At 37.4% G+C, this 57,671-nt stretch carries 48 protein-coding genes and 1 pseudogene (2 of these 49 running past the window's edge); 39 read left to right on the top strand and 10 right to left on the bottom strand.

The window, feature by feature from the left end; genetic code table 11:
- The 3 genes in view from AC3WSK_RS02420 to ssuE are tightly spaced (at most 39 nt apart) and all read left to right on the top strand, a layout consistent with a single transcriptional unit that may run on beyond the window.
- Positions 1-953: the 3' portion of an LLM class flavin-dependent oxidoreductase gene (locus AC3WSK_RS02420; protein ID WP_427481924.1), read on the top strand. 94 nt of this gene lie to the left of the window's left edge; 953 of the gene's 1,047 nt are visible here — the last part of the coding sequence; its start codon lies off the left edge, out of view; the stop codon is at positions 951-953.
- An 11-nt stretch (positions 954-964) separates the two neighbouring features.
- On the top strand, positions 965-1,924 hold the full coding sequence (locus AC3WSK_RS02415; protein ID WP_079559624.1) for an ATP-grasp domain-containing protein: 960 nt from the start codon (positions 965-967) through the stop codon (positions 1,922-1,924).
- A 39-nt stretch (positions 1,925-1,963) separates the two neighbouring features.
- Positions 1,964-2,497, top strand: coding sequence for an NADPH-dependent FMN reductase (ssuE, locus tag AC3WSK_RS02410; RefSeq protein ID WP_079559625.1), 534 nt, complete (start codon positions 1,964-1,966; stop codon positions 2,495-2,497).
- A 169-nt stretch (positions 2,498-2,666) separates the two neighbouring features.
- Here the strand turns inward: ssuE and AC3WSK_RS02405 are convergent, their stop codons facing one another.
- Positions 2,667-2,822 carry a hypothetical protein gene (locus tag AC3WSK_RS02405; protein WP_170938872.1) on the bottom strand — a complete coding sequence of 52 codons (156 nt, stop codon included), beginning with the start codon at positions 2,820-2,822 and terminating at the stop codon, positions 2,667-2,669.
- 208 nt (positions 2,823-3,030) lie between these two features.
- On the opposite strand from AC3WSK_RS02405, the gene AC3WSK_RS02400 reads away from it, so the two are divergent.
- The 7 genes from AC3WSK_RS02400 (at position 3,031) to AC3WSK_RS02370 (ending at position 15,967) form a co-directional block, all read left to right on the top strand.
- Entirely contained in the window at positions 3,031-4,419 is a 1,389-nt protein-coding gene (locus AC3WSK_RS02400; protein WP_079559626.1) for an aldehyde dehydrogenase, read from the top strand.
- A 512-nt stretch (positions 4,420-4,931) separates the two neighbouring features.
- Entirely contained in the window at positions 4,932-6,398 is a 1,467-nt protein-coding gene (locus AC3WSK_RS02395; protein ID WP_079559627.1) for a UDP-N-acetylmuramoyl-L-alanyl-D-glutamate--2,6-diaminopimelate ligase, read from the top strand.
- Positions 6,399-6,684: 286 nt separating this feature from the next.
- Positions 6,685-8,262 (top strand): peptide chain release factor 3, encoded by a 1,578-nt coding sequence (locus AC3WSK_RS02390; protein ID WP_079559628.1) that lies wholly within the window; start codon positions 6,685-6,687, stop codon positions 8,260-8,262.
- A 738-nt stretch (positions 8,263-9,000) separates the two neighbouring features.
- A complete protein-coding gene (locus AC3WSK_RS02385; RefSeq protein ID WP_492411680.1) occupies positions 9,001-12,054 on the top strand; it encodes an efflux RND transporter permease subunit in 3,054 nt (1,017 codons plus the stop codon).
- Positions 12,055-12,072: 18 nt separating this feature from the next.
- On the top strand, positions 12,073-13,158 hold the full coding sequence (locus AC3WSK_RS02380) for an SDR family oxidoreductase (protein ID WP_492411678.1): 1,086 nt from the start codon (positions 12,073-12,075) through the stop codon (positions 13,156-13,158).
- A gap of 585 nt (positions 13,159-13,743) precedes the next feature.
- A complete protein-coding gene (locus tag AC3WSK_RS02375; RefSeq protein WP_492411676.1) occupies positions 13,744-14,505 on the top strand; it encodes a TerC family protein in 762 nt (253 codons plus the stop codon).
- A gap of 106 nt (positions 14,506-14,611) precedes the next feature.
- On the top strand, positions 14,612-15,967 hold the full coding sequence (locus tag AC3WSK_RS02370) for a TrkH family potassium uptake protein (RefSeq protein ID WP_427481935.1): 1,356 nt from the start codon (positions 14,612-14,614) through the stop codon (positions 15,965-15,967).
- A 301-nt stretch (positions 15,968-16,268) separates the two neighbouring features.
- Here the strand turns inward: AC3WSK_RS02370 and AC3WSK_RS02365 are convergent, their stop codons facing one another.
- The 3 genes from AC3WSK_RS02365 to AC3WSK_RS02355 all read right to left on the bottom strand — a co-directional run bounded on the left by AC3WSK_RS02365 (position 16,269) and on the right by AC3WSK_RS02355 (position 19,645).
- Complete coding sequence (locus AC3WSK_RS02365) at positions 16,269-16,544, bottom strand: hypothetical protein (protein WP_427481937.1); 276 nt, start codon at positions 16,542-16,544, stop codon at positions 16,269-16,271.
- A gap of 305 nt (positions 16,545-16,849) precedes the next feature.
- Positions 16,850-17,116, bottom strand: coding sequence for a hypothetical protein (locus AC3WSK_RS02360; protein ID WP_492411673.1), 267 nt, complete (start codon positions 17,114-17,116; stop codon positions 16,850-16,852).
- A 789-nt stretch (positions 17,117-17,905) separates the two neighbouring features.
- Positions 17,906-19,645, bottom strand: a complete 1,740-nt coding sequence (locus tag AC3WSK_RS02355) for a B12-binding domain-containing radical SAM protein (RefSeq protein WP_079559635.1) — start codon at positions 19,643-19,645, stop codon at positions 17,906-17,908.
- A gap of 199 nt (positions 19,646-19,844) precedes the next feature.
- Between AC3WSK_RS02355 and AC3WSK_RS02350 the strand changes: the two genes are divergently transcribed.
- Positions 19,845-21,320 (top strand): PAS domain-containing sensor histidine kinase, encoded by a 1,476-nt coding sequence (locus AC3WSK_RS02350; protein ID WP_492411670.1) that lies wholly within the window; start codon positions 19,845-19,847, stop codon positions 21,318-21,320.
- Positions 21,321-21,439: 119 nt separating this feature from the next.
- Entirely contained in the window at positions 21,440-21,886 is a 447-nt protein-coding gene (locus AC3WSK_RS02345) for a MarR family winged helix-turn-helix transcriptional regulator (protein ID WP_079559637.1), read from the top strand.
- A gap of 305 nt (positions 21,887-22,191) precedes the next feature.
- On the opposite strand, the gene AC3WSK_RS02340 is transcribed toward AC3WSK_RS02345, so the two are convergent.
- From AC3WSK_RS02340 to AC3WSK_RS02330, 3 genes are all read right to left on the bottom strand, one after another.
- A complete protein-coding gene (locus AC3WSK_RS02340; RefSeq protein ID WP_079559638.1) occupies positions 22,192-22,896 on the bottom strand; it encodes a DUF8580 domain-containing lipoprotein in 705 nt (234 codons plus the stop codon).
- 63 nt (positions 22,897-22,959) lie between these two features.
- On the bottom strand, positions 22,960-23,574 hold the full coding sequence (locus AC3WSK_RS02335; RefSeq protein WP_427481943.1) for a CPBP family intramembrane glutamic endopeptidase: 615 nt from the start codon (positions 23,572-23,574) through the stop codon (positions 22,960-22,962).
- An 81-nt stretch (positions 23,575-23,655) separates the two neighbouring features.
- Positions 23,656-23,844 (bottom strand): YkvS family protein, encoded by a 189-nt coding sequence (locus AC3WSK_RS02330; protein ID WP_053483503.1) that lies wholly within the window; start codon positions 23,842-23,844, stop codon positions 23,656-23,658.
- Positions 23,845-23,969: 125 nt separating this feature from the next.
- Here AC3WSK_RS02330 and ykzS point away from each other — a divergent pair, with 125 nt between their 5' ends.
- From ykzS to AC3WSK_RS02315, 3 genes are all read left to right on the top strand, one after another.
- On the top strand, positions 23,970-24,158 hold the full coding sequence (ykzS, locus tag AC3WSK_RS02325) for a protein YkzS (protein ID WP_492411666.1): 189 nt from the start codon (positions 23,970-23,972) through the stop codon (positions 24,156-24,158).
- A gap of 92 nt (positions 24,159-24,250) precedes the next feature.
- Positions 24,251-24,427: an aspartyl-phosphate phosphatase Spo0E family protein gene (locus AC3WSK_RS02320; protein ID WP_079559641.1), complete on the top strand. Its 177-nt coding sequence runs from the start codon at positions 24,251-24,253 to the stop codon at positions 24,425-24,427.
- Positions 24,428-24,758: 331 nt separating this feature from the next.
- A complete protein-coding gene (locus AC3WSK_RS02315) occupies positions 24,759-25,625 on the top strand; it encodes an NAD(P)-dependent oxidoreductase (protein ID WP_492411664.1) in 867 nt (288 codons plus the stop codon).
- A 196-nt stretch (positions 25,626-25,821) separates the two neighbouring features.
- On the opposite strand, the gene AC3WSK_RS02310 is transcribed toward AC3WSK_RS02315, so the two are convergent.
- Positions 25,822-26,214 carry a DoxX family protein gene (locus AC3WSK_RS02310; protein ID WP_079559643.1) on the bottom strand — a complete coding sequence of 131 codons (393 nt, stop codon included), beginning with the start codon at positions 26,212-26,214 and terminating at the stop codon, positions 25,822-25,824.
- Positions 26,215-26,372: 158 nt separating this feature from the next.
- On the opposite strand from AC3WSK_RS02310, the gene AC3WSK_RS02305 reads away from it, so the two are divergent.
- The 6 genes from AC3WSK_RS02305 (at position 26,373) to AC3WSK_RS02280 (ending at position 35,757) form a co-directional block, all read left to right on the top strand.
- The gene (locus AC3WSK_RS02305) at positions 26,373-26,690 is read left to right on the top strand and encodes a winged helix-turn-helix transcriptional regulator (protein ID WP_079559644.1); all 318 of its coding nucleotides are present in this window, start codon (positions 26,373-26,375) and stop codon (positions 26,688-26,690) included.
- Between the two features lie 627 nt (positions 26,691-27,317).
- Positions 27,318-28,646, top strand: coding sequence for an MFS transporter (locus AC3WSK_RS02300; protein WP_492411661.1), 1,329 nt, complete (start codon positions 27,318-27,320; stop codon positions 28,644-28,646).
- 214 nt (positions 28,647-28,860) lie between these two features.
- Positions 28,861-29,763 (top strand): chemotaxis protein, encoded by a 903-nt coding sequence (locus AC3WSK_RS02295; protein ID WP_079559646.1) that lies wholly within the window; start codon positions 28,861-28,863, stop codon positions 29,761-29,763.
- Between the two features lie 262 nt (positions 29,764-30,025).
- The gene (locus AC3WSK_RS02290) at positions 30,026-31,579 is read left to right on the top strand and encodes a Ppx/GppA phosphatase family protein (RefSeq protein WP_079559647.1); all 1,554 of its coding nucleotides are present in this window, start codon (positions 30,026-30,028) and stop codon (positions 31,577-31,579) included.
- Complete coding sequence (locus AC3WSK_RS02285) at positions 31,569-33,725, top strand: RNA degradosome polyphosphate kinase (protein WP_492411658.1); 2,157 nt, start codon at positions 31,569-31,571, stop codon at positions 33,723-33,725. The genes AC3WSK_RS02290 and AC3WSK_RS02285 overlap by 11 nt, the downstream gene beginning before the upstream one ends.
- Before the next feature lie 28 nt (positions 33,726-33,753).
- On the top strand, positions 33,754-35,757 hold the full coding sequence (locus AC3WSK_RS02280) for an EAL domain-containing protein (protein ID WP_492411656.1): 2,004 nt from the start codon (positions 33,754-33,756) through the stop codon (positions 35,755-35,757).
- Between the two features lie 144 nt (positions 35,758-35,901).
- Here AC3WSK_RS02280 and AC3WSK_RS02275 read toward each other — a convergent pair whose 3' ends face one another.
- Positions 35,902-36,516 (bottom strand): TetR/AcrR family transcriptional regulator, encoded by a 615-nt coding sequence (locus AC3WSK_RS02275; protein WP_492411654.1) that lies wholly within the window; start codon positions 36,514-36,516, stop codon positions 35,902-35,904.
- Positions 36,517-36,769: 253 nt separating this feature from the next.
- On the opposite strand from AC3WSK_RS02275, the gene AC3WSK_RS02270 reads away from it, so the two are divergent.
- The 3 genes and pseudogenes from AC3WSK_RS02270 (at position 36,770) to AC3WSK_RS02260 (ending at position 40,338) form a co-directional block, all read left to right on the top strand.
- Complete coding sequence (locus AC3WSK_RS02270) at positions 36,770-38,290, top strand: CoA-acylating methylmalonate-semialdehyde dehydrogenase (RefSeq protein WP_427481958.1); 1,521 nt, start codon at positions 36,770-36,772, stop codon at positions 38,288-38,290.
- Between the two features lie 85 nt (positions 38,291-38,375).
- Positions 38,376-39,137, top strand: a complete 762-nt coding sequence (locus AC3WSK_RS02265; RefSeq protein ID WP_079559652.1) for a 3-hydroxybutyrate dehydrogenase — start codon at positions 38,376-38,378, stop codon at positions 39,135-39,137.
- A 16-nt stretch (positions 39,138-39,153) separates the two neighbouring features.
- Positions 39,154-40,338 (top strand): annotated as a pseudogene (locus AC3WSK_RS02260) (iron-containing alcohol dehydrogenase).
- A gap of 205 nt (positions 40,339-40,543) precedes the next feature.
- Here the strand turns inward: AC3WSK_RS02260 and AC3WSK_RS02255 are convergent.
- Positions 40,544-41,011, bottom strand: a complete 468-nt coding sequence (locus AC3WSK_RS02255) for a hypothetical protein (RefSeq protein ID WP_492411651.1) — start codon at positions 41,009-41,011, stop codon at positions 40,544-40,546.
- Positions 41,012-41,143: 132 nt separating this feature from the next.
- On the opposite strand from AC3WSK_RS02255, the gene fadH reads away from it, so the two are divergent.
- From fadH to AC3WSK_RS02180, 15 genes are all read left to right on the top strand, one after another.
- Positions 41,144-41,911: a 2,4-dienoyl-CoA reductase gene (fadH, locus tag AC3WSK_RS02250; RefSeq protein WP_492411649.1), complete on the top strand. Its 768-nt coding sequence runs from the start codon at positions 41,144-41,146 to the stop codon at positions 41,909-41,911.
- Between the two features lie 68 nt (positions 41,912-41,979).
- Positions 41,980-42,219 (top strand): short-chain dehydrogenase, encoded by a 240-nt coding sequence (locus AC3WSK_RS02245; protein WP_079559655.1) that lies wholly within the window; start codon positions 41,980-41,982, stop codon positions 42,217-42,219.
- Positions 42,220-42,468: 249 nt separating this feature from the next.
- Entirely contained in the window at positions 42,469-42,909 is a 441-nt protein-coding gene (gene cbpB / locus AC3WSK_RS02240; protein ID WP_079559656.1) for a cyclic-di-AMP-binding protein CbpB, read from the top strand.
- Between the two features lie 68 nt (positions 42,910-42,977).
- Positions 42,978-43,865: a transcriptional regulator CcpC gene (ccpC, locus tag AC3WSK_RS02235; RefSeq protein WP_079559657.1), complete on the top strand. Its 888-nt coding sequence runs from the start codon at positions 42,978-42,980 to the stop codon at positions 43,863-43,865.
- Between the two features lie 657 nt (positions 43,866-44,522).
- Positions 44,523-46,919 carry a DUF8725 domain-containing protein gene (locus tag AC3WSK_RS02230; protein WP_492411647.1) on the top strand — a complete coding sequence of 799 codons (2,397 nt, stop codon included), beginning with the start codon at positions 44,523-44,525 and terminating at the stop codon, positions 46,917-46,919.
- A complete protein-coding gene (locus AC3WSK_RS02225; RefSeq protein ID WP_492411645.1) occupies positions 46,919-47,854 on the top strand; it encodes an ABC transporter ATP-binding protein in 936 nt (311 codons plus the stop codon). The genes AC3WSK_RS02230 and AC3WSK_RS02225 overlap by 1 nt, the downstream gene beginning before the upstream one ends.
- On the top strand, positions 47,851-48,699 hold the full coding sequence (locus tag AC3WSK_RS02220) for an ABC transporter permease (protein ID WP_427481970.1): 849 nt from the start codon (positions 47,851-47,853) through the stop codon (positions 48,697-48,699). Before AC3WSK_RS02225 ends, AC3WSK_RS02220 begins: the two co-directional genes overlap by 4 nt.
- Before the next feature lie 12 nt (positions 48,700-48,711).
- Entirely contained in the window at positions 48,712-50,193 is a 1,482-nt protein-coding gene (locus AC3WSK_RS02215; RefSeq protein WP_492411642.1) for a DUF8809 domain-containing protein, read from the top strand.
- Between the two features lie 11 nt (positions 50,194-50,204).
- Complete coding sequence (locus AC3WSK_RS02210) at positions 50,205-51,200, top strand: AAA family ATPase (RefSeq protein WP_079559663.1); 996 nt, start codon at positions 50,205-50,207, stop codon at positions 51,198-51,200.
- Positions 51,197-52,072: a DUF58 domain-containing protein gene (locus AC3WSK_RS02205; RefSeq protein ID WP_079559664.1), complete on the top strand. Its 876-nt coding sequence runs from the start codon at positions 51,197-51,199 to the stop codon at positions 52,070-52,072. The genes AC3WSK_RS02210 and AC3WSK_RS02205 overlap by 4 nt, the downstream gene beginning before the upstream one ends.
- An 11-nt stretch (positions 52,073-52,083) precedes the next feature.
- Positions 52,084-53,829 (top strand): vWA domain-containing protein, encoded by a 1,746-nt coding sequence (locus tag AC3WSK_RS02200; protein ID WP_427481975.1) that lies wholly within the window; start codon positions 52,084-52,086, stop codon positions 53,827-53,829.
- Entirely contained in the window at positions 53,813-56,410 is a 2,598-nt protein-coding gene (locus tag AC3WSK_RS02195) for a VWA domain-containing protein (RefSeq protein WP_427481977.1), read from the top strand. Before AC3WSK_RS02200 ends, AC3WSK_RS02195 begins: the two co-directional genes overlap by 17 nt.
- A 299-nt stretch (positions 56,411-56,709) precedes the next feature.
- Positions 56,710-57,132, top strand: a complete 423-nt coding sequence (locus tag AC3WSK_RS02190; protein ID WP_492411639.1) for a MarR family winged helix-turn-helix transcriptional regulator — start codon at positions 56,710-56,712, stop codon at positions 57,130-57,132.
- Between the two features lie 43 nt (positions 57,133-57,175).
- Positions 57,176-57,499, top strand: a complete 324-nt coding sequence (locus tag AC3WSK_RS02185) for a ketosteroid isomerase family protein (protein ID WP_427481980.1) — start codon at positions 57,176-57,178, stop codon at positions 57,497-57,499.
- Between the two features lie 15 nt (positions 57,500-57,514).
- A protein-coding gene (locus AC3WSK_RS02180; protein WP_492411637.1) for an EVE domain-containing protein crosses the window boundary here: on the top strand, positions 57,515-57,671 show its beginning. It continues 323 nt past the right edge of the window; the window shows 157 of its 480 coding nt (coding positions 1-157); the start codon lies at positions 57,515-57,517; its stop codon lies beyond the right edge, outside the window.

The following is a 57,671-nucleotide window of genomic DNA, read 5'->3' as shown; positions in this document are numbered from 1 at the left end:
TTATTCAAACAGGAGAAAGACTTGGCTTTGATGCGACGCTTATTGCCGAGCTATATTTAAATGATATTAAGGGCGTGAATGCTGATGTGCTTGAGGCGTGGTCAACCGCCGCAGCTTTAGCAGCAGTTACTGAAAAAATTGAAATATTGGCTGCAGTTCGGCCTGGCTATCATAATCCTGCGGTAATGGCAAAAGTTGCCGCAAATATTGATCAAATTGCTAATGGTCGTTTTACTTTAAATGTAGTTTCAGCTTGGTGGGAAGAAGAAGCAAAGCAATATGGTGGTTATTTTACAGAGCATGGAGAACGTTATGACCGCACAGAGGAATTTATTGAGGTTTTAAAAGGTTTATGGACAGAAGAAACGTTCAGTTATGACGGTAAATATTACAAAATAGAAAATGCACATTTATCTCCTAAGCCAGTTGGAAAACCATACCCAAGACTTTACGCAGGTGGGGAAAGTGATCGCGGTAAAGAGGCAATTACAAAGTCATGTGACGCCTATGTGATGCATGGCGGAACAGTAGAGGAAGTTGGGGCTAAAATTAAGGAAATGCTTGACCGTCGAAAAGCAATTGGAAAAGGACCGTTCGAAACTTTCGGAATGGCTGCATATGTCATTGTACGTGATTCAGAAGAAGAAGCACTTGCTGAACTAGCCCGAATTACCAATGTAGAGGATGCGGCAGGGTATGCAGGCTTTAATGACTTCACTAGTAAATCAAAGTTAGAGCAACAAATTACACTACAAGATTATTCAGTTTCAAACAGAGGGCTAAGACCAAATTTAGTAGGCACACCTCAGCAAGTGGCTGATCGCATTTTAGCTTATGAAGAAGTTGGTGTAAATCTCTTGCTCCTTCAATTCTCTCCACATCTAGAAGAAATGGAACGTTTTGCAAGAGATGTTATGCCTTTAGTGAAAATAAAATCAGCCATCATACAGTAAGGAGCGATACTATGACTGCGAAAATTTATATTATTCATGAAAATGATGAGTGGACAAATCATTTAACAAATCGTTTAGAGGAACTAAACCTACCCTATGAGGTTTGGCATTTGGCGAAAGGATTGATTGACCTATCAAAAGAGCCACCACAAGGAATTTTTTATAGTCGTATGAGTGCTTCATCACATACGAGGGGGCATGAATTTGCACCTGAACTAACGGAGGCAGTGCTCGCCTGGCTAGAGTATCATGGCCGTCCAGTTATAAATGGAAGCCGTGCCTTAAGATTAGAAGTAAGTAAGGTCAATCAATATTGTGCACTTGAAGCTATTGGCATTCAAACACCTAAAACGATAGCGACAGTTGGTAAATCACAGCTAATAGAAGCGGCAAGAACAATTGGTACAACACCATTTATTACGAAGCATAATCGAGCAGGAAAAGGACTTGGAGTACAACTATTTCATTCAGTTGAAGCGCTAGAAGCATATGTAAATAGTGATACTTTTGAGTCACCTATAGATGGTATTACGCTTATTCAACAATATATAAAATCACCTGATTCTTATATAACACGATGTGAATTTGTTGGTGGTAAATTTTTATATGCAGTTCGTGTAGATACATCAGAAGGATTTGAACTTTGTCCTGCTGATAGCTGTCAAATAGTGGATCAGTTTTGCCCAGTAGGTGAAACAGCAACTAAGAAATCAAAATTTCAAATTATAGACAGTTTTTCAGAGGAGCTTATAGGGCGATATGAAGAATTTTTAGAGAAAAATAAAGTAAGTGTCGCAGGGATTGAGTCGATTATCGATGAAGAAGGGAATATTTTTACATATGACGTAAATACCAATACAAACTATAATGCAGAAGCCGAAAGAGCCGTAGGAAAATATGGCATGTTAGCTGTGGCCAAATATTTAGGTGCTACATTACGTCAATATGAAAAGACATTGCAATTTTCGTAAAGTATTTTTGTAGTCACTATGTAAAGGGGAGTGGTTAAATTGATAAAAGCAGTTATTATTAATGGCAGTAATTCGAGAAATTCACGCGTGACAGCTATTCATGATAAGGTGGAAAACTCTTTAAAGGTACAAGGAATAGCAGTGCACACAAATTACGTACATGAATTGCCAGCTGAGGACTTAATTACGGCTAATTTTGCAAGTGAGGCCATCATTACAGAAAATAAACAAGTTGAAGAAGCAGATATTATCGTAATTTTGACGCCTATTTATAAAGCCTCATATTCAGGAATACTTAAAACTTACTTGGATTTACTGCCGCAAAAAGCGTTGCAAGGAAAAATTATCTTACCAATTGCTGTAGGTGGCTCTATTGGACATTTACTCGCATTAGAATTTGCATTAAAACCAATATTAGCTGTATTAGGGGCTACAAATATTGCACATTCTGTTTATATTGTTGATAAACAAATTATTCGCCTTGAAGATGGAAGCTTTGCCATCGAGGAAGAAGCAATTAACCGACTTGATGTAGAATTAAAACAATTACAGAAAAATGTATTAGTAAACTGAAGTTATTCCGATAAAAGCTACAATTATTCCGATAAAATGAGAAAATATTCCGATAAAAGTTAAAGTTGTTCCGATAAAATGAGATTGTATTCCGATAAATCTTCAAAGTATTCATCTGAAAAAAATAGCGCATTATAGGAAATAACCACCTCCTATAACGCGCTGTTTTTTAATTAACTTCAGGTTCTTCTTTTTTCTCAATCGGTGCTGTAGTGAGATATAAGAAAGCCTCATCTTGCAATAGCGATATTTTTTCTTCACTAATACCGTGCGCTAATGGTCCAGAAAAAATGGACTCCCACCAAGTTCCTGTTGTTATTGTCATTCATCTACGCCCCCATTTCAAATTTTCAATATGTAGTTGTAAGTTTCTCGAAGTCACAAAACCGTCTACAGTTCTAACATATTCTTTACACATCCCTCGTTTAGAAAGAGGAATTTTGCTTGTCAATGTTGTATCGTATAGACAAAGATAGTTTGTTTCGAAATGAAAAAACTATGTATGCCATTTTAAAAAAAGGGGTGCTTTTATTATGAATTTTACGACACAAGATGTAGAAAATATGATTACAGAGCAACGTCAATTTTATTTTTCTCGAGCGACGAAGAGTACAAAATTTCGAAAAGAGCAATTACTAAAACTGAAGAAAACAATTTTAAAATATGAAAAAGAAATTTTGAATGCTCTATATTTAGATTTACGTAAGAGTGAGTTTGAGGCATATGCAACAGAAATTGGCATTGTTTTAGATAGTATTTCTTATATGGTAAAGCATGTTGAAGAGTGGATGAAACCGGAAGCTGTAAAAACACCGATTCAATACCAGGTGGGAAAAAGCTTTATTGTAAGAGAGCCTTTTGGCGTAACATTAATCATTGGTCCTTTCAATTATCCATTTCAACTTGTCATGGAGCCATTAATCGGTGCAATTGTTGGTGGTAATACGGCTATTGTAAAACCATCAGAAACATCTGTGCATACAGCAGCGATTGTTAAAAAAATAATTGTAGAAACGTTTAATCCTTCATACGTGCGTGTTGTGGAAGGAGAGAAAGATGAAGTGACGGCACTTATTCATGCGTCCTTTGACTATATATTTTTTACAGGAAGTGTGGCAGTCGGAAAAGTTGTTGCAAAGGCAGCGGCGGAACGATTAACACCAATTGCCCTGGAACTTGGCGGGAAAAGTCCTGCAATTGTCGATCAAACAGCCAATTTAGAAGTAGCGGCGAAAAGAATTGCATGGGGAAAATTCACAAATACTGGACAAACTTGTGTAGCACCAGACTATGTCCTTGTCCATAAAGAAGTTTATGACCGATTTATGAAAATATTGAAAGCAACTATTCGTTCTTTCTATGGTAAAAACGCAATAAAAAGCCCTGACTACGGCCGTATTGTCAATCTAAGACAATTTGATCGCTTACAACAAATTATTGTAGAAGAACGTGATGCCATTACATTTGGAGGTAGAACAGATCGTGATGATTTGTATATGGAGCCTACCATTATTGAATATGTAAAATGGTCAAATCCTTCGATGCAGGATGAACTATTTGGTCCAATTTTACCTGTGATGATGTATGATGATTTACCGCTAGCCATTCACCAAATTCGTCAGTTACCAAAGCCTTTAGCGGCGTATTTTTTCTCCGAGCATGAGAAAGCTATCCAGTACTTTTTAGAGGAATTACCATTTGGTGGAGGATGTATAAATGATACGATTACACATGTTGGAAATTTACATTTGCCATTTGGTGGTGTCGGATCATCAGGGGTAAAAGCCTACCATGGGAAGGCAAGTTTTGAAAACTTTACACATCCCAAATCAATATTAAAAAAATCTTCTAAGTTAGAGACGAATGTTCTCTTTCCACCTTATAAACAAAAGGTTAAGCTTGTGAGAACTATAATGAAATAGTAAAAGGAGGTGTCGAATCACTAAAGATTCTTGACACCTCACTTTTTTTAGGGAAAATGTAGTTGTCGATAAATGTCGTTTTTTTTATAAAGTAAGTACATTTCGAGCTTTTAAGCCATATATAAGCTGTTTGGAGGGGAAGCATGGGTTGAAAACTTTTAGCATGCGCAGAAAAGGAACGAAGGCTAAAAGCAACTGTAAGCGCTCTTTTGACTAGCTAGATGGTGCAACTGCGCGTTGCATCAAAGAGCTCATCGGATGTTCCGAGTAGACGCTCAGCCGGATGGAAATCAACCCCACGTGGTGATGATAAGCAAAATTTTATTGAAATATTAAAGATATATTAAAATGATAGCGTTTTCATCAGAAAAACGTCCTAACAAGCATTTTCTTTATGGGCGAATAAGTAGTAAAATAAATTCAATAGATTGTGGGGGACTCATCTTGTCATTTATTGTCGAATAAACAACAAATGATGAAATGAATGTAGAGATTGAATGGAGGACTATGAAATGTATGCAGAGGAATTGTTGAATGCATTACCTTTGAAAAAAATAATTGGAGTGCTACCTGATCAAGTGACTGATATTGTAATTGATTCACGTAGTGTGCAACCAAATAGTATGTTTGTTTGTATTAAAGGTTATACGGTAGATGGCCATGAATATGCACAGAAAGCTGTTGAAGGTGGCGCAACAATTGTTGTGACAGAACGACAATTACCATTAGAAGAAACGATTGCGCAAGTTATCGTGAAAGATACGGATCGAGCAGTTGGCTTGTTAGCTGCAAAGTTTTTTGACTATCCATCAAAAGATATGGCGATGATTGGTGTAACAGGAACAAATGGAAAAACATCAGTAACAGGAATTATTCAAAACATCATGCATGGTATGGGCGAGAAATCAGCGTTATCAGGGACAATCGGCTTTAATTTAAATGGTATTTTATATGAATCAGCCAATACTACAAGCGATGCATTATCGACTCAACAAATGATATTCCGTGCAAAAATGGAAGGCTGCCGATTAATGACTATGGAGGTATCTTCACACGGTTTAGCACTTGGACGTCTAGCTGGTGTAGAATATGATGTAGCTATTTTTACAAATCTTACACATGATCATCTTGATTTCCATGGAACGATGGAGGAATATGGCCATGCGAAAGGCTTATTATTCTCTCAACTCGGACAAGACTTAGAAAAGAATAAATTTGTCGTGTTAAATGCCGATGATGCTTGGTCAGAACGCTATGCTGCGATGACACCATTTCCAGTATGGACATATGGTTTGAACAATGAAACAGCTGATTTCCGAGCTATTAACTGTGAGTATCATGATTTCATGACTTCTTTTGACGTTGAAACGCCAGAGGGAATATACCGCGTGAAAATGCATTTACTTGGGGAATTTAATATATACAATGTACTTGCCGCTATGGTTGCTTTTTATGGACGTGGTTATTCAATTGAAACAATTATTGAGCAAATTGAGCAAATACCACCAGTAAAGGGACGTATGGAGAAAGTTTGCTCAGATTTACCGGTGCAGATGTTTATTGATTATGCACATACGCCTGATGCAATTGAAAAGGCGATTTCTTCAGCTCAACCATATAAAAAAGGTAAGCTTATTTTCTTAGTTGGCACAGGCGGCAATCGTGATAAATCGAAACGTCCAACAATGGCAGAAAAAGCATCAGCCGCTGATTACGTTATATTAACGACAGATGACCCGCGCTATGAAGAGTACGATAGTATTACAGGTGATCTTGCCAAAGGGATGTTACATGAAAATTATGCATGTATAGGAGACCGTGCTGAAGCTGTGCGCCATGCAATTGAGGTTGCTGAACCAGGAGATATCATTATTTTTGCTGGTAAAGGACATGAAGATTATCAAATTATTGAGAATACTAAATATCCACATAGTGATGCGGATATTGCAATAGAAGCTGGCCAATTAAAATTTGTATAATATATGATCTCCAATTAGGATGTTAGAGTGTACGATAGTGTGAATGAATGCATGTAGTCATGCGATAAGTTCACCATACTTTAAAACCCCTTTTAGTCAAGGGGTTTTCTTTTTGGGTTAACATGAAGGTGAATGTATTGAAAGAAAATGATTATCATCGGAGTGTTTGAGGGACTATCTACATTGGAACTAGCTAAGTATTCTTTGGGGAATTCATGTAAAAAGGTTGTAAGAAAGGCAAGTCTTCTTTTATTATTAGTAAGTATGAAAAAAGGAGAATGACGAGATGAATTCAAATTTAGAAAAAGATATATTATCACGTCGAACTTTTGCCATTATCAGTCACCCTGATGCTGGGAAAACGACGATTACAGAAAAGCTTTTACTATTTGGTGGTGCAATTCGTGATGCCGGTACGGTAAAAGGGAAGAAAACAGGTAAGTTTGCAACATCTGACTGGATGGAGATTGAAAAGCAACGTGGGATTTCTGTAACTTCTTCAGTTATGCAATTTGATTATAATGGATCACGTGTCAATATTTTGGATACTCCAGGTCACCAAGATTTCTCGGAGGATACGTATCGTACACTAATGGCGGTGGATAGTGCTGTCATGGTCGTAGATGCTGCCAAAGGTATTGAAGCACAAACTTTAAAGCTGTTCAAAGTTTGTAAAATGCGTGGTATTCCAATTTTTACGTTTATTAATAAACTTGACCGTCAAGGGAAGGAGCCACTTGAGCTGATTGAAGAGCTTGAGGAGGTATTGGGCATTAACGCTTACCCGATGAACTGGCCGATCGGTATGGGTAAAGAGTTTTTAGGTATTTATGATCGTTATAATAAACGTATCGAGCAATTCCGTTCTGATGAAGTAGAGCGTTTCTTGCCAATTGATGAAAATGGGGAACTTGCAGTTGAGCATCCGATGAAGGTGACTTCTTATTATTCACAAGCAATGGACGACATTATGTTGCTTGATGAAGCGGGTAATGAGTACTCAGAAGAAAAAATTCGTCGTGGTGAATTAACACCTGTTTTCTTTGGGTCTGCTTTAACAAATTTCGGTGTACAAACATTCCTTGAAACATATTTACAATTTGCACCGACACCACAGCCTCGTATTACTGAGAATGAACTATTTATTGATCCAGTTGAGCATGAGGAGTTTTCAGGCTTCATTTTCAAAATTCAAGCGAATATGAACCCTGCACACCGTGACCGTATTGCCTTTGTGCGTATCGTATCGGGTAAATTTGAACGTGGCATGAACATGACTTTATCTCGTACAGGTAAATCATTCAAAGTGACACAATCAACACAATTCCTTGCGGATGACCGTGAAACAGTAGATGAAGCAGTAGCTGGTGATATTATCGGTTTATATGACACAGGTACTTATCAGATTGGCGACACAGTCGTAGGTGGTAAAAAGACATTCCAATTTGAAAAACTACCACAGTTCACTCCAGAGCTATTTGTTCGTGTAACTGCGAAAAATGTAATGAAGTCTAAGCAATTCCATAAAGGGATTTTACAATTAGTGCAAGAAGGCGCCATTCAATATTATAAAACATTGCATACAGAAGAAGTTATTCTTGGAGCAGTTGGTCAATTACAATTTGAGGTTTTTGAGCATCGTATGAAAAATGAATATAATGTTGAAGTGAGAATGGAGCCAATTGGTTCGAAAATTGCAAGATGGATTGAAAACGAAGAGGATGTTAAAGAATCAATGTCTTCAGGTCGTTCAATGCTTGTAAAAGACCGTTTTGATAATCTTGTTTTCTTATTTGAAAATGAATTTGCTATGCGTTGGTTTGCAGATAAAAACGAAAACATTAAACTGTATAGCCTTTTATAATAAAAAGAATTGTCAGGTTGATTTCCGTTTCAGTCTACTCGCTTTCCCACGGGAGTCGAGTAGCCTTCAACTCCAATCAACAATAGCGTAGAGCTTTTATCATTTTTAGGCATTTCAAAAGTGAACAAACTAACACGAATCGACATGTTGCGATTCGTGTTTTTTTACAAGGAAAATTAAAGCTTTATGTAGAATATATACAGTATTAGGAAATTTAAACCTGATGAACAGCTTCCGGAAAGAATTTATAAATAGGCACATTACTAAAAGTTGGGGTAGCGTTTGTTTTAAGCGGTTGCTATGTTGATCTTCGTTACGACTGGGCGACTCCTTGGGGATTAGCGATATAGAGGAACGAAGGCTAAAAGCATCACGTCCTGTGATAACGCCTTCGTGACCAACATCGTGCTGTTGCTGTCGCTGCGCTTTCGCACAAACAAAACCAAAACCCTCTGCTGCCGCTACGTTGCACTCACGCTTTCGCGCAAAAGACATCTGTTGGCCCGAGACCCTGGAGCGCAGCGAAGCGGCTCATCGGACGCCCCCAGGAAGCTTTGCTCTGTGCGAAAGCGTAGCGACAGCAACAACAAATGTTTTATCTGTGCGAAAGCGTAGCGGCAGCTACAAAGCGCCCAGTCGGAACGGAAATCAACCACACGTTATGGTGGTGCCCAATTTATAAAATATTCACCTTTTCGGGTATTATAGAAGGGAAGAGATGGAAAAGGAGCTTATAAAGTGAATATTAGTAATTTTTCTATTAAAAGGCCTGTTTTTACAATAGTTACAATGATATTAGTCATTATTTTGGGTGGCGTTTCATTATTAAAAATACCTATTACGCTTATTCCTGAGTTACGTCCACCAATTGGCATCGTTGTTACCTCTTATCCTGGTGCAAGTCCGACCGAGGTTAATGAAAAAATAACGAAGCCATTGGAGACAACGCTTGCCACCTTACCAGGGATTAAAAAACTACAGTCTACCTCTCAAGAAGGATCCAATTTAATTGTTCTCGAATTTGATTGGTCAACCAATATTGAAGATGCTCAGCTCGATATTTTACAACGCATCGACATGACCCCTTTACCGAATGATGCTGAGAAACCTAGCTTTTTAAAATTTGATCCATCTCAGTTTCCTATCATCCAACTTTCACTACGGGCGGAAAATGACCATGTAGATGTGCGTTTACTGGCAGAAGCCTTGGAAAAGGAACTTCGTCGAACTGCTGGTGTCGCGAGTGTAAATATTTCCGGTAAGCTAGTCGAAGAAGTTCAAATAACTTTAGATGAATCGAAGTTAGTTGAAAAAGGATTAACGCAAGCAGATGTTATTCAAATTATTCAATCGAACAATGTTTCCCTTCCTGGTGAACCCGTATTAACAGCAGATGGAAAGATGTTAACAACTCGTATTTTAAGCACATTAAATTCACCTGAAAGCATTGCAGATTTAATCATTTCGGTAAATCCACTAGATGGTAAACCATTAACAGTTGGAGAAGTAGCAACTGTTGAACGCACGGAGCAAAAATCTATAACTACGACACGTGCAAATGAGCATCCTGCAGTATTAATGTCTGTATTACAGGAATCAGGCGCTAATACGGCAGAAGTATCCAAAGCTTTTAAAAAGGCTTTAAATGAATTATTAACGAAGAAGCAATATGAAGGAATCGTTGCAGATGTGCTAGTGGACCAAGGGAATTACGTAGATTTAGCGATAAGCAATATCGGAACTTCTTTACTTCTAGGTGGATTATTCGCAATGTTCGTGCTATTTGTCTTTCTACGAAGTGTGAAAAGCCCTATTATTATTGGAATTGCGATTCCGTACTCGGTTATTGTTACATTTGTTTTAATGTTTTTCGCCAATTTCTCACTCAATATTATGACATTAGGGGCGTTAGCACTTGGCATTGGTATGCTTGTTGATAATGCTATCGTTGTTATAGAAAACATTGAACGACATTTAGGACTTGGCAAGGACCCTATCGAAGCAGCTAAGGATGGGACAAAGGAAATGGCGCTTGCGATTACTGCGTCCACACTCACAACAATTGCTGTATTCATTCCTGTAATGTTTATTAAAGGATTAATAGGGCAAATTTTCACAGAATTTGCTTTAACTATTTCTTTTAGCTTAATCGCTTCTTTAGTCGTTGCGTTAACGGTTGTCCCAATGCTTGCAAGTCGTCTTTTAAAAATGAAATCAATCAATGTTTATGAAAAACGAAATGAATCATCCTTTTACAAGAGCTACAAAACATCAATTATTTGGGTATTGCGTCACCGTATGCTTGTACTAATCTCAACAGTTGTCTGTTTTGGACTTGCCTTGTTTGGACTTATGAAAATTGGCACAGAGTTTTTACCGCCAACCGATGAAGGATTTGCATCCATAAGTGTAAATCTTGAAAAAGGGATAGCCGTATCAGAAACAGAAAAAGTGGTTGCGAAAATTGAAGATCGTTTGAAACAGGAGAAAGATGTTGACGTATATGTTAGCTTAATCGGTGGTACACAGCAAGCGCAAGCTCGGGGACAAACAAGTGCCAACCAAGCTGAGCTATATGTAAAGCTTGTCCCTTTAGCAGATAGGGATCGTTCGATTTTTGAATTTGTAGAAGAGGTTGAAAAAGATTTGCATGCAAAGCTAGGGGAGCAAGTTGAAATCAACTTCAATGTCTCAACGACAACAGGTTCGTCACCAAATACATTAACGTTTAGGTTAACAGATTCTGATGAGCGAAGACTTCATAGCTCTGTTGATAAAGTGCAGCAGGAGCTATCAAAGGTGAATGCTATCACAAAGGTATCTACGGATTTAGATATCACTGTAAAAGAAATTCAAGTCGAAGTAGACCGTGAAAAGGCGAAGGACTACGGATTTGTGCCTGCACAAATTGCTCAGACGGTCAATCAAATGACAAAGGGTCAGCTAACTACGCAATTAATGGCAGAGGATGGTGCTGTATTGCCTGTTTATACAGGCTTTGGACAAGTGTTTAATGATAGTATCGAGTCATTAAAATCGATGCAGCTACGTTCACCTGCAGGTTTATTTGTAAAACTAGAGGACATTGCAACTGTTTCTGTACAAGAAGGGCCAGTATCGATAAGACGTTCTGATCAGGCTGCTGCTGTTGCATTTTTTGTTGAATATAAAACGAAGGAATCGCTAGGTGGCATCTCGGCTAAAGTGGACAAAGCATTGGAAAAAGCGGATTTGCCTACTGAAACTCAAATTGTCTTTAGTGGAGATCGTGAGCTTTATGATAGTGCGATTAATGATATGCTTTTAGCAGTTGCGTTAGCGGTCGTACTTGTATATATCGTGATGGCCGCACAGTTTGAATCTTTTAAATATCCATTCGTTATCATGTTCACAGTACCTTTAATGATTATTGGTGTTGCTATTGCTATGTTTGCTACGAACACGCTAATTGGTGTGACATCTGTTATAGGCATCTTAATATTAGTTGGAATTGTCGTGAATAACGGGATTGTTCTTGTAGATTACATTAATCAACAAAAAGCTAGAGGACTGGCAACGTATGATGCGATTGTACTTGCTACACAAGATCGACTTCGACCAATTTTAATGACTGCACTAACAACGATTTTAGGATTGCTACCACTTGCTCTTGGCATCGGTGAAGGAACAGAGATGAATAAACCGATGGGAATTGTCGTAATCGGAGGGCTAGTGACATCCACTTTATTGACATTATATATTGTACCAATCGTGTACAGTTTAATGGATAAGACAACAAGGAAGATGCGGTAAGTTCAGGGGGGATGAGAGATGGGGGTTCATTTTTTTACAGGCTTTCCGGGTTTTATTTCAAGTCAATTAATACGAGAGTTATTTCTAAAAAATCAATCACAAGAAGTCATCGCTATTGTTTTAGCTGGGGAGTTAATAAAAGCAAATTTAGAAAGAGAACATATTTTAGCGGAGTTTCCTAACTGTTCTATTCGTATTGTAGAGGGAGATATTACATTACCGAATCTCGGTCTAGAAAACCAAGCTGTACAGGAAATTGTACCTCAAATAAAGGTGCTCTGGCATCTAGCTGCCATTTATGATTTAGCCGTGCCTCGCGATATTGCATGGAAGGTAAATGTACATGGTACGACTATGGTCAATGACTTTGTTCGCACACTTCCGAACTTAAGACGCTATATGTATTTCAGTACAGCGTATGTCGCAGGAATACGTGAAGGTGTTTTGCGAGAAACTGAATTAATTCGCCCGCCTGCATTTAAAAACTATTATGAGGAAACAAAGTATGAAGCTGAGCATCGAGTAGAAGATTTGAAATCAGAAATACCACTGACAATTATTCGACCTGGTATCGTACGTGGACATTCAGAAACAGGAGAAACGATTAAATTCGATGGACCTTATTTCTTTTTAAATATGGTGGATAAATTAAAATGCCTACCTTTTATTCCGTACATTGGTCAATCGAAATCAACAATAAATGTAGTGCCAGTGGATTACATTATAAAAGCTTCGACTTATCTAGTTGATGAAAGATGTGCTGAAGGTAAAACTTTACATCTAACGGACCCAAATCCACATCCGATGCAGGAAGTGTATCGGACGATGGTAAAGTTATTAACGAACCGTTATCCTAAGGGACGATTACCGCTAACACTAGCAAGACTATCTTTACAAGTCCCACTTCTTCGAAAAAATCTAGGTGTTGAGCAAGAAACTTTAGATTATTTAACTTGGGATGCTAAATTCGATACGTCGGAAGCAATGACTATTTTGAAAATAGGTAATATTACATGCCCCGACTTTATACAAACTATGCCTAGAATGATTGAATTTTATTTAGCGCATAAAGAAGATAAAAGCTATCAAATTCAAATAAAGTGACTTCAAGTAGTGGTTTGCTAATTGAGAGTTGATGCAATCGGCTATAGATTTATTATTGACTGATAAAAGCATTTTTGGTTTATATTTTGCTAATGAATGCCCATTTTAACTGATTGTAGCGTAGGGCTACTCGACTCTCGCGGAAAAGCGAGACAGACGAGACCCTGCACGGAGCGAAGCGGAGGAAGCGGCTCAACGCTCGCCCGCAGGAAAGCGAGTAGTCCGTAGCGGAAATCAGAGCCTATAGTAGGGTAGAATAATTTTGCCACTCATATATGATAGTGCTATAATGAGTTTTACAGAAGAAGAACCTTCGACGTTTTGTCAAAGGGGAGTAGCTAACAGATACGAGCGATGTATCTGGATTACATTCGTCATGACATGGTTTTTACCATCGGGTGTGATAAGCGATTAACTCTATGCTTGCGGTATTCATTCCACTAGTAAAAGAGAGGTACTGATGAATTGTCAGACATTTATTTGCTTAGCGAGACCTTTGCCTTTTAATAGGGCAGAGGTCTTTTCTTTTGTACTCGTATAGTAATAACTAATTTGGGTATACAGAGCTTTAGAGGGGGCACATGAATGGAATCAATTGTATTAGAATACGGTTGGGTACTTATTGTACTTGTAGTATTAGAAGGGTTATTAGCAGCAGATAATGCAGTAGTAATGGCTGTGATGGTGAAGCATTTACCACATGAGCAACAAAAAAAGGCACTGTTTTATGGATTATTCGGTGCATTAATTTTCCGATTCTCAGCGCTTTTTGTCATTACAGTATTAGTGAATTATTGGCAAATTCAAGCATTGGGAGCAGCTTATTTATTATTCATGTCCGCCAAAAATATATATGATTTGCGCCATAAAAAAGACTCAAAAGAAGAATCTAGTGAAGAAACGAGAAAAAAGGGCTCTGGTTTTTGGATGACAGTGCTTAAGGTAGAGGCAGCGGATATTGCATTTGCTATTGATTCTATGCTTGCTGCAGTTGCCATTGCGGTTACTTTACCGAAGGTAGGAAGCTTTGATATTGGTGGCATCAATGGTGGACAATTTATTGTCATGTTACTTGGTGGGTTTATCGGAGTGATCATGATGCGATTTGCGGCACAATGGTTTGTGAAAATATTAAATGACTATCCTTCACTTGAAACAGCTGCGTTTTTAATTGTAGGTTGGGTAGGTGTAAAGCTTGTTGTGCTGACTTTGTCGCATGAGAAGGTGGGTATTTTACCTGCAGAATTTCCACATTCAACTGTGTGGGAGTTAACTTTCTGGATCGTACTATTGGGCATCGCATTAGTAGGTTATTTAGTAGGAGTTCGTTTTAAAAATAAAGCTTAATATCATTTAGAGGGATAGTCGTAGCTATTCCTCTTTCTTTTTTTAAGTATTTTTCCTATACTAATATCTATCGAGTTTGGCATCATATTAGGAAGGGGTTTTCAACGTGCCCTGGAAAAGATCAAAAAATAGACTTGTTACACCTTTTCAGGTGCTTGTCTCTTATTATTTTATAGCTATAGCGATTTCCTTCCTGTTACTACGGCTACCAGGCGTTCATCAAGAAGGTGTACACGTTTCATTATTAGATAGTTTGTTTACGGCTGTAAGTGCAGTTAGTGTAACGGGTTTAACAACATTCGATATATCTGAAAGCTACACAACATTTGGCCTCGTGATGGTACTTGTCATTTTACAACTTGGCGCAATTGGCATTATGTCACTTGGTACCTTTGTGTGGTTACTAGTTGGGAAAAAAATAGGTATGCGTGAGCGTCAGTTGATTATGATTGACCATAATCAATACAATTTGTCAGGGGTTGTCCAATTAATTCGCGAAATATTGAAAATCTTAATCGGTATTGAAGTGATGGGTGCGTTTATTTTAACGTTGCACTTTACAAACTATTTCGATACTTTCGAAGAAGCGTTGATTCATGGTGTTTTTGCCTCCGTTTCTGCTACTACAAATGGTGGTTTTGATATTACAGGCATGAGTTTATTACCGTTTCATAACGATTACTTTGTACAAATAATAACGATGTTATTAATCGTGCTAGGCGCGATAGGCTTCCCAGTATTAATTGAAGTGAAATCTTTTTTACTTCATCGCCATGCAAATTTCCGCTTTAGTTTATTTACAAAAATAACGACCTCCACATATGCAATTTTATTTGTGGTAGGGGCTCTCGTAATTTTATTGCTTGAATCATTCCATTCCTTTAAGGGAATGTCTTGGCATGAAGCGCTGTTTTCTGCAATGTTCCATTCTGTTTCAACACGATCAGCTGGACTGACGACGTACGATGTTACAACCTTTAGTGAAGCGACAGATATTTTTATGAGCTTTTTAATGTTTATTGGTTCTTCGCCAAGTTCAGTTGGTGGAGGGATACGTACAACAACGTTTGCCATGGCCATTCTATTCCTAATTACCTTCTCACGAGGAAGAGAGGATATTCAAGTATTCGGACGTGAAATACATTTAATCGATGTATTCCGCTCGTTTGTTGTTATTTTATTGGCATTCTTTATGGTTTTAGTTGCAACAATTATTTTACTTATTACTGAGCCACACGCATCACTGATTCAAATAATTTTTGAAATTACATCAGCGTTCGGAACATGTGGGATGTCTTTAGGGATTACCTCGGATTTATCGGTATTTGGTAAAATTATTATTATGATTTTAATGTTTGTTGGTCGTGTCGGTTTAATCTCCTTCCTTTACACTCTTGGTGGTGGTGGTAGAGGCAAAAAATCAAGTTATCACTATCCTAAGGAACGAGTAATTATCGGGTAAATACTAGATCATTGATATGAATGACTTTTATGGGATTCAATCAATACTTGAATAGCCCCTACAACTAAGATTGAAATAAAAAAAGAGCTAATTTAGTAACGGGTTCTGTTTTGAAGTACAAAAAGCAAAATCGCAGGTTAAAAAGACAATTAATTAGCATATTAATATTAAAAGGTACTGCGAATTCGCAGTACCTTTTTTGTACAACTGTGTCTGATATTTTGTGAATCAAAATTTAACTAAAGCGCCCCATTAGTTCAATAAGAAAACAGCTTTATTCTTTATCTTTCTTCTAATATTCTTATATAAATTCAAACGCAAACATTAAACCTAAAGGGATAGTTAACCAAAGCAGAGAATTGCTCAATATAATTTTAAAATAGGAAGTATTTTCTAATTTGTCTTTGGAAACGAATCTCCACATCAACAGTGCACCAAGAGCCCATACCGGTATGACTAAAAAGAATTCTGGCGTCAAAGTATCAGATTCACCTAACGCTCCTTCTGCAAAAAACCAAGAAATAAATAATGCAACAAAACCAGTAAATATAACATTACCTATAACAATTGATTTCATTTTTAATCCTCCTTTCTCTTTGTGTAAATAAAATACTTTATTCACCAGTAGATTCACATATCATTCTTACTTAACTATCCTGCGTCGTTATTTCAACAAAGAAAGAAGAGCTGCCTATGCGACTCAATGATCTTCAAGAAAAGCACCCCGTTAGCCCTCCATGAATCGCAAAAATAAGTACTTCACCACAGAAAATGAAAGATGATTAAGTTCTTTCCTGGAAGTTTAAGAGGAAAATTTTAAAAATAATATAACCTTTTATCATTTTCCGACAGAAAACTCTCACTTCTATAAGTGGGAGTAGTTCAAGTTTCGCCCATAAACACAAGTAGTACGATTGACAATGAAACACCAATGACATAAATCCCAAAAACAATCATAGGGGAATACTTCCAAAATCCTTTTTCTCTTTTTTTAAAGCTCTGAATACTAAATATTATTCCTATGACGAACATAATAGCCCCAACAAAGAATAGCCAAGCAGTATTAAGTTGAAAGTAATAAAAACATGCTACACAAATAAGTCCTACTACTGAAAATAATGTTGATAATATCCCTTTTTTACTGAGCATTGTTTACCCCCCTCCTTAATTTCTACAATTACTATAAGGACGAACGAAATGAATGGAGGTTCCAATTTTAATTAATTTTACCATTTAAAATCTACAGAATCCATTACTGCTTATTGAACAAACCTGCTCCGTCGGTTGAATATAATTCCTTGCCAGATTATGTATTTCCATCGTTATAGAACTTTCTATAATGTAACTTTATTAATGCGATTTGATATACCAATTCGTATGAAAATTGTTAAAAAGCCGCTTTGTATCAATAAAAAAAAGACATCCAAATCATTTCGATTTGATACACTTTTTATAGTGTTTTTTTAGTTTTGTACTCAAAAACAGGACCCGTTACTAATTTAGCTCTTTTTTTTATTTCCATACTATTTTCCGGTTGCCAATAAGTTTATTGAACGAGGATTTTAAAGGGTATCTTAGTAGAAAATCTATTCATAAAGAGGGATTTAGATTGCGTAATTGACTAGAAACTGCCTTTGACACACAATTGTCGAAAAATTTTAAATTGTTTTTTCCTGGTTATTATGACTATTTAATAGGTAATTTTTCCAATTAATGGGTATCGATGCATTGATATTTTCGAACTAAACTTTTTTAGGATAATAGTAATACATCAAAGAACATCTGTTAAGTGTAATAAAGCTACGATTTCTGATTGCTATATATTTTATGGAAATGTAATTATATGGATTGCATTTAAAGGTTCCTGAAAGATTTAAGAGTTTTTAATGTATGAAAAAACGCTAGTCCTAAATTTAATTAATGGACTAGCGTTTCTTATTATAAAGAGTCGATTGTTGCAAAGTATGGTGCTTGACCGTGACGGAAGTAAGTTAAAAGATAGCCATTTTTTTGTACAATTTTGCCTTTTGAAAAATTTTGGTAATCAATGTGATGCGGAATAATAAGCGTATGTTTAAACAACTCTTTTTCGGATAGATTGAAGTTGGCAAATGGCTCACCTGCGATGGCAGGGTTTTCACGTAATGCCGTATAAAGTGCTTTTTGTTGCTCCTCAGTAGGACGCTCCTTCCACCATAATTTACGCGGCTGGAACTGTTGAGCCATTAAATAATCTAGTTGCATTAGGCTTTGAATGATAGTTAAATCAGCACCTTCAACAGTTTCTAAAAACATTAATAAACGAAGGAATAAATCCTCAAGCTGATGTCCGATACGTGACCAACCTTTAGTTTCCCAATAAGTACCGAAGTTTTGGAAGAAATCAAATGGTGTTTCAAACACTTCAGTTACTAAATATTCAATCGTATGATCCAAACGGTGATCGTTCCAGTATTTCTCAAGCACGTCCTCTGCATGTTTAATGCGCACGATATCATCAAATGTTAAGACATTATTAGAGAAAATCTCGTAAGGTGATTGGTCCACATACGTATAGCCATATTTTTCAGCCTCTAGACGAAGGCCTGTACCACGCAGAAGCTTAAGGAATCCAAGCTGTAATTCTTCTGGGCGCATTGCGAAAACGTCATTAAAGGTTTGTCGGAAGCTTGCATAATCCTCCTCTGGTAAACCAGCGATTAAATCTAAATGCTGATCAATCTTTCCACCTTCTTTGACCATCGTCACTGTACGTGTTAGTTTTTCAAAGTTTTGACGGCGCTTCACGAGAGTATTTGTTAAATCGTTCGTTGATTGAACACCGATTTCAAAACGGAAAAGACCTTTTGGTGCGTTATCATTTAAAAACTGGATAACCTCAGGACGCATAATATCAGCGGTAATTTCAAATTGGAACACAACCCCTGGCTTATGTTCATCGATTAAAAACTGGAACATTTCCATTGCATAGCTGCGACTTATATTAAATGTACGGTCAACAAATTTAATAGTACGTGCACCGTTGTCCATCAAGAATCGAATATCTTCTTTTATTTTTTCTCGGTTAAAATAACGAACCCCTACTTCAATAGAAGATAAACAAAATTGACAGCTAAATGGACAGCCGCGACTTGTTTCAATATATTGGATTCGTTTGCTTAGATGAGGGAGGTCCTCCTCGAAACGAAATGGACTTGGCAATTCACGTAAATCAATTTTTGATGCTTGTGCGTGAATTCGTACTTTACCATCTTCTAAGTAGCAAATCCCTGGAACATCCTCCAATGCAATTTCTCCATGCAAATGGCGTAGTAATTGTTTAAAGGAAGTTTCTCCTTCACCCATAATAATGAAATCAACCTCTTCAATTTTACGTAACCAATGGTGGGAATCGTAAGAAACTTCAGGTCCGCCGAGCAAAATTTTAACATTTGGGCAGACAGTTTTTAACATTTTGATGACGTGAATAGTTTCTTCAATATTCCAAATATAGCAGCTGAATCCTACAATATCAGGGTTTTTTTGGAATAAATCTGATACAATATTAAAAGCAGGATCTTTAATTGTATATTCTGCAATGATCGGATTAAATTCTGGTAAAGCAGCACCTTTTAAATAACGTAGTGCTAAATTTGTGTGAATATACTTTGCATTTAAAGTAGTTAAAATAGTATTCATGAAATAATCTTCCTTTCAATTTCTAATTGTAACAGTCAAGTAGCTGTCAAACAATATAATCCTTTTTGCCTATTTATTTTGTGAACAGTTCGTGAAATAATTTTAAATACTTAAATTTACTAAATTTTGTAATAATAGAATCGTGCAGTCATAAAGTATAGTAAAGGCTCAAAATTCGAATAAGGGGTTTTTTACTCTATTGAAAGGTTCGGTGAGAAAGTTGAAGCAAAATGATATTAATCAATGTTTTGGAAATCTTATGACAAGTACTTCGTCACCAACACTTATTCTTAATAAAGTAGGTAAAATTTTAAACATGAATGAGGCTGCAATTAAACTGTTTAACCTCAATTCATCGTATATAGGTTATTTAACAATGGACGAGTCCTCTAATTTAAATTGGGCAAAATTCGTTAAACAATTACAAAGTGATTTGAGATCAGAAGAAATCTTTAATATTCAAACAGCTAGTAATGAGTTTGAAATGATGTCTTTCAAATGTTTTTATGATCCGAACACAGAAGAAATCGTTGCGCAAATTTCAACATTAAATAATGACATAGCTCATGAATTATATGTTAGCCAAGAGCAAGAGAGATCACAATCTTTCCATGCTTATGACCACTTACCGTACGCTGTTATTATAAGTGACGCTAGTGGGATTATTCTTGGGCTAAATAAGTATGCTGAGATGTATTTAAAAATAGAAAAATCACAGCTTCTTCATAAGGCACACCAGCACATCTTTGATACGTTTACACTTAAGAAAGGCCAAATTACTTCATACCTTTCTAAATTGATGGGTGAAAAACATGCAAATATTCATGTAGTTGATGAAACGCAAGTTATTACCCCTTGCTATTATGAAATTTCAAGTATATATGATGAATACAACAATATTATTGTCACAGTCATTAATGATGAAACAGAAAAGAAACAACTTCAACATAAAGTTGAACATCAGCAAGCTTTAAATGTTGTCGGTCAAATGGCCGCAAGTATCGCCCATGAAATCCGTAATCCATTAACTTCTTTAAAGGGCTTTACCGAATTATTAAAGTTAAATGCTGATGAAGAGTCCAGTATGTATTTATCTGTCATCGATAGTGAGCTTCAACGGATGGAACAAATCTTATCCGAGCTTTTAGTATTGTCCAAGCCAACAAGCATGAAAGTAGAATTATTAGAGCTAAATAACATTGTGAAGCAAGTGATTGAGTTTATGCTTCCAGATGCGCTTATGAAAAATATTATGATTCAATACATTTCTCCTTCTACACAAGTATACATTGGTGGCAATGAGAATCGCTTAAAGCAAGTATTCATGAATCTTATTAAAAATGCGATGGAATCCATGAATAATGGTGGAACGATCACAGTAGAAATGACTGCTGACTGTGCAATTGCTGAATTACAGATTAAAGACGAAGGTGTCGGTATGGACAGTGCTACCCTTCAAAACTTATTCCAACCTTTTTACACGACGAAATCAGCAGGGACAGGACTAGGCCTTGCTTTTGTGAAAAAGGTGATTGAAGAGCATGAAGGTGTAATAGGTGTGAGTAGTGAATTACAAAAGGGGACATGCTTCCACTTACAATTCCCCATTTACTCATTTAATCAGGTGGATACAATGGATGTGTCCACGAAAGATTCTGCTTATTTAGTAACATAAAAAGAGTCAATGTGTACCGTAAACGACATATGAGGCTTAAAATCAAATAATGCTTTTGACAATGCTTTTCTAATATCGCTATAATGGCATGTATAAAAGCGAATTGAAAGGAAAAGGATATGACGTCAGAAGATATAAAGCAATCATTAAAATTATATATCGTATTATCACGTGCACATAAAGCAATCAATGAGACAACCCAACAATTTTTTCAAGAGAATGGACTAAATCCTACTGAATTTGCTGTCTTAGAGCTTCTTTATCATAAAGGAAGACAGCCATTACAGCAAATTGGCAATAAAATTTTGCTTGCTAGTGGGTCTATTACGTATGTCATTGACAAACTTGAAAAAAGAGGATATTTATTACGTGTTTCATGTCCGTCAGATCGCCGTGTTACGTATGCAGAAATTACGGACAAAGGTGAAGCATTTATGGCGGAACTATTTCCAAAGCATGAGCAGCATTTACATGAATTGATGAGTGTGCTATCTATTGAGGAAAAAGATCAAGCTATCACTTTATTAAAAAAATTAGGACTGTCTATTAAGGATTTGTCTTATTAAAAAGGGTTGTCTCAATGAATTTGAGGCAACTTTTTGTGTTGAACAAAAGGCTTTTAGGGAGAGAACGCAGTGAATCTTAAATTTGATTCTAGACCCCTTGGAGATTATAGGTTATGGAGAAGGGATGAAGTGAGCGACAAAAGTATCCTGTCCTGCGTAAACGCCCTTGTAAACGCTCCTAGCCGTCCATGGCACAATCCGACCAATCGGAAGGGAAATGAGCCTCACGCTAAGGTATAAACCGTATTAAAAATAACAAAAAGACTGTAGAGCAAACAAGTTTGTCTACAGTCTTTTTTGAATCATTATTTTTTAGAAATAGTTGCAGCCATTTTAAACATAGCATCAGTTAAATCTAGTTCTTCGTTATCGTGAATAGTTAATTTAATAATTAAACCGTCTTTTTCAAAAACAACGCCGATTACTTTTTCTTTGTCATCAACAAAATTTACAACATAACCTTCAATGTTTTTAACACCCTTAAATGGAGCTAGATCCTCAGAAGATAAAGCTGATGGTTCACCAACAGCATTCATATAATCTTGCATAGATTTTTTTACTTCATCATAGCTTGATTGTGAAACATCTTCGATACGCATGAATACTTCAGCATTTTCATTAGAAATTAACATGTCTTTACCAGGTTCTTCTTGAGAAAGTGTAAATCCAGGTAGTTGTTGCATTTTATAGCCTTGATCAGCACTTTTCGATTCGCTTGCTGTTTCAGTTTTTTCTTTGCCTTTTTGTATATAGTTAACTTCTTGTTTTGGTGTATTTGCACTATCTGTAGTGTCAGTTTTGTCTGTAGTATCTTTATCTGTTTCATTTGTAGGCGTTTCTTCTGAGCCATTTACAGTTTTATCCTCAGCTGATGGTTTTTGCTGTTGTTCAGTATTTGATGGCTCATTTTTTTGAACATCAGAATCCTCTGTTTTATCAGATGTATTACATCCTACGACTAAAATGGCTGTTAGTAATAATGCAGGTAGAGAAATTAATTTTTTTTGCATGAAAAGCCCTCCTTTTATTATCAAACGTTGGTAAAGAGAAAATGTTTCCAAATTTTAATGCTATTATGTTAAAGGTAACACTAAAAATAAGAGTAGTACAAAGACTACATGGGATACAATAACCAGTGGCATACTCTTACGCCATTCATATAACAAGCCCCAAATAATGCCGGTTACAAGTGCAGCAACCATACCAAGCATAAAGCCGCTTATTGCAATAGAGATTGCACTTAGAATCGCTGTTACAATGACTGCTAAAGTAGGTTTCATAAAGCGTTTCAGCTGTTGTTGAACATAGCCACGCCAAAAGAGCTCTTCACCAATAGCAACAATGAATACAAGTAGTATATAGTGCCAAATAGTCTGTGGTCCATAATTTGCTAAAAACTTTTGTACTGATTGTACCAATGAACCATTAATATGTGGTGCTAGCCAATAGCCAAAGCGTATAATACCGTATGTTATTGTACCGTATCCAATACCGAAAAGTAAAAATTTCCATGTCGGTAACTGATCCTCAATTTTTCCAGTTAAAATGGCAATGGCAATACATACAAGTAAAGTAAATGCATATAGGTGCCAAAATACAGCTTGGTTAGCAAAGGTAAAAGCAAGCATGCCATAAACGAATAATAAAGAAAGGAGCAATATTATTGTTTGTTTCGAATTTGTAAGCATTATTCGACCTCCATGCTTTTAATTTTATCAAAAAAAAAGTCCCTTATCATCTATAAAGACAAATAGGGACTATTCAGACTATTAAGCTTCATTTGTATATAAAATTTTGTAACGTTTATGATTGACGACCGTCTTTTCTTCAATTTCAAGGGAATCGAAATTCTCCATGTATGTTAAATCAACGATCACCGAATTTTCATTTACTTTTTCGACTATACCTTGTAAGCCGTCTTTAAACTCGATAATATTTCCAACTTCAGCTATTTTCACAGACAGTCAGCTCCTTCATCGACTAATAATATACAGTTTGCATGAAAAAATGGAAAACGTAAAGCCTTTTTTGAATAATTCATAATTAATTACACAGAATGCTAAAAAAGAGAGGAATGGAAAAAATGGAAAAATACGAAAATACGCTTAAACAATTACAAAACGGGGAATTAAAAAGTATAGAAATAGATAAGGAACAATTTTATGAGTTCCGAGAAGTACTAGTAAAACATCCTTTATTTAAACATTATAGAGGTGAGGCCAAACAAAATGGACGCGTAATTTATACTTATCAAGAAATTCCAAGAAGCTGATTTGTCGAACATTGTCGTAAGTTAATGCTGTAAGAAATGAAATATAAATGTATAATAATGGTATGATTATTTGTGTGTGGAGGGTTATATGAATGGTCAATCTACTCTTGAAACAAATGGAACAAACTCGTGAGATGATGATTCGCTCAGGTGTAGAGAACGGGTTACAAAATGCGAAAACCATTCAACTGAGTCGCAGATTAGATCAGTTAATGAATACTTATTATAGACAGACAACATTTGAAGAAGAAGAGCGTCAAGAAGATTGAAAGAATGTTCCAGTATTCAGAGTATAAACTTTTTAAATAATATGTTTAAAAAGCATTTGGTGGGGAATACTTATTTTGAACACAGCAACATTCTCATTTCCCCTTTAGAGCAGTGATACCCCATCAACTGCTCTCTTTTTTTTGTCTTCATAACGTTAAGGAAATTGATTTACTCGTATATATGCAGCGCTTAAAGTTTTTAGTACAAGTTAATAAGAGAAGTTTGAATTATCGCACTTATTAAACTACACTTATAGATAAGAATAAGTGCTAATGATTGATCAATTAAAAAAAATCAATCATTGCCTTGATCACAAAGGAGTATGTACATATGGGAAAAGAAGGTATTGCATTTGTCGGCACAGGCGTAATGGGTGCTAGTATTATTAAACATTTATTAAAAAATGGTCATGAGGTTACAGTTTTTACACGTTCAAAGGAGAAAGCGGAGCCACTCTTGGCGTTAGGTGCAACTTGGGCAAGTACACCAGCAGAAGCATTTAAACATAAGGAAATTGCCTTTACGATGGTTGGATATCCTGCGGACGTAGAGGAAGTTTATTTTGGAGATAATGGATTATTTCAAACAGCCGAATCTGGCAATATCGTTATTGATATGACCACTTCCGAGCCAACATTAGCAAAGAAAATTTTCGAACATGCTCAAAAAATTGGAGTAGAAGCGCTGGATGCACCTGTTTCTGGAGGAGATATTGGCGCTCAAAATGGGACATTATCAATTATGGTTGGAGGTAGCCAAGCTACATTCAATAAGGTTTTACCAATTATGAAACATTTCGGTGAAAATATTGTTTATCAAGGAGAAGCTGGTGCAGGGCAGCATGCTAAAATGTGTAATCAGATTGTTATTGCATCTGGAATGATTGGTGTGTGTGAGTCACTGGCTTACGGTTTAAAGGCGGGACTTGATTTACCGACAGTATTGCAATCCATTTCTTCTGGTGCAGCAGGCTCTTGGTCGTTAAGTAATTTAGCCCCTCGCATGATCAAAGGAGATTACGCACCAGGCTTTTATATTAAGCATTTTGTAAAGGATATGAAAATAGCATTAGATGAATCTAAAAAAATGGGGATTACATTGCCAGGTATAACACTCGCTTATGATATGTATGAAAGGCTAATAGAAGAGGGCTACGGTGAAAACGGTACTCAGGCACTTTTAAAGGCCTATCATTAAAGATTAACAAAACGAAGAATCATAATTTTAGAAAGCCCGAAGTATCATCTTTTGAAAGGATGAGCACTTCGGGTTTTCTTATATAAAGCAGCTCATTAACAATACTAAAAATAGCATGCTTGTTGGTTCTGCCCGTAGACAAGTGGATAAAAATGTCTAATCAATACACTTGAGAAAATAGTTAACTACGGCAGCATTACTCTTTATCAAAAAGTTTTGCGTCTAAAGAAAAACTAGATGCCCCTGCAAGTGCAAAGTATAAGGCCATTGCCGCTAAAGCTAAATCAAATTCATATCCGGCTAAGCCGTTTTCTCCGATAAAGCCAACGCTAAGCTTCGCTGTGAAAATAGCAACGATCATTGTTATTGTCAATAAAGCACCGATAAGTCTTGTACCTAAGCCTAAAATAATGGCTACACCACCGACTAGTTCTATAATGGCAACAATATAAGCCATGAAGCCTGGAATACCAATGGCATCAAAATAATCAGCTGTGAAGCCGATACCTCCCTGAAACTTTTGGAAACCGTGAGTTGCAAAAATAATGCCAAGCACCACACGTAAAATAGTTGAACCGATATTTTGCATAGTTAAATAAACTCCTTTTGTTTTTTAGCTTACATTTCGTAACTTAGTTTATTTTTAAAAACAACTTTTGTCAAGTAACTAAATTTTATTTTTGAAAATGATTTTCGAAAAAATGATATACTCTTATATAAGAACAAAACACATTGGAGGCAGGAAAATTGGATCAAAAAAAAATTTGTCCACGATTTGAAAAAGCACTAAAAATATTAAATCATAGCTGGAACACCCTGCTTATTTATCAGTTATTGGAAGGTCCTCAACGATACTCAACGATAAAAAATAATGTGGGTATTAGCAGTCGTGTGTTAACGGAAAGATTAAAAGAGTTAGAGATTGAGAACATTGTGGAGCGCACAGTTATTCCATCAACACCAGTAGTGATTGAATACAAGCTAACAGAAAAAGGACATGCACTTGCACCGGTCCTTAAAGCAATTGAACAATGGTCTTCTATGTGGGTGAATATAGAAGAATAGTAAGAAGGATATCCAAGCGAGGGGGCTTGGATATTTTTTTAGAGTTGAACAATGGTCAAGGAAAATGATGCTAACTACCGTTCCTCCATCTTGTTGTTGCTACTGTCGCTTCGCACATAAAATACATTGCTGAAGTTTTTTTAGTTTTATTAATTAGCTTTCATACAAGATGATACATGTTATGTGAAGTGATTGATCTTCGTTACGACTGGGCGACTCCTCGGGGATCAGCGATATAGAGGAACGAAGGCTAAAAGCATCACGTCCTGTGATAACGCCTTCGTGACCAACATCCTGTTGCCCCAAGCGGCTCATCGGAAGCCCCCAGAAAAGCGCCCAGTTGGAACGGAAATCAATCCCACGCTTTGCGGAAGAATCATACTTTACTCAAAATTTAATTAACAAAATAGTTTTCAAAAAACATATTGATATCCAAGCGTGGAGAGCTTGGATATCTTTTTTATTATGAGTAGCTCGCAGCAAAGGTGGAGATTCGTTCATTTTAGAGTGTTAGTTAAATAAAAATGCATGTATATTGTAAATAGTGTTAATTTTCATTAAATAAAAGGTATTTTTTATTACATGAGGGAATTTATTTAATAATATAGAGAATGGGAGGAGGGTTTTATGAAGCGGAATTCAACAGTAGACGTTCAGCATCGGAGTCAGTTAGCACTTTATTTATCATTGCCAATTTTGTCGTGGGCATTTTATGATTTTGCGAATACAATATTTTCTTCAAATATTAATACGATATTTTTCCCGTTTTATATGGATGAGGTTTTAGGGACGAATGAGGTAATGCAGCAAGTGGCAAGCACGTTTATTTCTTATGCGAATGCGATTGCTAGCCTGTTCCTCGTTGTTTTTTCGCCACTTTTTGGAGTATGGATTGATCAAACAGGCTATAAAAAGAGATTTATAGTATGGTTTGCATCTATTTCTATCTTCTTTACTTTTATGATGGGGATTTTTGCGAATTTACAGACGCCAACAAATTTTTCAGGTGTGCCTCTTAGTTTGTTTTTAGTTGTAGCTAGTTTTATCATCGCAAAATTTTTCTTTAATTCCAGTCTAGTATTTTATGATTCCATGATGGGAGATTTAGGGACAAAAGAGGAAATGCCCCTTATTTCTGGCTATGGGGTAGCGATTGGGTATCTTGGTACAATCTTGGGACTACTTGTTTATTTGTACGTAGGAAACAGTGGTTTCCATCGAGCATTTATTCCGACTGCCATTTTATATTTATTATTTTCTTTGCCATTATTTTTTATTAATAAAGATACACCAATATCAGCGTCTCAACGAAAGCCTATTAAATTTTTAGATGGGTATAAGGAAATTGTTCAAACCTTTAAGGATATGAAGCAATATAAAGCTATTTTCACCTTTATGATTGCTTACTTCTTTTTAAATGATGCAATTGCAACAACTATTGCAATGATGGCTGTATATGCAACAACAATCGTAGGCTTTACTTCAGGTCAATTTATCGTGCTTTATTTAGTGTCTACGGTGTCAACTATTATTGGCTCTTTTGCATTTGGTTATATTACAAAAGCAATCGGAGCCAAACGTGCGATAACCATGGTGGCAATATTAATGATAGTTGCTTTAGCATTTGCTGTTTTTGCGACTGAGCAATGGATGTTCTGGCTTGCAGGTAGTATGTTTGGCGTATCGCTAGGATCCATGTGGGTAACATCTAGAACATATATTATTGAATTGTCTCCAGAAGAAAAACGGGGTCAGTTTTTTGGCTTATTTGCATTTTCGGGTAAAGTATCCTCCATTATCGGGCCAGCAGTCTACGGAACCGTTACGTTATGGATGAAAGAATATGGAACGCTAGCAAGTCGTGTTGCGTTATCGACATTAATTGTGATGACGATAATTGGCCTATTGATACATTTAAAAGTCAATGGCTCAAAAGTTGGAGATGATATTAGATAAGACATATACGCATTTCATGTATATTCGGCTGAACGCTTTCCTGAGGGCGTTTGATGAGCCAATTGGCTTTTTGTTTTCTGTATGGTAGTTCACCCGTGTTATGGATGTCGAGCCATGTTAGTGATAAAAATGGAAAAAGCAAGTAGGAGAAATGTATCGCCTATGATACAATTGAATTATAAATAGAAGTTGGATAGAAAGGAGCGGGGTTGCTTTGGAACATAAAGGTATATTATTAGAAAGTGGCACAAATGAGCTAGAAATTGTTGAATTTGAAGTAGCTAATAATAAATTTGGTATTAACGTTATTAAAGTAAAGGAAATTATTCAACCGATTCCAGTAACATTTATTCCACACGCGCACCCGCATGTAGAGGGGATTATTCAATTACGAGGTGAGGTATTACCAGTAGTTGATATGCTCCGAGTATTAGGTATTCAAAGTCAAGAGCGTAGTTCTCAGCAAAAATATATTGTAGCTGAGTTTAATAAACAGCGTGTAGTATTTCATGTAGATAATGTAACACAGATTCACCGAATCTCATGGAATCAAATCGAGAAGCCATCTGATATGTATCAGGGAGGAACATCACAAGTTATCGGTGTTATTAAGCAAAACGAGCAAATGATTTTATTGCTTGATTTCGAGAGAATTATGGTAGACATAAATCCAGACTCTGGTATTAGTGTAGATGCCGTTAAAAAGCTTGGTAAACGTGAGCGTTCTGAAAAACGAATTTTAATTGCAGAAGATTCACCATTACTACGTAAGCTTTTATTCGATACTATGAATGAAGCAGGTTATGAGAATGTTGAATTCTTTGAAAACGGCCATGATGCTTATGAATACCTCCAAGCTATCGTTAAAAGTGGTAGTGATGTAGCCGAGCATATTCAATTAGTTGTGACGGACATTGAAATGCCACAAATGGATGGGCATCATTTAACGCGTAAAATAAAGGAGCATCCAGATCTCCAAAAGCTTCCTGTCATTATTTTCTCAAGCTTAATTACGGATGATCTTCGTCATAAAGGTGACCAAGTTGGTGCAGAGGATCAAATTAGTAAGCCAGAAATTACGGAGCTTATTTTACGAATCGACCAACTTATCATATAAAATAAAATTTTATTATGTTTTTTAAAAGTTGGAAAAGGTACTTCACAATATTAATAATGGGTATCCTGAAAGAATATTAATAATGCAAGAAAGTCGGATGCCTCTTATAGGCTCCGGCTTTTTTTTGTATAGATACATGAGGCTAGGAACAAAATAATAAAGTTCTATTTGTTGAGGTGTCTATACAATGTTCATAGATATGTTCACCTCAATATTTAATGTAGATCCATTAATACTATGCATGCGCTAAGGAAGTGATTATTTGAATGAATTAAAAACCGCTATTATCGATATTGGCTCAAACACCGTTCGCTTAGTGTTGTATCGATATGATAAAGATGAGGGACTTCGTGAGATTGGAAATATTAAAACGGTTGCACGTCTACGTACATATTTACAGCCCTCTGGTGAAATGTCTGAAGAAGGTATACAAGTATTAACAGAAACATTATTGACTTATAAAGCAATACTTGATGATTATGAAGTGACTGATGTTAAAGCTGCTGCAACAGCTGCAATCCGTCAGGCAACCAATAGAGAAGAAATACTGACCTTAATGAAAAAACAGACAGGCATTCAAATAGAGCTTTTAACTGAAGAAGAAGAGGCATATTATGGCTTTGTTGCAGTGGCGCATTCTATAGGCACAAAGTCTGCTGTAACGATTGATATTGGTGGCGGTAGTACAGAAATAACGCTATTTGAAAATAAAGAACTACAGAAATCTCATAGTTTTGCGTTTGGTACAGTTTCTTTAAAGCAACGTTTCGTAAAGGGCGAGATTATGAATGGTAGTGAAAAAAAGGAACTTATTGCATTTGTGAAGGAACAGTTCAAATCACTTTCATGGATTCAGAATATCGGTTTACCGATTATTGCTATTGGCGGTAGTGCTCGAAATATTGCCCAAATTCATCAACAAAAACATGCATATCCAATCGCAAGTGTACATGGCTACGAAATGACGCAGGGCAATTTAGATGAGCTTAGTGTATTTTTAAATAATTTAAGCTTTCATGATTTAAAACAGTTAGATGGGCTTTCGACAGATCGTGCGGATATTATCGTTCCTGCATTAGAGGTTTTCAATGTATTAATGGAAGTTGTCGGCAGTAAATTGTTCAAGATAACAAAAAAAGGTTTGCGAGAAGGGCTCATTATACAGCGTATTTTACAAACGGATAAAAGTGCATTTGATAAGTACAATGTGTTTGAGGGAAACGCTAAAAGATTTGCTCGTCGGTATGGTCGTTCCGAAGGAGAAGCGGACTATTTGATGCATTTAACAGATCAATTGTACCGTGAATGTTGCCACTTTGGTTATTTACAACATCATCCTAAAGATTTGCACTTATTGTCGAAAGCGGCGAGGGTGTTTAATATTGGGGAGTATATTGAGTTAAGTTCGGCTAGTCAGCATACTTTTTATTTAATTGCCAACCAATCTATCGAGGGGTTAAGTCATAAGGAACGTGTAAAATTAGCACTTTTAGCTTCGTATAAAAATAAAGATTATTATCAGCGATTCGCTGCTCCGTTTACAGAATGGATGAGTCGTGAGGAGTATCGTAAAATACGAGACTTTGGTGCTTTTTTGAAATTTATCTATGCGTTAAATGTGTCTAAACGAACAATAGTTAAAACTATAAAGATGCAAACAAAAGAGGATTATGTACAGCTTAGCATTTATGTGAAAAACAATGCGGCCGCTGAAAAATACCAAGCAAACCGACAAAAAAAACATCTAGAACGCGCACTAAAGATACCGATAAAAATAAACTTTGTGGAAGTAGGGTTGAACAATTATGACAACTGAAATTACGAATAATCAGTTAAATGAGAAGGAATCAACAGAAATACAAGGTCGATTACTAGAGGAAATCGCTAAACCGCAATACTATAATAACCGTGAATTAAGCTGGCTCGCCTTTAATGAACGAGTTTTAGAGGAAGCAGAGGATATCGATAATCCTCTGCTAGAACGATTGAAGTTTTTAGCAATTTTTAGTTCGAATTTAGATGAATTTTTCATGGTGCGTGTTGCAGGTTTACAGGATCAAGTGCGTGCAGGTTTCCATAAGCCTGAAAATAAGTCAGGCTTAACACCAAAAGAGCAATTAGCGAAAATTGCAGAACGAACGCAAGCCTTAGTGCGCCGACAAACTGAAGTTTACAGACACTTAATTTATGATTTATTACCACAACATAATGTACATATCGCAGACATGAGAGACTTAAATAGTACACAGAAAGCATTTGTCAATGAAATGTTTGCAGAAACAATCTTCCCTGTTTTAACACCCGTAGCTGTAGATGCGTACCGTCCTTTCCCAACTTTGCTTGGTAAAACATTAAATTTACTTGTTTTATTGGAGCAAGATGAAGCGGACATAGAGAATCATGAAAAGGTAGCTATTGTACAAGTCCCATCTGTTTTAGATCGATATATTAAAGTGCCATCAGCAGATGGAGAGACGGTTATTGTCTTATTAGAAGACGTGATTGTAGCGCATATAGAAAAGCTCTTTTATGGTTACAGTGTTAAATCAGCGCAGGCTTTCCGTTTAACACGTAATGCGGATTTAACGATTCATGAAGAAGGCGCAAGAGATTTACTTGTAGAAATCGAAAAAGAGCTGAAAAAACGTAAATGGGGTGTAGGTAGTCGTCTCGAAGTTCGTGAGGGCGAGATGAGTGAGGAAGTTCTAACATACTTACTAGATGAATTCGAAATTGAAGAAACGGATGTTTTCCATATAGATGGACCGCTAGATTTAACATTTATGTTCTCTTTTGTAAAAGGTATATCTGTTGGTCGAGAACATTTAGAATATGAAAGCTTTATCCCACAGCCACCATTAGATTTGCAATCGGATGAAAATATTTTTGAAAAAGCGCTGCAACAAGATATTTTCTTCCATCATCCATTTGAATCATTTGCGCCAATTGTAGATTTTATTGCAGAAGCGGCCGTTAATCCGAACGTTTTAGCGATCAAACAAACTTTATATCGTGTAAGTGGTAATTCACCCATTATACAAGCCTTAAAGCTTGCAGCAGAAAATGGTAAACAGGTAACAGTTTTAGTTGAATTAAAAGCACGTTTTGATGAAGAAAATAATGTGCTTTGGGCAAAGCAACTTGAGCAAGCTGGCTGCCTTGTTATTTACGGCATGAATAACTTAAAGACACATTCGAAAATAACGCTTGTTGTAAGTCGTCGGAATGGGAAAATTGAGCGTTTTGTTCATCTTGGTACAGGAAATTATAATGATGCAACTGCAAAAATTTACACAGATATGGGTATCATAACGACAGATAAGGAATTTGGCATTGATGCCACTAACTTCTTTAACTATCTAAGTGGTTATACAGAGAAACCAACTTTTAATCATTTAGTTGTAGCCCCGTTTGATATTCGAGATGAATTTATCCGCTTAATGGATGAGGAAATTGCCTGTCATAAGAAGCATGGTAATGGTTTTATTCGAGCTAAAATGAATTCACTAACGGACAAAGACTTAATGATGAAGTTATATGAGGCATCCATTGCAGGTGTGAAAGTAGAGTTGATCATTCGTGGTATTTGTTGCATTAGACCAGGCATCCCTGGAATTAGTGAAAACATAACAGTAACGAGCATTGTAGGTCGTTTCCTTGAGCACTCGCGTATTTATTGGTTCCATCATAATGGGGAAAATAAAGTATATTTGTCTTCGGCGGATATGATGACTCGTAATATGATTAAACGTGTGGAAATTTTATTCCCAGTATATGCAAGTGAAGCCAAAGCTCGTATTATTAACATTATGAATACACAACTTGAGGATACAGCAAAAGCTCGTATTCAAGACTCCAATGGAAAGTATCATTATAAAGATTTTGATCGTGGTGAAGATCCAATTAATAGTCAGGAAATTTTCCTAAAGGATGCACTAAAACCTACGCTAGACGAAGAATAAGCAAACACGCTACTTAGTGAGGGATATAATGAAAAAATATAAAGAGAATGTAGCGCAATTTGCAGACTATCATCAAATCATACAACTTAATCCATTTGATGCGGTCGTATGTTTGAGAAAAGTGGGTACAAAAGCGTTTGAGGTCGTTAATTTTAACGATAAACTACCGTCATTTTTGAAGCTACAAGATGTGAAAGCTACCAACGCTGAACAATTTTTTACGGAGCAATGCTGGCTACAATTATCGAATATAGTACAACAACAATTGAATCTAGAGCAAAGGCTAGAAATATGTACGGAACACAAAGTAAAAACATTTGCTGTTCGTGTACAGCACTTAGAAAATTCAGTTGTAGCAGTTATTCTACGTGAGCTGCAAAATGAAGTAGAACCTTATTTGCAATTTGTGGAACAGCACGTATGTCCGGTGTTAACAACTGATTTACAAGGTCGCATTATTCATCAAAACGTTGCTGCCACTTCTCAGTTGTTAAAAGAACAACAAAGCTTGATCGGACAAAATATTTTTTCATTATTAGAGAGCAAGTATATCGACGAATTTAAATTACTATTTGCAAAAACTATTGAGGGCTCAGCATTTGGTATGCCAGAATGCTTGTTTAAACAACGACTGTTAAGTAAAGAACCATTTTATTTACGAACGCATCCAACATACTTTAATGGTGAAATTATAGGTGTACATTTATTTGTGAAAGACGCAACCTCATTTATGAATGATCATCAGGCCTTTTATTACCTAGCGTTAATGGACGAATTAACGGGTATTTGGAATCGTAAGGCTTTAAAGGAACAGTGGCTTCAACATTTAAATGATAAAAAGCAAAATAAGCAAGCAGCTGTTATTTTGATGGATATTGATCGTTTTAAAAAATTTAATGAATCCCTTGGCGAAAGTAAGGGTGATGAACTTATACGAATGTTTAGCCAAAGACTTCGTGAGCTCTGTCACTCCAAATGCTCGTTTTATCGTTATAATAGCGATGAATTTATTTTTGTTCTAAAAGATGCAACAGTCGACAAAATTGAACAGACGTCTAACGCTATTTTAGATGCATTAAAACAGCCATTCATGATTGACGGGCAGGAATATTTTATTAGCGTGTCGATTGGTATCTCCCTTAGTCCAGCGGATGGCAAAGATTTAGAAACACTTATACGTAAAGCAGATAAAGCATTATTTTCTGTAAAAGAGCATGGTCGTTCACACTACCGTTACTATCGTGAAGATACGACAACTATTTTTCCAAATGAAGCACTAATGGAGGCGCATTTACGTCGTGCTATCGAATTTAACGAACTAAGTATTCATTTACAGCCACAAATGGATTTAGCGAATAACAGTATTAATAGCTTTGAGGCATTATTACGATGGAATAACCGGAAATTTGGCTTTGTGTCTCCTGCACAGTTTATACCCATTGCAGAGGCATCAGGCTTAATCATTGAAATCGGGGATTGGATTATTGACGAGGTGTGTCGCTATCAAAAAGAGTGGCAGATGAATGGCTATCGACCAGTACGAATTGCTATCAATATTTCGCCAAAACAATTTAGAAAAGAAAACTTTGCTCGGAAAATTAAAGCGGCCTTGAAAAAATATAATGTGCCACCTGAATTATTAGAGGTGGAAATTACCGAAAGCTCCATGACGAATGTCCATGAAACATTTTCAATTTTAACCGAATTGAAGCAGCTAGGTGTTTATGTTTCCGTTGATGATTTTGGAACGGGGTATTCATCTTTAAGCTATTTAAAACGTTATCCGATAGATATTATAAAAATTGACCAATCGTTTATAGCGGATATTACTAAAGATGATAAAAATGAGGCCATTATTAAAGCCATTATTTCAATGTCCCATAATTTAGGGTTGGAGGTCGTAGCAGAAGGAATCGAGGAACTATCACAGGTCGATTTTCTAAAACGCCACCAATGCCAAAAAGGACAAGGCTATTTATATAACAAGCCATTACCAGTAGAAACCATTGTTAATAAATATTTTGTTAGCTAAAGCCAACAAACAAAGTAGCACTTCATCCAATTATTCATGATGAAGTGCTACTTTGTTGTAGAGCTTTGGGAAGTGAGTACATACCCGGTCATTTCTCCGAGCGATTCATGCTCATGCACTTTCCACCTATGCAACCTCTAATAGTTATTTATTTTCTGCTTTTAATCCTTCAAGCACAATAGCTGTAAATTGCGCCATTTCCACTGATAAATTGAAGTCTTCATTATGAATTAACCAATCATAGACATTTGCACGCATACAACGCTGAATAATAGCCTGCACTTGAGTAAGCTGCAAATCTTGACGAAATTCTCCGAGCCGAATGCCATCCTCTAAATAAGTATTAATTATTTGGAATATCTTTCTTTGTGGACTAATTAAATAATGATCTTGTTCCACTTGACTTGTCATCGCTGCAGTATAGACTGTACGCAATAAATCCTTGCCCACAACGTTCGTTAAATACTTCATTTGCTCTTGATAAAGCGTTAAAATTTTTTCACTTGCTGGTAAAGAAGAGTCGATCTTTTTTTCTACAGTGCTATAAAAACGATCTAGTTCCTTAAATTTTTCTAAAATAACATCGTATTTAGATGGAAAATAAGTGTAAAATGTTCCTTTTGATACATGGCATGCTTTCGTAATTTGTTCAATCGATACATGCTCAAATCCATGTTTATTAAATAAATCTAAAGATGTTTTAAGTAATTTTTCACGTGTTTCTAATGCCTTTTTTTGACGGCTCGTTAGTGGATTCATGTTCTCATATTCCTCCGAATCAAGATGTTTTTATAAAAATCTGAAAATATAAAAAATTTTTATTGACGATATGGAATTATTTTGATTATGATTTAATTGACTAAGGTCAATGACTACGGTCATTTGGATTTTATCGTATTAATGTTACGATAAAAGATTGGAGTTGGCTAGTGCACATTTGGTTTTTAAGGAAGAATGGGCCTGTAGCTTTTTAAGATTAAAAATTAAACAAATTTAAAGGGGGACAATAAATATGACAACAGCACATGAGGTTAAAACATTAACGCATTTCATTGGTGGAGAGCTTGTGGAAGGAAAAAGTAGTCGCTTTGGTTCTGTATACAATCCTACGACGGGTGAGGTGATTGCCAAGGTGCCACTTGCAACTGTAGAAGAAACTAGGGAGGCAATTGATAAGGCACAGGCAGCACTCCCTCAATGGAGAGATACGTCAGTAGCTAAACGTGCTGAAGTTGTATTAAAGTTCCGTAATCTTATTACTGAAAATATGGAGGAGCTTTTACAAATTATTTGTACAGAGAGCGGCAAAACAATTGAGGATGCGAAAGGTGAAATTACACGTGGTTTGGAGTCCGTTGACTTAGCTATTAGTGCACCTCATTTAATGAAGGGGGAGTATTCTGTCAATGTCGGTGGTCAGATTAATGCCTACTCTGCAAAATATCCATTAGGTGTAGTAGCGGCTATTTCGCCATTTAACTTCCCAATTATGGTGCCTTTAGCGCAAACAAGTATGGCAATTGCTGTCGGCAATGCAGTTATTTTAAAAGCTTCCGAGCGTGTTCCTATGACTGCCTTGTATGTGAGTGAGCTTTGGAAAAAAGCTGGGTTACCAGATGGTATTTGGACGGTAGTAAATGGAGATAAAGATGCAGTGAATGAGCTTTTAGAAAACCCGATTGTGCAAGCAATTTCATTTGTAGGATCGACACCAGTTGCCAAATATATTTATGAAACAGGCTCGAAATACGGTAAACGTGTTACCGCACTTGGTGGAGGGAAAAACAATATGGTTGTGATGCCTGATGCAGATCTTGACCAGGTAGCAAATGCATTTATCGGGGCAGCTTATGGAGCAGCCTCTCAGCGTTGTATGGCCATTTCTACGATTATGCCTGTTGGAAAGGATACAGCAGATCGTCTTGTTGAAATCTTAAAGGAGAAAATCGCTAATTTGAAGGTAGGTTCATATACAGATCCAGAGACAGATTTTGGGCCTGTCATTTCACAGCAATCGAAAGAAGCGATTATTGCGGCTATCGAACGAGGTGAGTCTGAAGGTGCAACAGTTATTTGTGATGGTCGCGAACTTGATATTGTCAAAGAGTCAAAAGGATTCTTTGTAGGACCAACTTTGCTAGACAACGTAAAACCAGGCATGGAAATTTATGATCAAGAAATATTTGGTCCAGCTCGAAATGTTGTACGTGTTGATTCCTTGGACGAAGCCATCCAACTTATTAATAAGCATGAACTTGGAAATGGGGTCACAATCTTTACGAATGATGGTTTAGCAGCCCGTAAATTTACAACAGAAATCGATGTTGGTATGGTGGGCGTGAATGTACCAATTCCTATTCCAGTTGGTTACCATAACTTTGCTGGATTTAAAGGTTCTCGCTTTGGAGAAGGCCATATGTTTGGTCCAGATCAAGCACGCTTCTTCACAAAAACAAAAACAATATCAGAACGTTGGATGACAGGTCAGGCATCGACAGCATCTACGTTTGCATTCCCAAGTAATAACGACTAATACAAATGAAGAGCTGTATTCGTTTACAGCTCTTTTTAAATGGCTCAAATCCTAGGTAAGATCCTTTATTCTCAGGAGGGATTGCATGAAAGGAAAAACAGTTTTTATTACTGGAGCAGCTCGTGGTATCGGGTTATCCATGGCATTAGCGTTTGCTGAGCAGGGAGCGAATGTAGTGATAACAGATATAAATGAACAGCTTTTAGCAGAGGCAATTAAGCATAATCCGCAATTAACTGCATACACATGCGATGTTACAAATGAACAGGCAATATGTGATGCGATTGACTTTACTGTTAAAAATTTTAAGACAATAGATGTTTTAATCAACAACGCAGGGTTTCAGCATGTTTCTCTTATAGAGGATTTCGCGACAGAAATCTTCGAATCCATGCAAAAAGTGATGCTTGTTGCGCCTTTTATAGCGATGAAATATGTCTTACCACATATGAAGAAAAATAAGTATGGACGCATTATTAATATGGCATCTATTAATGGCGTTATTGGGTTTGCAGGTAAAGCTGGATACAATGCCGCAAAACATGGGCTTGTCGGTTTAACGAAAGTGGCTGCACTAGAGGTTGCAACTAAGGGGATAACCGTGAATGCTATTTGTCCAGGGTATGTCGATACAGAGTTAGTGCGTAATCAGTTTACGGATTTGGCAAAGACAAGGGGAATTCAAGTAGAAGAAGTGCTTGAGCAGGTGCTATATCCACTCATCCCTCAAAAACGCTTACTAGATGTATCGGAAGTTACAGGACTTGCGCTTTACTTAGCTAGTGATATGGCAAAGGGTATAACAGGTCAAGCAATACTTTTGGATGGCGGTTATACAGCACAATAGCTTAGGAGGGATAAATATGATTCAAACAAAAACAATCTATACAGTTCATTCACCAGGAACAATCGTTTATGGACGAGATTCTTTTGAAGAAGTAGGCGTATATGCAAAAAAATTAGGGACTAAGGCTCTTATCATTAGTGATCCGATCATGGAACGCTTAGGCTTTGTTAATCAATGTAGCACATTCTTAAGAGACAATGGATTGGAAACGTTTTCTTATTTAGGCGTAACAACGGAACCAGTGGATACGTATGTAGCGGAGGGGCTTCATATTTTACAGTCTGAGGGTTGTGATCTTATTATTTCCGTCGGTGGCGGGAGCTGTATCGATACAGGGAAAGCTATCGCAGTAGTCGCAACGAATGGTGGTTATATTGGCGATTATATGAAGATGGCAAAAATTGCAGAGCAAGCACCGATTCCACATATCGCAATACCGACAACAGCGGGAACTGGCTCAGAAGCAACAGATGCAACCGTCATTACTAATACGAATAATGAAGTAAAAATGATGATTAAGCAGCCCGCATTTATGCCAAACATAGCTATTGTTGACCCGATTTTAACGGTTACATCTCCACCATCTATCACTGCGGCGACTGGTATCGATGCGTTAAGTCATGCCATTGAAAGTTATTTATCTCGTTTAGCACATCCGTACTCGAATGCCCTTGCATTATCAGCTATGGAGCTAATTGTTAATAATATTTTAAAAGTTTATGAGCAAGGTAACAATATTGATGCGCGGGAAGCGATGTCACTAGGCTCAATGCAAGCAGGTCTTTCATTCTCAAATGCTTCTGTCGCTTTAGTACATGGCATGTCTCGTCCAATAGGAGCGCTATTCCATGTACCACATTGAATTTCAAATGCCATGCTTCTCCCGGCAGTATTAGAATTTTCAAAGGATACTTGTGTCGATCGGCTAGCGGATCTCGGTAAGTTTTTCAATAAAGATAATGAACTGTTATCTCAAGAAGAGCTTGCCGATTTAGCTATTGTTTCTATAAAGGAAATGTGCAAGAAGATGGATATAGGTAATTTAAAACAATGGGGAATTGATGAAAAAGCGTTTTACGATGCTATTCCGAAAATGGCAACTGATGCAATTGCCAGCGGTAGCCCCGGAAATAACCCTAAAGTTCCAACCCAAGAAGAGTTAATGGAGCTTTATAAAATTGCTTACCATTATGAGTTTTAGGAATTCGAAATGAGACTGTCTAAAATAGAGTTACAAATTCATATGTAATTTGTAACTCTATTTTTTTATTGATTAGGAAAAATATTCCAATCCGTTAATGGATGTGTTATAAAGGAAGCTACTAGAGCGAGTAATCAAGGTTAATGGGGGGGAATACTCGCGCGGGACAGTGAGATACCCGCGGAAGAAGAGCAAATACTCGTGCTTAAAGGTGAAATACCCGCGGAAGAGAAGAGAATACCCGCGCGTAGGTGAAATACCCGCGGAAGAGAAGAAAATACCCGCGCTTAGCGGTGAAATACCCGCGGAAGGGAAGCGAATACCCGCGCTTAGCGGTGAAATACCCGCGGAAGAGGAGAGAATACCCGCGCTTAGCGGTGAAATACCCGCGGAAGAGAAGAGAATACCCGCGCGTAGGTGAAATACTTGCGGAAGAGGAGAGAATACCCGCGCTTAGCGGTGAAATACTCGCGGAAGAGAAGAGAATACCCGCGCGTAGGTGAAATACCCGCGGAAGAGGAGAGAATACCCGCGCGTAGGTGAAATACTCGCGGAAGAGGAGAGAATACCCGCGCTTAGAGGTGAAATACCCGCGCTTAGCGGTGAAATACCCGCGGAAGAAAAGCAAATACCCGCGCGCAACAATAAAATACCCGCGAATACCCTGCAACATAAGAATCCCAGCTAGAAGAACCTTTCAATCTTGCATCCTCTCCATAGGTTTGTAGAATTAATATGACATATTCAAGAAAATATAGTAATATTTAAGTGAATCATCATTCATTTTTACAAAGGGGGAAATTGTATGTTGCAGGGGAAAACAATTATTATTACTGGTGGATCTAGTGGAATGGGGCTTTATATGGCGAAGCAATTCGTTGCTGAAGGGGCAAATGTTGTCATTACAGGTCGTAATGAGGAGCGGCTAGCAGAGGCGAAAGCTTTTATTTTAGAGGCGGGAAAAACGATTGAAACATTTCAAATGGATGTTCGCGTGCCTGAGCATGCGGAGGCGATGCTAGCATTTGCTGTTGAAAAGTTTGGACAGGTTGATGGGCTTGTGAATAATGCAGCTGGTAATTTTATTGTGCGTGCAGAGGATTTATCTCCTAATGGTTGGAAGGCTGTTGTTGATATCGTTTTAAATGGGACATTCTTTTGTTCTTCTACGGTCGGTAAGTATTGGATCCAAAATAATATTAAAGGTTCTATTCTTAATATGGTTGCAACTTACGCATGGAATGCAGGTGCTGGTGTTGTTCATTCGGCAGCAGCGAAAGCAGGTGTATTGTCATTGACTCGAACGTTAGCTGTTGAATGGGGGAAACAATATGGCGTTCGAGTAAATGCAATTGCTCCAGGTCCAATTGAGCGTACAGGTGGTGCAGATAAGCTTTGGGAGTCAGAGGCTGCAGCGGCTCGTACATTGGACTCTGTTCCGTTAGGTCGTACAGGTACGCCTGAAGAAATTGCTGATTTAGCAACATTTATGATGTCTGATAAAGCAAGATATATGAATGGGGAATGTGTGACACTTGATGGTGGGCAATGGCTCAATCAGTATCCATTCTAAAATAAATATTTTTGCATAATGGAGAGCTGGATTGACGCATACTAAGGGCAAAGAAAGGAGTTTTGCCGATGGGTATGTGGTTAATACCGGCTCTTATTGCCATTACGATTATCTCTGCTATTTCGCTTGTGTCAACGCTGAAGATTGCCAAAATGACGTCTCAGCGGAAATCGGAAAATGATACGCCGATTTCAGAAACCGTTGAAGATTATTCGACGATGCTCAACCCGATTGTCTGGGTATATATCATTTTTTTACTCTTTTTAGGGATAATGATTTTTTATTATTGGAGTAAGTACGGTTATTAAAAAGATTTTTTTCTTCATTCAGCTCATATTTTTAAATATAGCTGAATGAAGATATTTCCATTTCTCTCAGGTGAAACCTTCTTTATATATGCACTTTCGATACTTAGTTTTGTTTCAAATTGCTAAAATATTCGTTGCTAATAAAAAACTCTTCTCGGCCTTGTCGTGGTCATATAAGGAAAAGTTATGATATGATAAAAGGGAAGCATCCTGTTCTGCAAAGCGGGGACAGAAAAGGAGAAGAAGTTCATGATTTCAACTAACAGCAAAGACTTATTAGCAATGCCAATTAGTGATTTTATTATTTCATCTGAAAAGGTTGCGCATGTACAAAGTGGAAATAGTGCGGAACATGCACTCCTAGTACTGACACGTACAGGGTATTCTTCGATACCTGTTTTAGATTTGAAATATCGACTTCAAGGTTTACTAAGTATGAAAATGATTACTGAATCTATTCTTGGACTAGAACATATTGAGTATGAAAAGCTACCTGATATTAAAGTGGATACGATAATGGATAAAGATATCGCTGTATTGAAATTGACGGATACTTTTCAGCGGGCTCTAGACTTAGTAATTAACCACGCCTTTTTATGTGTTGTGGACGAAGATGGAACATTTGCCGGAATTTTAACGAGACGAGTTATTCTAAAGCAATTGAAAAAATATATTTATCAAAAAGAGTAGTAGTTTAAGAGGGGACTCAGATGAAAATCATGAGGCCCTCTTTGCTTGTAACGGAGGTTTACTGATTGATGGCAACGGAGGCTGAAATTTTAAAAGTACTAGCAGAGGAACGTAATATGCGTAAAGCAGCAGAACGTTTATTTTTATCGCAACCGGCGCTTTCTCAAAGGCTTCAAACTATTGAAAAAGACTGGGGCACGCAATTATTTATTCGTTCGCAAAAAGGACTTACGGCGACACCTGCTGGAGAGCTTATTATTGCCTATGCAACAGAAATGCTCAGCAAAAAAGAAGAGATTTATGAAACAATCCAGTCATTAACGACGAAAGTAAACGGGACATTGAAAATTGCTTGTGCATCGATTGTCGGACAAAACTGGCTTCCGATAATATTAAAGGATTTTGTATCGAAATATCCTGATGCAAAAATTTCTCTTATGACCGGCTGGAGCTCTGAAATTGTAAAAGCACTTTATGAGGGTGAGGCTCATGTAGGGATTGTGCGTGGGCAGGTTGATTGGAAAGGGGAAAAGATTCATCTTTTCCGTGACACCCTTTATTTAGTCGATAAAGAGTTAAAAACGATAGAAGATGTGTTGACGACAGATCGACCTTTTATTCAATTTAAAAGTGATTCCAATTACTATCAGGAAATTCAACAATGGTGGCGTCAGCATTTCGCTTCAAATCCACGAAAACAAATTTTAGTTGATCAGATTGAAATTTGTAAGCAAATGGCATTGAATGGTATCGGTTACGCTATCTTACCTTCAATAACGTTAAATGACAATGATGGTATTAATAAAATTGCATTAACTAATAATGAAAAAGAATTTGGTATAACGCGTGATACTTGGTTAATTGGCTATGAATCTTCATTTGAGTTACGACAAGTAGAGGCGTTTGTAGAGGTAGTGCAAGACCATGCACGATGTTTGTTTGATTATACGAAATAAGAATACTATCAAGGCAGTCCCAAGTGATTATTTTCACTAGGGGCTGCTTTTTTTATTGGTATTAACGTCCATAAAAAATCCCACTGATTAAAGCTTCACTCTATAAAAAATTTCTTGAGCCTATTACGTTAGGTTTCGATTTGTTAAAAACATATGCCATGTATAAGTTGATTGGAGTGGAGGCTGGGCGACTCCTCGGAGATCAGCGATATAGAGGAACGAAGGCTAAAAGCATCACGTCCTGTGATAACGCCTTCGTGACCAACATCGTGCTGTTGCTGTCGCTGCGCTTTCGCACAACCAAAACCAAAACCCTCTGCTGTCGCTACGTTGCACTCACGCTTTCGCGCAAAAGGCATCTGTTGGCCCGAGACCCTGGAGCGAGCTTTGCGAGTGAAGCGGCTCATCGGACGTCCCCAGGAAGCTCTGCTCTGCGCGAAAGCGAAGCGTCAGCGGCAAATGTTTTAACTGTGCGAAAGCAAAGCGACAGCAACAACAAAGCGCCCAGTCGGAACGGAAATCAACCCCACGTTTTGATAATTAACTAATTCTTAAGAGTTTATGAATATTCATGAAGATGTCATAAGAAATGAAACAAAGTGCAATAAAAAACGTATAATTATTTAACCATCAATTTACATAAAAGGGGCTGAGTTTTTGAAGAAAACGAATATTACGGTATTCATACTACTATTCATGTTTGTTATTAGCCTTATTCTTCCTGTGGAGCAGGCAAGTGCTACTGCAACTGCTAGGTTAGAGGTACAGGCTAAAGTAGGGATTGCAGGTAAGGCTAAATACCAATCAGTTGTGCCGCTTCAAGTAACAGTAAAAAATATAGGTGCAGATTTTTCTGGAGATATGGTCATCAATGCTTCTGGCACCTATCAAGCTACAACAGCGAAAGTGCTTCCAATAGATATAGCGGCAGGAGAAGAAAAAACATTTGATATATATCTAGATGGTATCGATAACTATAATTACTCGAATTCAGATGTGTTTGCATTTTTTGAAGGGGGCATAGAAAAGGGAAAAAAGGTTGCCTATAAAGGAACAAAGCAGCTACAAAGTAATCTTTTAGATCCTTCAGCCGTTTTTATTTATACATTAACGGATAATAGTGATCGCTTATCAGCATTTTTGCGCCTTTCTCAATTTGCTTCTCAAAATAATGTTGAAGTGTTCAATTTAAAGCAAATGAAGGATTACACATTGCCAGAGGATACAGAAGGGTTTGCAATGGCGAATGTTATCGTCATCGATGAAATTGCAAGTGCTGATTTATCCCAAAAGCAACAAGAGTCTTTACTAAAATGGGTACAGAATGGTGGAACATTATTAATAGGTGCTACTGATCAAGTAAATGCAACAGCAGCTATTTTTAAGGATTATTTACCACTAACTTTATCACAACAAATGACATCGGTTTCTGCAGATAGCCTATCGAAATTATCAGGCGGAGGGGCTTTTACACAGCCTATTTCTATTTATGAAGCCACTGAAAATCAAGGAAGTATTCCTGTATTAGCAGAAAACAATAAGATTTTAGCGTCTAAGAAAAATGTGGGCAGTGGAGAAATTATTCAAACAACGTTTTCTTTAGGGGACCAACCACTTTCGTCTATGGATGGTTATCCATCATTAGTGGCGAAATTGATAAATATTCAAAAGATGTCACAACAAATGGTTCATGGACAGTCGTCGCTGGAGCAAATTTCAAATGACTTGCGTTATATGAATGAATTATTCCCTTCGTTTGAAGTATCTGTTAGCTATATGCTCATTGTTATCATTTTATATATTTTAATAATCGGACCTATTTTATATTTCATTTTAAAGAAAATAGACAAACGTGAGCATGCATGGTGGATCATTCCCGCGATATCCATTGTGTTATCTATTGCTTTATTTATTGTTGGTGCAAAAGATCGAATTGGGCAACCGCAAATTCAACAATCTGCATTTTATAAAGTAAATGAAGATAGTAGTTTAAATGGTTACTACGTAGAGTCCATTTTAACAAATCGTAGTGGTGATTTTGTTGTGAATACAGATAAGAATTCAAGTGCATTCGCGCTGCGAAATTCTAATGATTTCGCAGGGACAATAGAGGATTTACATGAAATATCCTATATTAAGGAAAATGCCAATGGTTCAACGCTGACACTACGTGATTTAAGTTATTGGTCTATTCAGTCGTTTGCAGGGAAAACGGCGGCACAAAATATTGGCAAAATGGATATCGATATTACGTTAAATAATGAAAAGCTGACTGGGACTATTAAGAATAATTTCCCGTTTGCCTTAAAGGACGTTACGTTAATCTCTGGCATTAAAGAAGTTAAACTTGGCGACATTGCAGCGAACGGTACTCTTAAAGTTGATAAGGAGCTAAAAGCAACAGTTCTTCAAAAACCATCTGATTTTACTAATTACAATTACAGTAATTATCCAACGAAGAAGGAAGAAGTGAATCCTGCTCGTATCGAGTCAATGAAAACTATGGCATTACCGCTTGTAGAAAAAGAGAAAAAGCCTGTCATTACAGCATGGGCCGATCAAGCTATAGCTGGGGTTGAGTTGGAAACAGGTGCGGATATGTCTCCGCTTACTTATTTGGTTCAGCCATTTGATGGCAAAATAGAGCTATCGGGTCCATTTACAATGAAGCGTAATAACTTTACGTACTCAGTAAGCCCACTATCTCCTAATTCGAATTATGACAAAATTGATGAGCAGTTAAATAGTTGGTATTTGTCAAATGGTTCATATGAAGTATCCATCGCGATGCCAGATCATTTTATGAATTCAGTTCAAACATTAAACGAATTGACGATTTCGAATAAGGATAGTAATCGTATGCAGCTATCGATTTGGAATAACGAGACGAAAACTTATGAGCCGTTGGTAGATACGAAACAGGTGTTCACAGATAACATAAAAAAATACTTCAATAATAATGGTGAATTGTTGATTGAGGTTAAATTCGGACCAGATCAAACGGGTGAGCAAACGAAATTACCAGATGTAGAGCTGAAGGGAGTGGCGAAATAATGATTGAAATTCGTGATTTAACGAAAAGATATGGCTCCTTTACGGCACTAGATCATTTGAATCTATCTTTGGAGGAAGGGGTTGTCTTTGGTTTTGTAGGTGCCAACGGGGCAGGTAAATCGACTACATTTTCGATTTTAGCAACGTTGCTGTCTCCAACTTCGGGTGATGCTTTTATTAATGGAAAGAGCGTTATTAAGGAACCAAAGGAAGTACGAAAACTAATTGGTTATATGCCAGATTTCTTTGGCGTCTACGATCAACTAAAAGTAGACGAATACTTAGACTTTTACGGTGCCAGCTACGGCATTGGGGCAGCTGAACGAAAAGTACTAATTCCACAGCTGCTAGAGCTAGTAAATTTAACAAATAAACGGTATGACTATGTTGATTTGCTATCACGAGGGATGAAGCAGCGTTTATGTTTAGCACGTGCTCTTATCCACGATCCTAAAGTATTAATTTTAGATGAACCTGCATCAGGTTTGGATCCACGTGCACGAGTAGAAATGCGTGATATTTTACGGAATTTAAAATCTATGGGAAAAACGATTTTAATCTCCTCACATATTTTGCCTGAGCTTGCAGAAATGTGCGATGAAATCGGCGTGATCGATAATGGTAAGCTTATCGCGCATGGCAATGTAGCTTCCATTCAAGCACAGCTACAGGGGGAGAAGCGTATCGTAGTTAAAGTAACGGATTGTTTAAACGAGGTACGTGCATTTTTGGAGGAGGATCCACTAATCTCCTCTATAGATGTAATAGAGAATCGCTTAGAGATAGCCTTTAACTACCGTGGAACAGATGCGGATCAGGTAGCATTGTTGAAAAAAGCTATACTTGCGAATTTACCTATATATGCGTTAAGCGAAGAGGAAAAAGATTTAGAGGATGTCTTTATGGCTATTACGAAGGGAGCGGACAATCAATGATGGAACGATTTTATAATCCGGTATTCGTAAAAGAATTGAAGTTGCGCTTCCGTTCTTTTAAAAGCTTTTCAGGGTTAATGTTTTATTTAGCGGTTATTTGTATTTTTATCGCAGGGTTTTTGCTTATAACAACTGGTTTTACAGGCAAAGGTTTCTTCAAACCAGAAACAAGCTTTATGATGTTTGCGGTATTAACAATACTACAAATGGCTCTTGTTCTTTTCATTACACCAAGCTTAACGGCCGGTGCAATAAGTAGCGAAAGGGAAAAGCAAACATTAAATATTTTACTAACAACGACACAAAGCTCTACTCAAATCATCGTTGGAAAATTATTATCCTCGGTAGCATTTTTAGTATTGATGCTGATCGCAGGATTACCATTATATAGTTTAGTATTTTTATTTGGTGGCGTATCGCCATCTCAATTAATCTCGATATTTTTATTTTATTTATTAACAGTCGTAGCAATTGGTAGTATTGGTGTTATGTTTTCAACGATTACAAAGCGAACAATTGTTGCGATGATTTCTACGTATGGTTCGATCATCTTTTTAGGTGGCATTACAGCGTTTTTCTTCTTTTTAACAGTGGCCTTCCATCAAATGGGGAATACAGCCTTAGGTACTACGACTTCTTATATGGCTTACTTTTGGGCTTCTATTAACCCAGGTGCATTAATGCTTACACTTACTTCGTCATCTATGGGCGATGCATTAGCACAGGTTTCGGGAGTGGAATTACCTGTATGGATTAGTTATTTAATAGTCTATTTATTGATTATTGTTTTTTGTTTAACCATTGCGATTAAAAAATTACGCGCCAATATGAAAAGCAACCGATAAGGAGGGAATCTTATGGAGCATCGTAAGAAATTACGAAAATATATTCAACGTGCTAAGACGAGTTTAACGGTAGAACGAAGCATTCCAATTGCACAGTACGGCTTGTTTTTTGCATTGCTTTCGAGTGCTTCCCTCTTCCTCGTTTCAAGACTCTTTGTTTGGCCGTATTATCGCCAAACAGCTCTTACTACCTTTATCGTTGTCATACTAGCAACTGTACTATTTATGTGGTGGAAGCGTGTAAAGGAAAAGGCAGCATTGCATACACTGGATGATTATTTTTCTCACAATGAGCTAGTGACAGCCTTATCATTCGAGGATGATAAGGACCCACTCGTTCAATCTTTACGAACGAAAGCAGTAGAAAACGTTGAAAAGGCGTTTGCTGACTTTAAGGCTCGAAAGAAAAACTTGTTCCGTCCAAAAGCGTTGATTGGGTTGTTTGGAACAGCTGCTGTACTAGCAATTCTTTATATGTTCCCTGCAGCTACACAAATTGAAGCAATTGAAGTAGAAAAAGAAAAAGCTGTCATTGAGGACGTTAAGAAGGAAGTTGCTAAATTAGAGAAAAAAGCAGAAACAAAAGAAGTGAAAGAGCAATTAAAAGAATTGCAAAATACGTTAAAAGAGGCAGAGACAGCTGAAGAAGCATTACGTGAAGTCGTGAAAAAGCAAAAGGAACTTGCTTTAAAGGAACAACAATTAAAAGATAAGCAAACGGCTAGTAAGGATGGCGCTTCTGACGAGCAAGGCTTATCGAAGGAAGAAGTGGAGCAATTGAAAGAGCTTGCCCAAATGCAGCAGGAGCTGACGCAAAATGCCAATGCTACTCAGACAGCTATGAGCAAGCTTGGGAAGCCTGCAAGTAATTCCTTACAAAATGCTATTGCGAGTGCCGATACTGGCAATAACAATCAGCAAAACAATGCTAATTCAAATCAAAATCAACAGTCTTCAGCGAATTCACAGCCAAGTAATCAACAAGGTCAAACAGGGCAACAGGGGAATTCACAAAACGGTTCGCAACAGGCTAGTGGCCAAGGTCAGGGACAAGGATCGAGTCAAAGCAATCAACAAGGAAAAGGTCAAGGTCAAGGGAACGGTCAAGGGAACGGTCAAGGGAACGGTCAAGGGAACGGTCAAGGGAACGGCCAAGGCCAAGGTCAAGGCCAAGGTCAAGGTCAGGGCAATGGTTCTGGTTCAGCAGGTGGTAGCGGTATAGGCACAGGGCAGGGTGGTCGCGATTTATTAACGACACCGAAACGAGTTGGTGGCTCTAGTCAGACATCGGTTGATAGTGGGGCATTAGGCGAAGGATCACATGTTTCAGAGCAACAAGGAAATGGTCCCATTACTAAAGGTTCGATCCGTCCATATGAGGAAGTTATAGGCTCCTATAAAGATAGCTATTTAGAAAGCTCAGAGCGTTTACAATTACCGAAGGATTTACAAAAAGTCGTGCAATCTTATTTCACGTCAATTGAGTCTCAGTAGGAGGAAAAGAAATGGCATTTACAGAGCAACAATATGTTGAAATGAGTAAGCAATTACTACAAGTAAAGGAAGAAATTCATCGCTTTATCGTCGGGCAAGAGGAAGCAATTGATTATACATTATACGCAGTGCTTGCTGATGGGCATGCATTATTAGAGGGCCTACCGGGTTTAGGGAAAACCATGTTAATCCGTACAATTTCTGAAGTGCTAGATTTATCATTTTCGCGAATTCAATTTACACCAGACTTAATGCCAGCGGATATTACAGGGACAAGTATGATTGAGCGCACATCTGATGGTAAGCAGCAATTTACGTTCCAGCAAGGTCCGATTTTTAGCCAAATGGTATTAGCGGATGAGATTAACCGAGCAACACCAAAAACACAAAGTGCATTGCTTGAAGCAATGGGTGAAAAAACGGTAACAATTTTGGGAGATACGAAGAAAATGGCACGACCATTCTTCGTTTTAGCAACACAAAACCCGATTGAGATGGAAGGAACTTACCCTTTACCAGAGGCGCAAATGGACCGTTTCCTATGTAAAATTCTTGTGCCGTACCCTGAGAAAAGTGAGCTAATGGAAATTATGAAGCGGACAACAGGCGCTACGGAAATTGGTTTACAAAAGATCATGAATACGGAAGCTCTTATTGAAGCGCAGCAAATGGTGAAGGAAGTACTTGTTGCTGATGAAATGCTCGAATTTGCGACGGACCTTGTTGTGGCTACACATCCTGAGAGAGTAGATGCCATTGATGAGGTCAAGCAATATGCGATGTATGGTAGCGGCCCTCGAGGTTTACAAAGTTTAATTAAATTAGCGAAGGCAAGGGCGCTTATGAACGGACGTTTCCACGTTTCTGTAGCAGATATTAAATCTGTGGCGAAGCCGGTGTTACGCCATCGTATGCTGTTGAATTATGAAGGGGAGGCTTCAGGTAAAACAGCAGACGATGTGATTGATGTCATTTTAGAAAAAGTGCAGCAAGGTGTTAATAGGTGACACAAAAACTATTATTGCCCGAGGACTGGCTAGCGAAAATCAGCCGCTTCCAAGTAGCGACGGCCTCCAAATTACGTGGGCAACACAAGGGCTCGCACCGTTCGCAACGCTTCGGGGCATCGCTCGATTTTTCCGATTTTCGTGAATATCATTTAGGAGATGATGTGCGTCAGGTAGATTGGAATGTCTTTGCGAGAACGGATAAATACTTCATTAAACGTTTTTTAGATGAACAAGAGATGCGTGTTCACATTTTACTAGATACAACTAAATCTATGGGCGATCAAGCAAAATGGACGTTTGCCCGACAAATTGTCGCCTCACTTGGTCTAATGGTGCTCGGTCGCGATGATCGCTTATCATTTTCTTTTGTACAGGATGAGGTGAAGCCACCATTTCGTCGTAAAGGTGCCATGTATCGTCGTGCCTTTTTACAGGTAGTCACAGACATAGAGCAAGCAACTTATACAAATAGCTTCGCAGAGGGAGCATTAAAAGCATTGCCTAAGGATAGTACAGTACTATTTATTGTGACGGACGGACTGGAGCCAATCAAGGAATGGGAGCAACTTTTAAAAAGGCTACCACGTTTTGCGGGGGATGTGCGTATTTTGCAAATAGTTACGCAAGAAGAACTATCACCAGAATATAAAGGTGATGTGCGCTTACTCGACCGTGAAACAGGCAGAGATGTAAATGTTACGATGTCTTCTAAAGTTCTAGACACATATTTGGCAAGACGTTTATTACATGAAGAGGAATTTGAGGCAATTTGTCGGCGTTTCGGTGTTCGACAATTACAGCTTAAAGTAGAAGATGGATTACAACATGCGATCTTTCAACAATTATTAAAAGCACATTGGATTAGGTGAGGTGAGCCGTATTGGGCTTTAGTCAAATAATTTTTAGCTGGACGGCCATCATCCCGGTCATTGTCCTTCTATATTATTTCTTTCGAAAAAAATATACCGATCAAACCGTATCCTCCACACTTTTTTGGTCAGAAATTATGCAAGAAACACGTGTATCACCATACTTAAAACATCTTCAAAAAAATGCACTGCTTTATTTACAACTGCTAGCACTTCTTTTACTTGTACTGGCATTAATGAATCCTTACGTTAAAAAGTCAACAATTGTTGGCGCGCAGACAATTTTCATTGTAGACACGTCTGCAACAATGTTAGCGGGGAAAGGGCAGTCAACATTTGACACACAGAAAAAAGAAATGCTGTCATTGGTTAAGGAGCTTGATGGAAGACCCATGACACTCATTACAACAGGTAATACGCCAAAAGCTCTATTACAGCAAGAAACAAATACAAAAGATATTGAAAAAGCTATTCAAGAACTACAGGTAACCTATGAAACAGCTCAAATGAATAAAGCTCTTGATGTGGCACAGGCTTTTGTCAGTAATACACCAACATCTATTTATGTCTTTACAGATTCGCTCGATAAAAAGCAATTACCGATGGAAAAAGATACGGTGAAGTGGATTATAAAAGGAGCTGCGAAGGATTTAACAAATATCGCAATTACCCGTTTTGCTGCTACTACAGATGGTCAATCTGCAGTGTCGCTTGTACAGTTACAAAATGATACGGACCAAGAACAACATGTGACTCTTTCGATAGAAAATGTTAAAGGTAAGGAGTTAGTTTCAGAAAGTATCTTATTGCCTCCAAAAGAAGCTGTAACAAAAACATTTAAAGACTTACCGTTAGAAGATACTATGACGGCCAGCATAGATGCTAAGGACGATTACGCAGTTGATAATTCACAAACTGTATTGTTACAAACAGCGACTTCAAAAGTAGTTGTTGATCAAAGTATGCATCAACTTATTCAAAAAGGTTTTCAAACGATTAATAGTAGCGTAAAAATTGTTCCATCTTCACAAGTAGCCGACAATAAGGATGCCACTATTGTGACAAATCAGACGGCGCTTCTCGAAAAGATAGACAAGCCAATTGTATTATTTGGACGGGATGACGTAGAGAAGGTTGAAGCTACTGGGGAAATAGGGACAACAAGTCATGCATTGTTTGCATTTAGTGAACTAAAAGACATTTATGTCAGTGCTATATATCCTGGGTTCGATGGCTATAAAACAATTGCATCGATTGGAGAACAGCCATTTATCCAGCGTTCACCAGAAGGAGATATTGTTGTATTAGCGGATATTGCTGATACAGATTGGCCGCTACATCCTTCATTCCCATTATTTTTATGGAGTGCTGAACAGCAGCTTTCAGAATCGATTGGTTCGCTCGGTATTTTTACACCAAATGAACAACGAGCAGTTGCTTTAGCGCAAGGTGATTGGAGTGTATATTCGCAAGATGATGAGTTCTTATCGTCCGTTACGAATGGATTATTAACAGCTCCAATGAAGCCGGGAATTTATACAGCGCGCTCAAATGATGAAGAAAAGCGCTTTATTGTACAGCTTCAAGCGCAGGAGCGTGTGATTGAAAAAGGAACAAGCTATACGCTTGGAGAGCTTCAGGACAATGGGAAGAAGGAAATATCGAAAACCTCGTTCATACCTTGGCTGATTCTTATAATCTTAGTATTACTTGTTGTAGAGTGGGAGGTGCAACGACGTCGTGGATTTACGAATTGATATGCCATTAACATTGTTGCTTTTACTTCCGTTACTCGTGTATTTTGGATGGACCTATTGGCGTGAGCGTCAGCGACTTAAAAAAAGTCATATCGTCGTTCTAGGTATCCGTATAGTAGCAATATGCTGCTTAGTTTTTGCACTAGCTGGTCCCTATATTTTATTGCCCGTAAAAGAAGAACAAGTATTATTTTTAGTTGACCGTTCTGCTTCAATGAATGGTACAGATGATGAGATGGTCAATTTTATAGCGGAAAGTTTACAGTCGAAAAAAGATGAACAACTTGCCGGAATTTATTCGTTTTCATCGACATTACAAACGGAAGCTATGTTATCGAACTCTTTAAAGGAAGTACCGAAGTTTACAACTATAAAAGCAACAGATCAAACAAATATCGAACAGAGTCTACAGCTCGCTTCAGGTATTGTAGATCCGAAAAAAGCAACGAGGCTTGTGCTCTTAACGGATGGCAATGAAACAAAAGGAAATGCCTTAGAATTTGCATCAAAGTTTAAAGGATCGAATAGTAGTGTTGATGTAGTGACATTTAACAAACCTGTTGCTAAGGATGTATCTCTGAAAAGCTTTGTAACACCACAAGTTGCTTATGCAGGTGAACAGCAGCAGCTAGTCACTGAAATAAATGCAACTGTAGCAGAACGAGGTGAGCTCTTATTATACGAAAATGATCAGCTCATCCATCGTGAGACAGTGGAGCTTGCAGAAGGTTCAAATATTTTTACGTATAAACATACAGCAACGGCTGAAGGGCTTGTAAAATATGAAGCACTCGTGCAGGTCGATCAAGATGCGATTTTAGAAAATAATAAATTAACGAGCGTCACGATGGTGCAAAGTGAACCACATTTACTAATTGTTAATGGCTATGAAACACCATCACCAATCGCAGCAGCACTTGGCAATCAACCCATTTCCTATGATGTGGTAGATGCTAAAAGTTTACCAAATGAGCTTTCTAGTTATTTACAATACAATGCAATCATTTTTGATAATGTGCCAGGCCATTTAGTAGGCGAGGCAAAAATGACTGTCATTGAGCAAGCGGTGAAAAATTTTGGTGTCGGTTTTACAATGGTCGGTGGCGAAAATAGCTTTGGCTTAGGCGGTTATTTTAAAACACCAATTGAAACTTTACTACCTGTTGAAATGGAGATTAAAGGTAAGGAGCAATTACCATCATTAGGGCTAGCAATCGTACTTGACCGTTCTGGAAGTATGTCTGGAGCAAAGCTAGAGCTTGCTAAGGAGGCTGCCGCTCGTTCCGTTGAAATGCTACGAGATGAGGATACGCTTGGGTTTATTGCCTTTGATGACCGACCTTGGGAAATTATTGAGACTGGGCCAGTTGGCAATAAGGAAGAAGCTGTAGATACGATTTTATCTGTAACGCCAGGCGGGGGTACTGAAATATATGGTTCACTTGCTAAAGCCTATGAAAATCTAGCAAATTTAAAGCTGCAGCGTAAGCATATTATTTTATTAACAGATGGACAGTCACAGTCGGGTAACTATGAAGACCTAATTGCACAAGGAAAAGAAAATGGCACGACACTATCAACAGTTGCAATTGGTCAAGATGCAGATGCTAACTTACTTGAAGCACTCAGTGAGATGGGGAGTGGGCGTTTTTACGATGTTGTTGATGAGCAGGCGATTCCCTCTATTTTATCTCGTGAAACTGCTATGATTTCACGCACATATATTGAAGATAACCCATTTTACCCAACGATATTTAATGCATCTGGCTGGAATACGCTATTTACAAATGGGGTACCTAAAATGAATGCTTATATAGGTACGACAGCAAAGCAGGGGGCCACTGTTATCGCAGAAAGTGAGAAGGAAGATCCCGTACTTGCAGAATGGCAATATGGCCTTGGCAAAACTTATGCCTTTACGTCTGATTCGACAGGAAAATGGACGGGAGACTGGGCAAGATGGCAAAATTGGGGTGCATTTTGGCAAACGCTTATTTCAAAAATGCTACCAAGTTATAACGATGTTGCCTACGATGTACGTTTAGAATCAGACGGCTCATTTGTCATTACTGACCCAACAAATGAAGCGGCATTTTTAGATATTGTTGCTGTCAATGAAGCGGGTGAAGAATTTGAAACACAGCTTGAGACAATTTCAGCATCACAAGTTCGAGCAGTCGTACAAGCAGAACCAGGACTCATCTTCTTCCGTATTGCCGATGAAGAACAAGCTATTTACCAGGCTGGCTTAAGTGTACCTTATAGTGCTGAATATGAATTACGTCCGGTGAACGATAAGCTAGTCAAAGAACTAACAAAGCAAACAGGCGGCTCTGTTTTGAAAGAACCGAGCGAAGTATTCCGTGAATTTACTAAAAAAGGAGCGGAACGCCAAAATATCGCAACATGGCTTTTATTAGCAGGGATGCTACTATTCTTCATTGATATTACTATTCGCCGCTTTGGTTGGGGCTTCCTAACAAGACCGAAGGAAAAAGAACAGCGTATAGAGGAAAAACCTATACAGGCAGAGGACACAAATGTTGCCCAGCTATTAAAGGGCATGAAAAAACGACATTAACATAGAAAACGATGGTGCATCGCTTTACAGCAATGAGCCATCGTTTTTTTGTCGTTTGACATATGCTGTCAGGGATTATCGCCCAACATTTACAATTTGTCGATAAACTTTAGCAATTTATCGCCCAACATTTGAATTTTATCGATAAACTTTAGCGATTTAGCACCCAACTTATAATTTTTATCGACATCCACTAACCGCTGATTTATCTTGTAAATAAAGTGTATAAATGTAATAATAGATGATAGTAATAAAATATTACTATCATTACAAAGTGCTATCGATTTGGAGGTTCAAAAATGACCAATATAATGAATTCATTCGGTTTTCTAAGTTTTAAATTAGCGGAGGCTTTAGAGGGAAATCTCGAGCTATATATTAGCGAAAAATTTCACATGAAATCTAGAGAAGTCGGGATCATGATGGCTGTAAAAGACCAAAAGCTTAGCCAAATTCAAATAGGGCAGATTTTAAAGTTAGATAAAAATAGTGTCCGCTTTTTTATCGATGGTCTAGAAGAAAGAAAGTATGTTTATAGAGAAAAAAATCCAGAAAATAGAAGAGAAAATTTAATATGCCTTACGGAACAGGGTGAAAATTTGGCAGAAAAATTAATGAAGACCCTTGTGATTTCTGAGAATGAAGTTTTAAACGTACTCTCATTGGAAGAAAAAGAGCAATTAAAAAACATTATGAAAAAAGTATATGAAAATCGTTCATAGGGATTAAAACCTTATAAATAAAAAAGGAAAGGGTAATAGAGATATGAAGGCAGTAGAGGTTATGAAGGAGTATTTAAGAAGAGCGCAAGTAGAGGGGCACGACTTATCTGACATGTATGCAAATCATGGGGAATTGAAAAATTTTAAAGGTCAAACTTTTAAAGGAAAAAAAGAAATACAGAACTTTTACATGTCATCTATGCCGACAGGCTTTAAATTAACGATCCACAATATTGAAGGCGATGATATAGAAGCTAGAGCTATCATTTCGACTACTTGGGATGGTTTGCCAAACCCAGTGATTTTGGAAGAAAAGTTGATTCTTGAAAATGAAAAAATTAAATCATTTACAATGATCCCGAAATAAAAGGAGAAGGAAGCTATGTCAGTATATCCTAATAAAAATCCTCTTCCTACGCCTGAAAGAGACACGAAATACTGGATTGGCGTAGTATCTCTTAATCATGTACAAAAAGGGGTTAAGGGAGGGTTCGGCCAGTTATGTCATGGCAAAGAAAGACCTTTGAAACGAATGCAAA

Source organism: Lysinibacillus sp. EB271-A1-10B, assembly GCF_058791335.1.
Note: the sequence above shows the minus strand (reverse complement) of the source record. Positions and strands in the feature narration are given on the sequence as shown.

Excerpts from the sequence above, each read along its gene's own strand:
- AC3WSK_RS02415 (WP_079559624.1), top strand. The coding sequence starts at position 965 with ATGACTGCGAAAATTTATATTATTCATGAAAATGATGAGTGGACAAAT.
- AC3WSK_RS02405 (WP_170938872.1), bottom strand. The coding sequence starts at position 2,822 with ATGACAATAACAACAGGAACTTGGTGGGAGTCCATTTTTTCTGGACCA.
- AC3WSK_RS02400 (WP_079559626.1), top strand. The coding sequence starts at position 3,031 with ATGAATTTTACGACACAAGATGTAGAAAATATGATTACAGAGCAACGT.
- AC3WSK_RS02395 (WP_079559627.1), top strand. The coding sequence starts at position 4,932 with ATGTATGCAGAGGAATTGTTGAATGCATTACCTTTGAAAAAAATAATT.
- AC3WSK_RS02390 (WP_079559628.1), top strand. The coding sequence starts at position 6,685 with ATGAATTCAAATTTAGAAAAAGATATATTATCACGTCGAACTTTTGCC.
- AC3WSK_RS02380 (WP_492411678.1), top strand. The coding sequence starts at position 12,073 with ATGGGGGTTCATTTTTTTACAGGCTTTCCGGGTTTTATTTCAAGTCAA.
- AC3WSK_RS02375 (WP_492411676.1), top strand. The coding sequence starts at position 13,744 with ATGGAATCAATTGTATTAGAATACGGTTGGGTACTTATTGTACTTGTA.
- AC3WSK_RS02365 (WP_427481937.1), bottom strand. The coding sequence starts at position 16,544 with ATGAAATCAATTGTTATAGGTAATGTTATATTTACTGGTTTTGTTGCA.
- AC3WSK_RS02360 (WP_492411673.1), bottom strand. The coding sequence starts at position 17,116 with ATGCTCAGTAAAAAAGGGATATTATCAACATTATTTTCAGTAGTAGGA.
- AC3WSK_RS02355 (WP_079559635.1), bottom strand. The coding sequence starts at position 19,645 with ATGAATACTATTTTAACTACTTTAAATGCAAAGTATATTCACACAAAT.
- AC3WSK_RS02345 (WP_079559637.1), top strand. The coding sequence starts at position 21,440 with ATGACGTCAGAAGATATAAAGCAATCATTAAAATTATATATCGTATTA.
- AC3WSK_RS02340 (WP_079559638.1), bottom strand. The coding sequence starts at position 22,896 with ATGCAAAAAAAATTAATTTCTCTACCTGCATTATTACTAACAGCCATT.
- AC3WSK_RS02335 (WP_427481943.1), bottom strand. The coding sequence starts at position 23,574 with ATGCTTACAAATTCGAAACAAACAATAATATTGCTCCTTTCTTTATTA.
- ykzS (WP_492411666.1), top strand. The coding sequence starts at position 23,970 with ATGGAAAAATACGAAAATACGCTTAAACAATTACAAAACGGGGAATTA.
- AC3WSK_RS02320 (WP_079559641.1), top strand. The coding sequence starts at position 24,251 with ATGGTCAATCTACTCTTGAAACAAATGGAACAAACTCGTGAGATGATG.
- AC3WSK_RS02315 (WP_492411664.1), top strand. The coding sequence starts at position 24,759 with ATGGGAAAAGAAGGTATTGCATTTGTCGGCACAGGCGTAATGGGTGCT.
- AC3WSK_RS02310 (WP_079559643.1), bottom strand. The coding sequence starts at position 26,214 with ATGCAAAATATCGGTTCAACTATTTTACGTGTGGTGCTTGGCATTATT.
- AC3WSK_RS02300 (WP_492411661.1), top strand. The coding sequence starts at position 27,318 with ATGAAGCGGAATTCAACAGTAGACGTTCAGCATCGGAGTCAGTTAGCA.
- AC3WSK_RS02285 (WP_492411658.1), top strand. The coding sequence starts at position 31,569 with ATGACAACTGAAATTACGAATAATCAGTTAAATGAGAAGGAATCAACA.
- AC3WSK_RS02280 (WP_492411656.1), top strand. The coding sequence starts at position 33,754 with ATGAAAAAATATAAAGAGAATGTAGCGCAATTTGCAGACTATCATCAA.
- AC3WSK_RS02275 (WP_492411654.1), bottom strand. The coding sequence starts at position 36,516 with ATGAATCCACTAACGAGCCGTCAAAAAAAGGCATTAGAAACACGTGAA.
- AC3WSK_RS02270 (WP_427481958.1), top strand. The coding sequence starts at position 36,770 with ATGACAACAGCACATGAGGTTAAAACATTAACGCATTTCATTGGTGGA.
- AC3WSK_RS02265 (WP_079559652.1), top strand. The coding sequence starts at position 38,376 with ATGAAAGGAAAAACAGTTTTTATTACTGGAGCAGCTCGTGGTATCGGG.
- AC3WSK_RS02255 (WP_492411651.1), bottom strand. The coding sequence starts at position 41,011 with ATGTTGCAGGGTATTCGCGGGTATTTTATTGTTGCGCGCGGGTATTTG.
- fadH (WP_492411649.1), top strand. The coding sequence starts at position 41,144 with ATGTTGCAGGGGAAAACAATTATTATTACTGGTGGATCTAGTGGAATG.
- AC3WSK_RS02245 (WP_079559655.1), top strand. The coding sequence starts at position 41,980 with ATGGGTATGTGGTTAATACCGGCTCTTATTGCCATTACGATTATCTCT.
- cbpB (WP_079559656.1), top strand. The coding sequence starts at position 42,469 with ATGATTTCAACTAACAGCAAAGACTTATTAGCAATGCCAATTAGTGAT.
- ccpC (WP_079559657.1), top strand. The coding sequence starts at position 42,978 with ATGGCAACGGAGGCTGAAATTTTAAAAGTACTAGCAGAGGAACGTAAT.
- AC3WSK_RS02225 (WP_492411645.1), top strand. The coding sequence starts at position 46,919 with ATGATTGAAATTCGTGATTTAACGAAAAGATATGGCTCCTTTACGGCA.
- AC3WSK_RS02220 (WP_427481970.1), top strand. The coding sequence starts at position 47,851 with ATGATGGAACGATTTTATAATCCGGTATTCGTAAAAGAATTGAAGTTG.
- AC3WSK_RS02215 (WP_492411642.1), top strand. The coding sequence starts at position 48,712 with ATGGAGCATCGTAAGAAATTACGAAAATATATTCAACGTGCTAAGACG.
- AC3WSK_RS02210 (WP_079559663.1), top strand. The coding sequence starts at position 50,205 with ATGGCATTTACAGAGCAACAATATGTTGAAATGAGTAAGCAATTACTA.
- AC3WSK_RS02190 (WP_492411639.1), top strand. The coding sequence starts at position 56,710 with ATGACCAATATAATGAATTCATTCGGTTTTCTAAGTTTTAAATTAGCG.
- AC3WSK_RS02185 (WP_427481980.1), top strand. The coding sequence starts at position 57,176 with ATGAAGGCAGTAGAGGTTATGAAGGAGTATTTAAGAAGAGCGCAAGTA.